55 protein-coding genes (2 of these 55 only partly in view) are annotated in these 57,196 nt (G+C 74.7%); 16 read left to right on the forward strand and 39 right to left on the reverse strand.

The genetic code is table 11. The annotated features are described in order from the left end of the window. The 5 genes from BM414_RS03665 to BM414_RS03685 form a co-directional block, all read right to left on the reverse strand. Positions 1-672 carry the 5' portion of an amidohydrolase gene (locus BM414_RS03665; protein ID WP_093578355.1) on the reverse strand. 588 nt of this gene lie to the left of the window's left edge, so the window shows 672 of its 1,260 coding nt (coding positions 1-672); its start codon is at positions 670-672; its stop codon lies off the left edge, out of view. Then, entirely contained in the window at positions 669-1,895 is a 1,227-nt protein-coding gene (locus BM414_RS03670; protein ID WP_093578083.1) for a glutamate--cysteine ligase, read from the reverse strand. The genes BM414_RS03665 and BM414_RS03670 overlap by 4 nt, the downstream gene beginning before the upstream one ends. A 60-nt stretch (positions 1,896-1,955) precedes the next feature. Further along, positions 1,956-3,434 carry an insulinase family protein gene (locus BM414_RS03675; RefSeq protein ID WP_139245704.1) on the reverse strand — a complete coding sequence of 493 codons (1,479 nt, stop codon included), beginning with the start codon at positions 3,432-3,434 and terminating at the stop codon, positions 1,956-1,958. Positions 3,435-3,560: 126 nt separating this feature from the next. Then, positions 3,561-4,079 (reverse strand): hypothetical protein, encoded by a 519-nt coding sequence (locus BM414_RS03680; RefSeq protein WP_093578085.1) that lies wholly within the window; start codon positions 4,077-4,079, stop codon positions 3,561-3,563. A 19-nt stretch (positions 4,080-4,098) separates the two neighbouring features. After that, a complete protein-coding gene (locus BM414_RS03685) occupies positions 4,099-4,797 on the reverse strand; it encodes a YncE family protein (RefSeq protein WP_139245705.1) in 699 nt (232 codons plus the stop codon). Between BM414_RS03685 and BM414_RS03690 the strand changes: the two genes are divergently transcribed. Genes BM414_RS03690 through BM414_RS03700 form a run of 3 tightly spaced genes read left to right on the forward strand, consistent with a single transcriptional unit; the run spans position 4,788 to position 8,037 of the window. After that, positions 4,788-5,588 carry a purine-nucleoside phosphorylase gene (locus BM414_RS03690; protein ID WP_093578087.1) on the forward strand — a complete coding sequence of 267 codons (801 nt, stop codon included), beginning with the start codon at positions 4,788-4,790 and terminating at the stop codon, positions 5,586-5,588. The two genes, BM414_RS03685 and BM414_RS03690, sit on opposite strands and share 10 nt — an antisense overlap. Further along, positions 5,585-6,403, forward strand: coding sequence for an NAD-dependent epimerase/dehydratase family protein (locus tag BM414_RS03695; protein ID WP_093578088.1), 819 nt, complete (start codon positions 5,585-5,587; stop codon positions 6,401-6,403). The genes BM414_RS03690 and BM414_RS03695 overlap by 4 nt, the downstream gene beginning before the upstream one ends. Further along, positions 6,400-8,037, forward strand: coding sequence for a phospho-sugar mutase (locus tag BM414_RS03700; protein WP_245784459.1), 1,638 nt, complete (start codon positions 6,400-6,402; stop codon positions 8,035-8,037). Before BM414_RS03695 ends, BM414_RS03700 begins: the two co-directional genes overlap by 4 nt. A 158-nt stretch (positions 8,038-8,195) precedes the next feature. Here BM414_RS03700 and BM414_RS03705 read toward each other — a convergent pair whose 3' ends face one another. From BM414_RS03705 to BM414_RS03730, 6 genes are all read right to left on the reverse strand, one after another. After that, entirely contained in the window at positions 8,196-8,483 is a 288-nt protein-coding gene (locus tag BM414_RS03705) for a hypothetical protein (RefSeq protein WP_093578089.1), read from the reverse strand. A gap of 25 nt (positions 8,484-8,508) precedes the next feature. Continuing rightward, complete coding sequence (locus BM414_RS03710) at positions 8,509-9,009, reverse strand: hypothetical protein (protein ID WP_093578090.1); 501 nt, start codon at positions 9,007-9,009, stop codon at positions 8,509-8,511. A gap of 38 nt (positions 9,010-9,047) precedes the next feature. Next, positions 9,048-9,527, reverse strand: coding sequence for a DUF805 domain-containing protein (locus BM414_RS03715; protein ID WP_093578091.1), 480 nt, complete (start codon positions 9,525-9,527; stop codon positions 9,048-9,050). Positions 9,528-9,640: 113 nt separating this feature from the next. After that, complete coding sequence (locus BM414_RS03720) at positions 9,641-10,531, reverse strand: Gfo/Idh/MocA family protein (protein WP_093578092.1); 891 nt, start codon at positions 10,529-10,531, stop codon at positions 9,641-9,643. Positions 10,532-10,533: 2 nt separating this feature from the next. Beyond that, positions 10,534-11,157 carry a uracil phosphoribosyltransferase gene (gene upp / locus BM414_RS03725; RefSeq protein WP_093578357.1) on the reverse strand — a complete coding sequence of 208 codons (624 nt, stop codon included), beginning with the start codon at positions 11,155-11,157 and terminating at the stop codon, positions 10,534-10,536. Between the two features lie 32 nt (positions 11,158-11,189). Continuing rightward, the gene (locus tag BM414_RS03730; RefSeq protein ID WP_217644531.1) at positions 11,190-11,519 is read right to left on the reverse strand and encodes a hypothetical protein; all 330 of its coding nucleotides are present in this window, start codon (positions 11,517-11,519) and stop codon (positions 11,190-11,192) included. Positions 11,520-11,584: 65 nt separating this feature from the next. Here BM414_RS03730 and deoC point away from each other — a divergent pair, with 65 nt between their 5' ends. The 3 genes from deoC to BM414_RS03745 are packed head-to-tail and all read left to right on the forward strand — an operon-like array spanning position 11,585 to position 14,902. After that, positions 11,585-12,580, forward strand: coding sequence for a deoxyribose-phosphate aldolase (deoC, locus tag BM414_RS03735; protein WP_093578093.1), 996 nt, complete (start codon positions 11,585-11,587; stop codon positions 12,578-12,580). A gap of 13 nt (positions 12,581-12,593) precedes the next feature. Continuing rightward, positions 12,594-14,036 (forward strand): aldehyde dehydrogenase family protein, encoded by a 1,443-nt coding sequence (locus BM414_RS03740; protein ID WP_217644532.1) that lies wholly within the window; start codon positions 12,594-12,596, stop codon positions 14,034-14,036. Continuing rightward, positions 14,036-14,902, forward strand: coding sequence for an aldehyde dehydrogenase family protein (locus BM414_RS03745; protein WP_093578094.1), 867 nt, complete (start codon positions 14,036-14,038; stop codon positions 14,900-14,902). Before BM414_RS03740 ends, BM414_RS03745 begins: the two co-directional genes overlap by 1 nt. 134 nt (positions 14,903-15,036) lie before the next feature. On the opposite strand, the gene BM414_RS03750 is transcribed toward BM414_RS03745, so the two are convergent. The 8 genes from BM414_RS03750 to BM414_RS03785 form a co-directional block, all read right to left on the reverse strand. Continuing rightward, positions 15,037-15,984 (reverse strand): MBL fold metallo-hydrolase, encoded by a 948-nt coding sequence (locus BM414_RS03750; protein WP_093578095.1) that lies wholly within the window; start codon positions 15,982-15,984, stop codon positions 15,037-15,039. Between the two features lie 65 nt (positions 15,985-16,049). Next, complete coding sequence (locus tag BM414_RS03755) at positions 16,050-17,630, reverse strand: class I adenylate-forming enzyme family protein (RefSeq protein ID WP_093578096.1); 1,581 nt, start codon at positions 17,628-17,630, stop codon at positions 16,050-16,052. Beyond that, positions 17,627-18,310, reverse strand: a complete 684-nt coding sequence (locus tag BM414_RS03760; protein ID WP_139245706.1) for a GntR family transcriptional regulator — start codon at positions 18,308-18,310, stop codon at positions 17,627-17,629. Before BM414_RS03760 ends, BM414_RS03755 begins: the two co-directional genes overlap by 4 nt. Positions 18,311-18,347: 37 nt before the next feature. Continuing rightward, positions 18,348-19,181, reverse strand: coding sequence for an ATP-binding cassette domain-containing protein (locus BM414_RS03765; protein WP_093578098.1), 834 nt, complete (start codon positions 19,179-19,181; stop codon positions 18,348-18,350). After that, positions 19,181-20,185, reverse strand: coding sequence for an ABC transporter ATP-binding protein (locus BM414_RS03770; RefSeq protein ID WP_093578099.1), 1,005 nt, complete (start codon positions 20,183-20,185; stop codon positions 19,181-19,183). The genes BM414_RS03765 and BM414_RS03770 overlap by 1 nt, the downstream gene beginning before the upstream one ends. After that, positions 20,182-21,093: an ABC transporter permease gene (locus BM414_RS03775; RefSeq protein ID WP_217644533.1), complete on the reverse strand. Its 912-nt coding sequence runs from the start codon at positions 21,091-21,093 to the stop codon at positions 20,182-20,184. Before BM414_RS03775 ends, BM414_RS03770 begins: the two co-directional genes overlap by 4 nt. Beyond that, a complete protein-coding gene (locus BM414_RS03780) occupies positions 21,090-22,034 on the reverse strand; it encodes an ABC transporter permease (protein ID WP_093578100.1) in 945 nt (314 codons plus the stop codon). Before BM414_RS03780 ends, BM414_RS03775 begins: the two co-directional genes overlap by 4 nt. Next, entirely contained in the window at positions 22,031-23,572 is a 1,542-nt protein-coding gene (locus tag BM414_RS03785) for an ABC transporter substrate-binding protein (protein WP_139245707.1), read from the reverse strand. Before BM414_RS03785 ends, BM414_RS03780 begins: the two co-directional genes overlap by 4 nt. A 105-nt stretch (positions 23,573-23,677) precedes the next feature. On the opposite strand from BM414_RS03785, the gene BM414_RS03790 reads away from it, so the two are divergent. The 3 genes from BM414_RS03790 to BM414_RS03800 are packed head-to-tail and all read left to right on the forward strand — an operon-like array spanning position 23,678 to position 27,160. Next, positions 23,678-25,261 carry a class I adenylate-forming enzyme family protein gene (locus tag BM414_RS03790; RefSeq protein WP_217644534.1) on the forward strand — a complete coding sequence of 528 codons (1,584 nt, stop codon included), beginning with the start codon at positions 23,678-23,680 and terminating at the stop codon, positions 25,259-25,261. Further along, complete coding sequence (locus BM414_RS03795) at positions 25,258-26,208, forward strand: fumarylacetoacetate hydrolase family protein (protein ID WP_093578102.1); 951 nt, start codon at positions 25,258-25,260, stop codon at positions 26,206-26,208. The genes BM414_RS03790 and BM414_RS03795 overlap by 4 nt, the downstream gene beginning before the upstream one ends. Before the next feature lie 10 nt (positions 26,209-26,218). Next, positions 26,219-27,160 carry an MBL fold metallo-hydrolase gene (locus BM414_RS03800; protein WP_093578103.1) on the forward strand — a complete coding sequence of 314 codons (942 nt, stop codon included), beginning with the start codon at positions 26,219-26,221 and terminating at the stop codon, positions 27,158-27,160. A gap of 71 nt (positions 27,161-27,231) precedes the next feature. On the opposite strand, the gene BM414_RS03805 is transcribed toward BM414_RS03800, so the two are convergent. Next, positions 27,232-27,720 (reverse strand): MarR family winged helix-turn-helix transcriptional regulator, encoded by a 489-nt coding sequence (locus BM414_RS03805; protein WP_217644535.1) that lies wholly within the window; start codon positions 27,718-27,720, stop codon positions 27,232-27,234. 60 nt (positions 27,721-27,780) lie between these two features. Here BM414_RS03805 and BM414_RS03810 point away from each other — a divergent pair, with 60 nt between their 5' ends. Further along, on the forward strand, positions 27,781-28,980 hold the full coding sequence (locus BM414_RS03810; protein ID WP_093578104.1) for an FAD-dependent oxidoreductase: 1,200 nt from the start codon (positions 27,781-27,783) through the stop codon (positions 28,978-28,980). A 19-nt stretch (positions 28,981-28,999) separates the two neighbouring features. On the opposite strand, the gene BM414_RS03815 is transcribed toward BM414_RS03810, so the two are convergent. Then, positions 29,000-30,520, reverse strand: coding sequence for a PucR family transcriptional regulator (locus tag BM414_RS03815; protein ID WP_093578105.1), 1,521 nt, complete (start codon positions 30,518-30,520; stop codon positions 29,000-29,002). A gap of 149 nt (positions 30,521-30,669) precedes the next feature. Between BM414_RS03815 and BM414_RS03820 the strand changes: the two genes are divergently transcribed. From BM414_RS03820 to BM414_RS03830, 3 genes are all read left to right on the forward strand, one after another. Next, entirely contained in the window at positions 30,670-31,167 is a 498-nt protein-coding gene (locus tag BM414_RS03820) for a nucleoside deaminase (protein WP_093578106.1), read from the forward strand. Then, positions 31,164-32,465 (forward strand): cytosine permease, encoded by a 1,302-nt coding sequence (codB, locus tag BM414_RS03825; RefSeq protein ID WP_093578107.1) that lies wholly within the window; start codon positions 31,164-31,166, stop codon positions 32,463-32,465. The genes BM414_RS03820 and codB overlap by 4 nt, the downstream gene beginning before the upstream one ends. Positions 32,466-32,536: 71 nt before the next feature. Next, positions 32,537-34,102: a hypothetical protein gene (locus tag BM414_RS03830; RefSeq protein ID WP_093578362.1), complete on the forward strand. Its 1,566-nt coding sequence runs from the start codon at positions 32,537-32,539 to the stop codon at positions 34,100-34,102. A 162-nt stretch (positions 34,103-34,264) separates the two neighbouring features. On the opposite strand, the gene BM414_RS03835 is transcribed toward BM414_RS03830, so the two are convergent. The 10 genes from BM414_RS03835 to BM414_RS03880 all read right to left on the reverse strand — a co-directional run bounded on the left by BM414_RS03835 (position 34,265) and on the right by BM414_RS03880 (position 46,265). Next, a complete protein-coding gene (locus BM414_RS03835; RefSeq protein WP_093578108.1) occupies positions 34,265-35,740 on the reverse strand; it encodes a DEAD/DEAH box helicase in 1,476 nt (491 codons plus the stop codon). Positions 35,741-35,962: 222 nt separating this feature from the next. Continuing rightward, positions 35,963-37,042 (reverse strand): adenosine deaminase, encoded by a 1,080-nt coding sequence (locus BM414_RS03840; protein ID WP_093578109.1) that lies wholly within the window; start codon positions 37,040-37,042, stop codon positions 35,963-35,965. 161 nt (positions 37,043-37,203) lie between these two features. After that, positions 37,204-38,040 (reverse strand): ABC transporter permease, encoded by an 837-nt coding sequence (locus BM414_RS03845; protein ID WP_245784460.1) that lies wholly within the window; start codon positions 38,038-38,040, stop codon positions 37,204-37,206. Continuing rightward, the gene (locus BM414_RS03850) at positions 38,037-38,948 is read right to left on the reverse strand and encodes an ABC transporter ATP-binding protein (RefSeq protein WP_093578110.1); all 912 of its coding nucleotides are present in this window, start codon (positions 38,946-38,948) and stop codon (positions 38,037-38,039) included. The genes BM414_RS03845 and BM414_RS03850 overlap by 4 nt, the downstream gene beginning before the upstream one ends. A 162-nt stretch (positions 38,949-39,110) precedes the next feature. Next, positions 39,111-40,382, reverse strand: coding sequence for a thymidine phosphorylase (locus BM414_RS03855; RefSeq protein WP_093578111.1), 1,272 nt, complete (start codon positions 40,380-40,382; stop codon positions 39,111-39,113). Positions 40,383-40,384: 2 nt separating this feature from the next. Next, positions 40,385-40,801, reverse strand: coding sequence for a cytidine deaminase (locus BM414_RS03860; protein ID WP_093578112.1), 417 nt, complete (start codon positions 40,799-40,801; stop codon positions 40,385-40,387). Further along, positions 40,801-42,087 carry an ABC transporter permease gene (locus BM414_RS03865; protein ID WP_093578113.1) on the reverse strand — a complete coding sequence of 429 codons (1,287 nt, stop codon included), beginning with the start codon at positions 42,085-42,087 and terminating at the stop codon, positions 40,801-40,803. The genes BM414_RS03860 and BM414_RS03865 overlap by 1 nt, the downstream gene beginning before the upstream one ends. Next, positions 42,084-43,340 carry an ABC transporter permease gene (locus BM414_RS03870; protein ID WP_139245708.1) on the reverse strand — a complete coding sequence of 419 codons (1,257 nt, stop codon included), beginning with the start codon at positions 43,338-43,340 and terminating at the stop codon, positions 42,084-42,086. Before BM414_RS03870 ends, BM414_RS03865 begins: the two co-directional genes overlap by 4 nt. Then, positions 43,337-44,935 carry an ABC transporter ATP-binding protein gene (locus BM414_RS03875; RefSeq protein WP_093578114.1) on the reverse strand — a complete coding sequence of 533 codons (1,599 nt, stop codon included), beginning with the start codon at positions 44,933-44,935 and terminating at the stop codon, positions 43,337-43,339. Before BM414_RS03875 ends, BM414_RS03870 begins: the two co-directional genes overlap by 4 nt. A 262-nt stretch (positions 44,936-45,197) precedes the next feature. After that, complete coding sequence (locus tag BM414_RS03880; protein WP_245784461.1) at positions 45,198-46,265, reverse strand: BMP family lipoprotein; 1,068 nt, start codon at positions 46,263-46,265, stop codon at positions 45,198-45,200. Between the two features lie 256 nt (positions 46,266-46,521). Between BM414_RS03880 and BM414_RS03885 the strand changes: the two genes are divergently transcribed. Beyond that, on the forward strand, positions 46,522-47,829 hold the full coding sequence (locus BM414_RS03885) for a D-alanyl-D-alanine carboxypeptidase family protein (protein ID WP_245784462.1): 1,308 nt from the start codon (positions 46,522-46,524) through the stop codon (positions 47,827-47,829). Here BM414_RS03885 and BM414_RS03890 read toward each other — a convergent pair. Genes BM414_RS03890 through hisC form a run of 4 tightly spaced genes read right to left on the reverse strand, consistent with a single transcriptional unit; the run spans position 47,714 to position 51,532 of the window. Beyond that, entirely contained in the window at positions 47,714-48,742 is a 1,029-nt protein-coding gene (locus tag BM414_RS03890) for a YihY/virulence factor BrkB family protein (RefSeq protein WP_245784463.1), read from the reverse strand. The genes BM414_RS03885 and BM414_RS03890 overlap by 116 nt on opposite strands. 40 nt (positions 48,743-48,782) lie before the next feature. Next, on the reverse strand, positions 48,783-49,355 hold the full coding sequence (locus tag BM414_RS03895) for a 2'-5' RNA ligase family protein (protein ID WP_093578116.1): 573 nt from the start codon (positions 49,353-49,355) through the stop codon (positions 48,783-48,785). Then, positions 49,352-50,371: a tryptophan--tRNA ligase gene (gene trpS, locus BM414_RS03900; protein ID WP_093578117.1), complete on the reverse strand. Its 1,020-nt coding sequence runs from the start codon at positions 50,369-50,371 to the stop codon at positions 49,352-49,354. The genes BM414_RS03895 and trpS overlap by 4 nt, the downstream gene beginning before the upstream one ends. A 15-nt stretch (positions 50,372-50,386) precedes the next feature. Continuing rightward, positions 50,387-51,532, reverse strand: coding sequence for a histidinol-phosphate transaminase (gene hisC / locus BM414_RS03905; RefSeq protein WP_245784464.1), 1,146 nt, complete (start codon positions 51,530-51,532; stop codon positions 50,387-50,389). Positions 51,533-51,588: 56 nt separating this feature from the next. On the opposite strand from hisC, the gene galE reads away from it, so the two are divergent. Then, entirely contained in the window at positions 51,589-52,545 is a 957-nt protein-coding gene (gene galE / locus BM414_RS03910) for a UDP-glucose 4-epimerase GalE (protein ID WP_093578119.1), read from the forward strand. 33 nt (positions 52,546-52,578) lie between these two features. On the opposite strand, the gene BM414_RS03915 is transcribed toward galE, so the two are convergent. Further along, entirely contained in the window at positions 52,579-53,898 is a 1,320-nt protein-coding gene (locus BM414_RS03915; protein WP_093578120.1) for a hemolysin family protein, read from the reverse strand. Positions 53,899-54,052: 154 nt separating this feature from the next. Then, positions 54,053-54,874 (reverse strand): hypothetical protein, encoded by an 822-nt coding sequence (locus tag BM414_RS30590; protein WP_245784465.1) that lies wholly within the window; start codon positions 54,872-54,874, stop codon positions 54,053-54,055. Here BM414_RS30590 and BM414_RS30595 point away from each other — a divergent pair. Beyond that, entirely contained in the window at positions 54,846-55,211 is a 366-nt protein-coding gene (locus tag BM414_RS30595; protein ID WP_245784466.1) for a CAP domain-containing protein, read from the forward strand. The two genes, BM414_RS30590 and BM414_RS30595, sit on opposite strands and share 29 nt — an antisense overlap. A gap of 58 nt (positions 55,212-55,269) precedes the next feature. Here the strand turns inward: BM414_RS30595 and BM414_RS03925 are convergent, their stop codons facing one another. After that, positions 55,270-56,169 (reverse strand): endonuclease domain-containing protein, encoded by a 900-nt coding sequence (locus BM414_RS03925; RefSeq protein ID WP_093578121.1) that lies wholly within the window; start codon positions 56,167-56,169, stop codon positions 55,270-55,272. A gap of 140 nt (positions 56,170-56,309) precedes the next feature. Continuing rightward, a protein-coding gene (locus BM414_RS03930) for an NADP-dependent isocitrate dehydrogenase (RefSeq protein WP_093578122.1) crosses the window boundary here: on the reverse strand, positions 56,310-57,196 show its 3' portion. 328 nt of this gene lie beyond the right edge of the window; the window shows 887 of its 1,215 coding nt (coding positions 329-1,215); its start codon lies beyond the right edge, outside the window — the gene reads right to left on this strand; the stop codon is at positions 56,310-56,312.

A 57,196-nucleotide genomic window follows, 5' to 3' on the forward strand; every position in this document is an offset into this window, starting at 1 on the left:
GGGCAACCCGGTGACCAGACGGCCCAGCGCGTCGACCAGGTCGACGGTCAGCTGCGGGCGGGCGGTGTGCCCGCCGGGGCCGGTGAGCGTGACGTCGATGCGGTCGCAGGCCGCGGTGATCGAGCCGGTGCGCAGGCCGACCGTGCCCACCGGGATCGCCGGGTCGCAGTGCAGCGCGAACGCCCGCGACGCGCCGTCGAGGACACCGGCCGCCAGCACGTGCGTGGCGCCGCCGGGGACGGTCTCCTCGGCAGGCTGGAACACGCAGCGCACGGTGCCGGGCAGGTCGTCCATGCCGGCCAGCGCCAGCACCGAGCCGAGCGCGACGGTGGTGTGCACGTCGTGGCCGCAGGCGTGGCACATGCCCTCGCGGGTGGACGCGTACGGGACGTCCTTGAGGTCGGCCAGCGGGAGGGCGTCGATGTCGGCGCGCAGCACCACGGTCGGCGACCCGGAACCGACCTCCACCACCAGCCCGGTGCCGCTGGGCAGCCGGTGCGGCACGAGCCCGGCCCCGGTGAGCCGCTGCTCGAGGTACGCCGTCGTCTCGACCTCGGCGTAGGCCAGCTCGGGGTGCCTGTGCAGGTGGCGGCGGACGTCGACCAGCTCGGGGAGGTGCTCGTCGACCCAGGCGTCGAGCCCGGCGGCCAGCTCCTCGGGGGTCCGCGTCATGCGGCGTGCCCGCCGGCACACGCCGCCGGGCCGGGGACGGGACCATCGTGAGCGGAGGCGGGGCCATCGGGGCCGGCGGCCGGCCCGGAGGTGGGGAGGCCGTCGCGCAACTCGGCCAGGAGCGAGTCGACGACGGCGCGCAGGTCGCCGCCGGACTCCAGCGCCGCGGCGCGTTGCCGCTGGTAGGAGGCGCCGACGGCGAGCACGCGCTCCACCCCGGCGAGCTCCGCCTCGCAGCCCAGCCGCCTCGCCGTCGGCGTGAGGTCCTCGGCGAGGTCGAGCAGCGCCTGCCGCACCGGCCGCACGGTGCCCTTCTCGTCGACGACGACGTCGGCGTCCAGGCCGTAGCGGGCGGCCCGCCACTTGTTCTCCCGCAGGATCCAGCTCGGCGGGGTGGGCAGCGTGTAGCCGCGGTCGAGCTGGGTGTCGAACTGCTCGACCAGGCACTGCGAGAAGGCGGCGACGACGCCGATCTCGTCGAGGGTGGGCAGGCCGTCGCAGATCCGCAGCTCCACGGTGCCGAAGCCCGGGTGCGGGCGGATGTCCCACCACACCTCGCGCACGCTCTCGATGGCGCCGGTGGAGATCAGCGTCTCCATGTAGGTCTCGAAGCCGGCCCAGTCGGGCAGCTGGATCGGCAGCCCCGCCGTCGGCATGGCCTCGAAGACCTTGCTGCGCGCCGAGGCCAGCCCGGTGTCGCAGCCGACCCAGAACGGCGAGGACGCCGACAGCGCCAGGAAGTGCGGCACGTACTGGGTGAGCGCGTTGACGATCGGCATCGCCTTGTCCGGCGAGCGGACACCGACGTGCACGTGGACGCCGAAGATCTGCAGCCGCCGGGCCAGCCACTGCATCCGCTCGACCAGCTGCAGGTAGCGCTCCTTGGGCGAGATCAGCTGCGTCTGCCAGTCGGTGAACGGGTGGGTGCCGGCGCACAGCAGGCCCAGGCCGCGGCGGTCGGCGGCGGCGGCCACCTCGGCGACCGTGCCGGCGAGGTCGGCGGTGGCCTCCTCGACGGTCGTGCACACGCCGGTGATGACCTCGACGGTCGACTGCAGCAGCTCGTGCTTGGCCTTCGGGTGCTCCGCGGCGCCGTCGGGACGCATCTCCTCGAGGATCTCGATCGCGCCGGGGCTCAGCTCCCGCGTCTCGCGGTCGACGAGCTGCAGCTCCCACTCCACGCCCAGGCTGGAGCGCTCGGAGGAGGAGAAGGGGATCTGCACGCTGTCGAGGATAGGGAGATCGCGCGCTCCCCACCCCTCAGAGCGACACCGTCCACCCGTTCAGGCCGCGGCGTACTCCGGCGCCTCGCTGGCGGGCCGGCCCAGCAGCGCGGCGGCCGGTGCCCGGTCCAGCACGGCGGCGACCGCGCGGGGGCCGTAGAGGTCGGGGTGCACGCGCACGCAGCAGAGGTCGCGGCCGATCACCGAGATGCCGCGGCCGTCGTCGGTGGGCACCACGGCCTCGACCCGTGACCAGGGGATGCCGTGCACGTCGCCGTCGGCGTCGGCGTGGGCGAGGCCCTCGTCGGAGACGACCAGTGCCACGCGCGCCGACGCGTCGAGCAGCCGGCGGACCAGCGGCGGGCGGAACAGCGTGCCCTCCGGCAGCTCCGGGAGGGTGCCGCACAGCGGACGGCGGGCGACGCCGGCCGGGCCGTCCCAGGGCGCGGTGTCGGGGACGGCGAGCACGGCGGTCGGCTCGGCGCGGCGCAGCGCCGCGGTGACCTGCTCGGGCGTGACCGCGCGCCAGGCAGCGAGGGTGTCGGCGGCCGGGCGGAACGGCAGGCCGGTGGCCGCGCAGTAGGCCGCGTCGGCCAGCTGGGCGCCGACGGCGTCCTCGTCGTCGAGCTCGGCCTCGAGGCCGTCGACGGCGTGCGCGACCTCCTCGGGCGTCGGCCCGGCGGCGCACAGCTCGGCGAGGACGTCCCAGAGCAGGCCGGCCACCTCGGCGTCGTGACCGGTCCGGGCGTCGACGACGACGGCCACCTCGCGCCGGGCGGGGGCGAGGTCGAGGGTCAGCGAGTCGACGGCGTAGGACAGCCCGCGCTCGTGCCGGGCGCGCTCGCGCAGCCGCTCCTGCACGACGTCGGCCCCGATGGCCAGCGCGACGTCGGCGGGGACGTCACTGGCCAGCAGCAGCCCGACGCCGGGTGCGTCGGTGTGCGTCCAGACCGGCCCGTCCTGCGGGCGCGGGTGCGGCACCGGGCGCACCGGGCGCGGCCCGTCGAGCAGCGGCAGCCGCAGCCCCTCCGGCAGCGGGCCGTGGCACCACAGCGCGGCGTTGGAGCGGACGAACCAGCGCGCCGCGTGCGCCCGGACGGTCTCCTCGTCCAGGTACTCCGCCCCCGGCCCGGCCGAGACGGTCAGCCCCGGCCCGGTCAGGCCGTAGCGGGCCGCCCACAGCGCGCTGACCGTGGAGGAGCCGCTGCTGCAGCCCTCGGCCTGCAGGACGCCGGCCTCGGCGGCCATCCGCTCGGTGGGCAGGTCGGCCAGGGCGCGGCAGACACCCTCGAGGAACGCGCCGACGGCGGCCGGGCGGCCGGTGGCGAAGAAGGCGGTGCTGTCGACGTCGGTGACGGCGTTGCAGCGCAGGTGCGTGCGCGGCAGGGCGGCCATCGCCAGGTGCTCGACGAGGTGGGTCACCTCGATGGTCGCGAACGTCTCGTCGCGCAGACCCACGCCGAACACCAGCGCGGCCGTCGTCCGCTCCCGCCCGCCGGCGGTGAACACCGGGATGCCGTCGATCCGCGTCTGCTGCACCGCGCCATGGTCGGGGAGCGCGGGGCCGTCGTCCCCGGCCGACACGCGGCCGGGGACGGCTGGGACGGGTGGGTCAGCGGCGGTCGAGCCCGAAGACCGAGATCGTGCCGTCGTCCTCGTTGCTGGTCAGGAACAGCTGCCGCTGGGGGACGGCGAGCAGCCCCTCCGGGGCGGCACCGGTGGGCAGCACCTGCAGCAGCTCCGGCGTGCGCTCGCGGCCGAGGTGTACACCAGCACGGCGTCGCCGCGCTCGGAGCCGATGAACGCGTACGTGGCGCCGCGGACGGGCGCCACCTCCGCGCCCTCGAACTCCGCCCCCTTGTCGTCGCTGTGGCTGTCGGGGTGGAGCCCGGCGTCGTCGAGGGCCCGCTCGGCCGAGCCGCCGGAGGAGAACAGCACCTGGCCCGAGGTCGAGAGGACCGTCCAGCCGCGGCCGCCGCTCGGCTCGGGGGCCAGGTCGCCCTCGTCGGCGGTCCCCAGGTGCCCGTCCCGCGTCCACTGCACGGCGTCAGGCTCCCGCGGCACCGTGAGCGGGTCGTCGAAGGCCACGACGTCGTCGTCCGCGGTGTCGGCGTCGGCCCGGGTGACGGTGCCGGCGGAGAACGAGCCGACGACCCGGCGCGACCGCAGGTCGACCAGCGCCACGGCGTGTCCTCCTGCAGGGTCACCGCGGCCACGTTGCGCCCGTCGACGTCGACGAACTCCGGCTCGGGGTCCCCGGGTACAGGGCGCCGGGCAGGCCGGTGAGCCCGACGCGGCCGACCGGCCAGTGCCCCGGCCGGCCCTGCAGCTCCACCACGGACAGGAACCCGGCGGGGGCCTGCGGCAGCCCGCCCTCGACGCCGTCGACGACGAGCTCCTCGTCGCGCTGGTTCTCGATCGCGATCGCGGCGTACCGGCCGTCGGGGCTCAGCGCGATCGAGTCCGGCTGGCCGCCGAGGTCCCGGGTGGCGACGACGGTGCGGGTGCGCAGCTCGACGACGGACAGGTGCCCCGACGGCGTGGCGGAGGCCCCGTCGGTGGTGTCGACGACGACGAGGGCGTACCGGCCGTCGCGGGTCACGGTGACCGACGTCGGCTCGCCGTCGACCGGGACGGTGCCCAGCTGCCGCGGCTGCGCGGGGCGGGAGAGGTCGACCAGGCCCACCTCGCCGGCCGCCGAGTCGGTGTGGAGCACGGTGCGGCCGTCGGGGGTCACCGCGAGGATCTCCGCCACCTCGCCGGCGACGGCGAACGTCGCCACCGGGGTGAACAGCGGGATCTGCCGGCTGCCGGCGAACGGCCGGCGGTCCCCCGGTGGCCGGACGGCGGCGCCCGGGCGAGGGCGCCGCCGCGCTGGGTTAGCGTCGTCGGGTGAGCGCACCCGATCCCGCGGCCACCGCCGCCGCAGCAGCCGCCGACCTGACCGCAGCCCTCGGCGGGGGCCACGACGTCGCCGTCGTCATGGGCTCGGGATGGGCGCCCGCCGCCGACGCCTTCGGCGAGCCCGCGGCCTCCGTCGGCATCGGTGACCTGCCCGGCTTCGCCGCCCCGACGGCGGTGGGCCACGGCGGCCAGGTGCGGTCGGTGCGCGCCGGCGACCGGAAGGTGCTGCTCTTCCTCGGCCGCACCCACCTTTACGAGGGCCGCGGCGTCGAGCCGGTCGTGCACGGCATCCGCACCGCCGCCGCGGCCGGCGTGCGCACCGTCGTGCTCACCAACGCCGCCGGCGGGCTGGCGCCCGCGCACCGCGTCGGCCAGGCGGTGCTGATCGGCGACCACCTCAACCTCACCGCCCGCTCCCCGCTGGTCGGAGCGACGTTCGTCGACCTCACCGACCTCTACTCCGCGCGGCTGCGCGAGCTGGCCCGGTCGATCGAGCCGGACCTGTCCGAGGGCGTCTACGCCGCACTGCCCGGCCCGCACTACGAGACGCCCGCCGAGATCCGCATGCTGCGCACCCTCGGCGCCGACCTCGTGGGCATGTCCACGGCGCTCGAGGCGATCGCCGCCCGCGCCGCCGGCATGGAGGTGCTGGGCATGTCGATGGTCACCAACGCCGCGGCCGGCATCACCGGCGAGAAGCTCGACCACGAGGAGGTGCTCGCCGCGGGGAAGGCAGCGGCGGGCCGGCTCGGGGAGTTCCTCGTCGAGTTCATCGGCCGGCTGCCGTGAGCGGTCCGGTCCTCCTGACCGGGGCGGCCGGCGAGATCGGCACGGTGCTGCGCGAGGGGCTGCCCGAGCGCGGCTGGGCGGTCCGCGGCCTCGACGTCGTCGAGGTGGGCGAGCCGCGGCCGGGCGAGGAGGTGCTCGTCGCCGACGTCACCGACCTCGACGCGCTGACCGCCGCGGCACAGGGTGCCGCCGCCGTCGTCCACATGGCCGGCATCCCCGGCGAGTCGGACTGGGCCGCCATCGCGCACGCCAACGTCGAGGGCACCTACTGCGTGCTCGAGGCCGCCCGCCGCGCCGACGTCGGACGCGTCGTGCTGGCCAGCAGCAACCACGCCACCGGGTACACGGGACGCCCGGCGTCCGGGCTGCTGCGCGAGGACGACGGCCTGCCCCGGCCCGACACGTACTACGGGGTGTCCAAGGTGACGCTCGAGGCGCTCGGCTCGCTGTACGCCGACCGCTACGGCCTCGACGTCGTCTGCCTGCGCATCGGCACCCACGCCCCCGAACCGCCGGACCTGCGCGCCCTGGCCACCTGGCTCTCGCCGCGCGACACCGTGGCCCTGGTCGACGCCGCCCTGCGCGCACCCTCCCCCGGCTTCCGCGTGGTGTGGGGCGTCTCTGCCAACACCCGCGGCTGGTGGGACCTCACCGCCGCGCGGTCGCTGGGCTACGACCCGCAGGACGACGCCGAGGCGTACGCGGACGCGCTGCTGGCTGCGTACGGCGAGGCCGACCCCGCCGACCCGGTGCACGCTCGAGTGGGCGGCCCGTACACGCTGCCGGAGTACGACGCCGAGGGAGCCCGATCGTGACCGTCCTGGACAGCCTCCTGGACACGGCCCGCGCGTGGGCCGCCGCCGATCCCCACCCCGGCGACCGCGCCGAGATCGAGGCGCTGGTCGCGGCCGGCGACACCGCCGAGCTCGGGCGCCGCTTCGCCGGGCCGCTGACCTTCGGCACCGCCGGGTTGCGCGGGCCGCTGCGGGCCGGGCCGGCCGGCATGAACGCCGCCGTCGTCACCCGCGCCGCCGCGGGGCTCGGCGCGTGGCTGACCGCTGGCGGTTCCGGCGGCGGGGGCGTCGTGGTCGGGTTCGACGCCCGGCACCGCTCCGACGAGTTCGCGCGCGTCACCGCGGCGGTGCTGTCGGCCGCCGGGTTCGCCGTCTCGGTGCTGCCCCGGCCGCTGCCCACGCCGGTGCTGTCCGCGGCCGTCCGGTCGCTCGGCTGCGTGGCCGGCGTGATGGTGACGGCCAGCCACAACCCGCCGCAGGACAACGGCTACAAGGTCTACCTCGCCGACGGCGCGCAGCTCGTGCCGCCGGCCGACCGGGAGATCGAGGCCGCGATCGCCGCCGTCGGCCCGGCGCGGGACGTGCCGACCTCCGACGACTGGACGACCCTGGGCGACGACGTCGAGGCCGGCTACGTGGCCGCCGTCGTGCGGGCGCTGGAGCCCGGCCGGGTGCCGGCCGCCGACCGCGCCGCCGTGACCGTGGCCTACACCGCGCTGCACGGCGTCGGCGCGGCCACCACACGGGCGGTGTTCGCCGCCGCCGGGTTCGCCCCGCCGGTCAGCGTGCCCGAGCAGGACGCGCCCGACCCGGCGTTCCCGACGGTCGCCTTCCCCAACCCGGAGGAGCCCGGCGCGGTCGACCTGCTGCTGGCGCTGGCCGGGCGCACCGGCGCCGACGTCGCCCTGGCCGAGGACCCCGACGCCGACCGCTGCTCGGTGGTCTGCGACGGCCGGCAGCTCACCGGCGACGAGGTCGGCGCGCTGCTGGCCGACTGGCTGCTGCGCCGCGGCGTGCGGGGCACGTACGCGTCCTCGCTGGTCAGCGGCTCGCTGCTGCACGCGCTCACCCAGGCGCACGGCGTGCGGTTCGCCGAGACGCCCACCGGGTTCAAGTGGATCATCCGCGCCGGCACGGACGCCGAGCCGCTGGTGTTCGGCTACGAGGAGGCGCTCGGCTACGCGGTCACCCCGGAGGTCGCCCGCGACAAGGACGGCATCTCCGCCGCCCTCGCCGTCGCCCTGCTGACCGCCGAGCTCAAGGCCACCGGCCGCACGCTGGTCGACCGGCTCGACGAGCTGGCCCGCGAGCACGGACTGTTCGCCACCGGCCAGCTGTCGGCGCGCGTGGAGGACCTCACGCTCATCTCCGGCGCGATGGAGCGGCTGCGCGCCGACCCGCCGTCGCGGCTGCTCGGCCGCGCCGTCACCGCCACCGACCTGCTCACCGAGGACCCGCCGGTCGACGCCGTCCGGCTCCTCGGCGACGGCGTCCGCGTGGTGGTGCGGCCCAGCGGCACCGAGCCCAAGCTCAAGGCCTACCTGGAGACCGTCGTCCCGGTGCACGACGACGCCGGGGTGATCGCCGCCCGCGGCCGCGGCGAGGACGAGCTCGACCAGCTACGCGGCGAGATGGCCCACGCCCTGAGGCTGTAGTGGACGTCGGCGCGCTGGTCCTCGACGTCTTCGGCACCGTCGTCGACTGGCGCGCCGGCGTGGCCCGCGAGGCGGCGTGGCCCGCGAGGCGGCGCGGCTGCTGGGCCCGCACGTCGAGGACCTGGCGAGGAGCTCGCGGCTGTGCTCGGCTGCTGAGGTCAGCGCCCGTGCCGGGGCCGCTGCCGGGGCCGGCCGCGCCGGGCGGCGGCCACCGAGAGCACGGCGGCGGCCACGGCGGTGACCAGCCAGCCGATCCCGGCCAGGATGCTGCCCCGCCCGCCGGTGGCGTCCGCGCGGTCCACGTCGGCGCCCAGCGCCCGGACCCAGGCGACGGCGAGCGCGGTGCCGATCAGCCACAGCAGCACCGGCAGCGGCCGCCAGCGGCGCAGGTCGGCCATCACGACGACGGGCGCCAGCACCACGGTCCCGACCAGCACGACGATCACGCCCGGAGTGTGCCCGACGGCCCCCTCACCTGCGGCGTCGCCCCGGACGGGCCGTCGGCGGGCGCCACTCGAGGGTCCAGGTGTCCCCCACCGGCAGCGCACGCCAGCGCCGTCCGGCGTCGGCCAGGGCGGCCGCGGCGGCCGTGAGCTGCCAGGGCGGCAGGTCGAGCGCGGCGGCCTCGCCGGGCAGCACCGCCGCCCCGCGCGCCGACCGGGAGACCAGGTCGGCCACGCCCTCCGCCCGCTGGATCGCCGCCGCCCGCTCCCGCTTGAGCCGGGCCGAGCGCCCGGCGGCGCGCGGGGGCTGGCGGCCGGAGACGTGCCGCATCGTCGTCCAGACGACGCCGTCGGCGATGCAGCCCCAGATGCCGTCGGTCATGCCGAGCTCGGTCTCGACCAGCGCGTGCACCAGATCGTGCGACAGGTCGGCCCCGCCCCCTGCACCGCGGAGGGAGAAGACGACCCCGTCGTCGCGCTCGACGCGCGTCTCCACCGGACGCCGGTCGGCCAGCCGGGAGAAGGTCATCCGCACCCCTCCAGGCTGGCCGGTCCGGTCAACCGGTTTCACCAGGTCGCGAGCTGCGGCTCCCGCAGGCCCGGGTACGCAGCGCCGTCGTACCGGTTGCGGCCGGACTCGCCGGCGAGGCAGCCGACCACCACGAACAGGACGATCGGGCCGGCGATCGGGACCAGCCCCCACAGCAGGAACCAGCCCGAGCGGCCGGTGTCGTGCAGCCGGGTGACCGCCGCGCTGATCGACGGCGCGAACAGCGCCAGCGACGCCAGCAGCGTGATCGGCCCGCCCGAGAAGCTGACGTCGGTGCTGTAGGAGTAGTAGCCGTAGGACTCGTAGGACGTCGTGTACCAGGCCGTCCCCAGCGCGATGTCGGCCCAGATCGCCGCCACGCTGGCCGCCCACAGCGGCAGCGCGTAGTGCAGCCAGTAGGTGCGGCGGCCGATCCGGCCGCGGCGGACGTACCAGCTCCCCGGGTCCGCAGCCTGCGTGGTCCGGCCGCCGTGGCCCAGGTACGAGTACTCGCTCATGTCGCTCTCCCGTGTCCGGCCCGCGTTCGGGGCTCCAGGACGTCGGGACCGAGACTGGCGGGGCGGCCTTGGACGGCGGTTGCGCGGAACTGGCGGCCGACCTGCGGACCGGCTCAGGTGGGGACGGACTCCCGGCAGCCCGAGGCCAGGGCCCGCTCGGCGGTCGCCAGCACGACGACGACGTCGCGGCCGAAGCCGACGTCGCACGGGTGGGCGCCCCCGGTGAGCGCCGCGGCACCGAGCTCGTCGACCGCCGCGGACAGCGACGCGACCGGGCTCTCGGTGTCGGGCAGGAGCACCAGCCGGCCGGCGTCCCCGTGCACGCTGAACTCGATGCCCGTGGCCAGCGGCGCGACGGTGTGCGACAGCGTGACGGTGGAGGTCACCCCCGGGGTGGCGTGCTGGAGCACCAGGTGCACCGTGTCGCCGGCCCCCGCGCCGGCCTGCACGGAGACCACCGGGCCCAGGGCCGGGACCAGCAGCGACAGCGCGTGCGGGCCGATGTCCCACAGCGCCCCGTGCTGCCGGCGCCAGGCCGAGTCGAAGGGGCTGCCGGCGAGCGCGGACAGCCACGAGGCGGCGCCGCCGGCCAGCCGGGTCCGGGCCGCCTGCGTCAGCCAGGTCGTCGTCGCGGTCTGGAACCGGAAGGTGAAGAACACGACCGAGGCCACGCCCGCGGACCGCACCGCACCGGCCACCCGGTCGGCCTCGGCGACGGTCAGGCCGATCGGCTTCTCGAGCAGCAGGTGCCGGCCGGCGGCGGCCGCCTGCTCGGCGAGGGGCACCTGGACGTCGGGCGGGACGGCGACCGACACCGCGTCGACCTGCTCGAGCAGCGCGGCGAGGTCGTCCGTGCCGGGGACGTCGAACTCCGCGCCGACCTCGGCGGCCTTCGCGGCGTCGCGGCCCCAGATGCCGGCCAGCTCGGCGGTGGGGTGCGCGGCGATCGCCGCGGCGTGCACCGTGCGGGCCCAGTGACCGGTGCCCAGGACCGCGAAGCGCACGGTCAGACCGCGCCGAACTGGCGGTCCCCGGCGTCACCGAGGCCGGGGACGATGTAGGCCTTGTCGTTGAGCCCCTCGTCGACGCTGGCGGTGAAGACCCGCAGCGGCAGCCCGCTCTGCTCCAGCCGCTCGAGCCCGGCCGGCGCGGCCAGGGTGCAGAGCACGGTGATCTCCGTGGCGCCGCGCTCGGTGAGCAGCGTGCAGCAGTGCACCAGCGAGCCACCGGTGGCCAGCATCGGGTCGAGGACGAACACGTGCCGGCCGACCAGCGACTCCGGCAGCGAGGCCATGTACGCCTCGGGCTGGAAGGTCGCCTCGTTGCGCGCGAGGCCGACGAAGCCCATCTGCGACTCCGGCAGCATCCCGTGCGCGGTGTCGGCCATGCCCAGCCCGGCGCGCAGCACCGGCACGATCAGCGGCGGCGCGGCCAGCCGGTAGCCGGTCGTCGTCGTCACCGGGGTGGTGATCGGCTCCTCGGCGACGGCGAGGTCGCGGGTGGCCTCGTAGACCAGCATCTGGGTCAGCTCGCGCAGCGCGGCCCGGAACGCGGCGTTGTCGGTGCGCTCGTCGCGCATGCGCGACAGACGGGCACGGGCGAGCGGGTGGTCCACGACGGTCAACTGCACGCGCGACACCGTATCGGTCGCGCCCCCCCGGCTCAGGGCGCGACGGCGAGGAAGAAGCGGCCTCGTCCCCGCCGGAGGGTGACGAGCGTGAGGATCAGCCCGACCTCGATGACCGTCACCGCGACGGCGAGCACGAGCGACCCGAACGGCTCCCCCACCCGGTGGGCGACCACCTCGGCATGGTGGACCGCGGCCAGCACCGCGCCCACCAGCACCGCGCCCACCAGCACGGCGGCGACCACGCCGACGAGGACCGGACCGGGGTCGCGGCCCCACGAGGAGGCCGGGACGACCAGCGGTGCGACGGTGGTCCAGGTGAGCAGGGCCTGCCTCGTCGTCGTGGCCGTGTCCCACGCTGTCACGACTGCGAGGGAGGGCCGGGTGACCGGCGTCCCGCGGTGACCGGGCGCACGGGGAGAATGGCCGCATGACCCACGTGCTCGACCCCGGGACCCTCGAGGCCGGGACCCGGCCCGCCCCCGGGTCCGGAGCGCCGTTCGACGACGTGACCCGCTCGGACGCCGCCCTCCGCGCCTTCCTGCACGGCCTGCCCGGTGTCGATCAAGTGGGCGCCGAGCAGCGCGCCGCCACCCTCGGCACCCGCTCGATCAAGACCACGGCCAAGGCCTGGGCGATCGACACCGCCATCTCGATGGTCGACCTGACCACGCTCGAGGGCGCCGACACCCCCGGCAAGGTCCGCTCGCTGGCCGCCAAGGCCCGCCGCCCGGACCCGGCCGACCCCACCGCCCCCGCGGTCGCCGCCGTCTGCGTCTACGGCGACCTCGCCGGCGTCGCGGTGGAGGCGCTCGAGGGCTCCGGCGTCCACGTGGCCGCCGTCGCCACCGCCTTCCCGAGCAGCCGCGCCAGCCGGGAGGTCAAGCTCGCCGACGTCCGCGACGCCGTGGGCAACGGCGCCGACGAGATCGACATGGTCATCGACCGCGGCGCCTTCCTCTCCGGCCGCTACCTCGAGGTGTTCGAGGAGATCGTCGCGGTGAGGCAGGAGTGCGGGGACGCACACCTCAAGGTCATCCTCGAGACCGGCGAGCTGTTCACCTACGACAACGCCCGCCGGGCCTCCTGGCTGGCGATGCTCGCCGGCGCGGACTTCGTCAAGACCTCCACCGGCAAGATCTCCCCGGCCGCCACCCTGCCGGTCTGCCTGGTGATGCTCGAGGCGGTCCGCGACTTCCGCGCCGCCACCGGGCGCCAGGTCGGCGTCAAGCCCGCCGGCGGGATCCGCACGACCAAGGACGCCGTCAAGCACCTGGTGCTGGTCAACGAGACCGTCGGCGCCGACTGGCTGTCCCCCGACTGGTTCCGCTTCGGCGCCTCCAGCCTCCTCAACGACCTGCTCCTGCAGCGGCAGAAGCTCCGCACCGGCCACTACTCCGGCCCCGACCACGTGAGCATCGACTGATGGGGACCGACTGATGAGCCAGCTGTTCGAGTACGCCCCCGCCCCCGAGTCCCGGTCGATCGTCGACGTCGCGCCGTCCTACGGACTGTTCGTCGACGGCGAGTTCGTCGACGGCTCCGGGGAGTCGATGAAGACGGTCAACCCGGCCACCGAGGAGGTGCTCAGCGAGATCGCGGTGGGCACCGAGGCCGACGTCGACCGCGCCGTGAAGGCCGCCCGCCGGGCGTTCACCCGCGTGTGGGGGCCGATGCGCCCCGCCGACCGCGGCAAGTACCTGTTCCGGATCGCGCGGATCCTGCAGGAGCGGGCCCGCGAGTTCGCCGTCCTGGAGTCGCTGGACAACGGCAAGCCGATCCGGGAGTCCCGCGACGTCGACGTGCCCCTGGCCGCGGCGCACTTCTTCTACCATGCGGGGTGGGCCGACAAGCTCGGCCACGCGGGCCTGGGCCCCGACCCGCGTCCGCACGGCGTGGCCGGCCAGGTCATCCCGTGGAACTTCCCGCTGCTGATGCTGGCGTGGAAGGTCGCCCCGGCGCTGGCCACCGGCAACACCGTCGTCCTCAAGCCGGCCGAGACCACCCCGCTGACGGCGCTGCTGTTCGCCGAGGTGTGCCGCCAGGCCGACCTGCCGCCCGGTGTGGTCAACATCGTCACCGGGGCCGGCGACACCGGCCGCGCCGTCGTGGAGCACGAGGACGTCGACAAGGTCGCCTTCACCGGCTCGACCGAGGTGGGCCGCTCGATCGCCCGCGCCGTCGCCGGGACCCGCAAGGTGCTGACCCTGGAGCTCGGCGGCAAGGCGGCCAACATCGTCTTCGACGACGCCCCGATCGACCAGGCCGTCGAGGGCATCGTGCGCGGCATCTTCTTCAACCAGGGCCACGTCTGCTGTGCGGGCTCGCGGCTGCTGGTCCAGGAGTCGGTCCACGACGAGGTCATCGCCTCGCTGCAGCGGCGGATCGGCAGTCTGCGGGTCGGCGACCCGCTGGACAAGAACACCGACATCGGGGCGATCAACTCCGCCGACCAGCTCGCCCGCATCCGGGAGCTCTCCGACATCGGCGAGGCCGAGGGCGCGCACCGCTGGCAGCCGGCCTGCGAGCTGCCCGACCGCGGCTTCTGGTTCCCGCCGACGGTGTTCACCGACGTCTCCCCCGCGCACCGCATCGCCCGGGACGAGGTGTTCGGCCCGGTGCTGTCGGTGCTCACCTTCCGCACCCCGGACGAGGCGGTGGCCAAGGCCAACAACACCACCTACGGGCTCTCGGCCGGCATCTGGACCGAGAAGGGCTCCCGGATCCTCGCGATCGCCGACCGGCTGCGCGCCGGCGTGGTGTGGGCCAACACGTTCAACCAGTTCGACCCGACGTCGCCCTTCGGCGGCTACAAGCAGTCCGGCTACGGCCGTGAGGGCGGCCGGCACGGGCTCGCCGCCTACCTGAAGGAGAGCTCCTGATGTCGGACCGGCTGGCCGTCCGCAAGACCTACAAGCTGTACGTGGACGGGGCCTTCCCCCGGTCGGAGTCCGGCCGCACCTACGAGGTGCACGACGCCCGCGGGGCGTTCCTCGCCAACGCCGCGCTGGCCTCCCGCAAGGACGCCCGGGACGCCGTCGTCGCCGCCCGGGCCGCCTTCGGGAAGTGGTCGCGGGCCACCGCCTACAACCGCGGGCAGGTGCTCTACCGGGTGGCCGAGGTGATGGAGGGCCGGCACGCGCAGTTCTGCGAGGAGGTCGCCGCGGGCGAGGGCCTGTCGGCCGGCCGCGCGCGTGCCGTCGTCGACGCCGCCGTCGACCGCTGGGTCTGGTACGCCGGGTGGACCGACAAGCTGGCCGCCGTCCTCGGCAGCGCCAACCCGGTGGCCGGGCCGTTCTTCGACTTCTCGTTGCCCGAGCCGAGCGGCGTCGTCGCGGTCCTCGCGCCCCAGCGCTCGTCGCTGCTCGGCCTGGTCAGCGTGCTCGCGCCGGTGCTCGCCGGCGGCAACACGGCCGTCGTCGTGACGTCGAGGGAGCGACCGCTGCCGGCGGTCACCCTCGGCGAGGTGCTGGCCACCAGCGACGTCCCCGGCGGCGTGGTCAACCTGCTCACCGGCGACGCGGGCGAGATCGGCCCCTGGCTGGCCGAGCACGACGACGTCGACGCCATCGACCTCACCGGCGCCCCGGCCGGCCGGGCGCTGGAGCTCGAGCGGCTGGCGGCCGGCAGCATCAAGCGGGTGCTGCGTCCGCCGGCGGAGGAGCCGGACTGGACCGCCGACCCGGGCACCGGGCGGATGACACGGTTCCTCGAGACGAAGACCGTCTGGCATCCCATCGGGTTGTGAGCGGCCCCGTCCCGGGTCCCACCCTGAGCCTGCGAAGGGTGGGGAGGACGGGGTCCTTCTCCTGGCGTCCCATCGGGTCGTGAGCGGGCGGGTGCGCCGGGCCTCCGCGGAGGGGCCCGGCGCACCCGCCCGGCTCAGGCCAGGCAGGTCAGCCGTCGGCCGCCGTTGTAGGTGACCATGTCGCCGAGTGCGGCCTCGAGGTCGATCGGCGCGCCGCGCTCGGCGCCGTCGAGCTCGGCGTAGGCGCGGTGCAGGTTGCCGACGATGCGCTCCTGGTCCGACCACTCCGCGTACCCACCGAGGTCGCACTGCCGTGCGGCCTCCAGCGGAGAGAGGCCGGCGTCACGGCCCTCCCGCGCGGTCCGCTCGAGGAAGCGGAGATAGCCCAGGATCTGCGGGACCAGGGAGCCGTCCGCGACCGGCCCGTGCCCGGGCACGATCGTCGTCGCCTCGAGCGGGGCCACGACCTTCTCCATGACCTCCAGCGAACCCGCGAGCGACCCCATCAGCAGGAACGGGGTGCCGCCGTTGAAGAGCAGGTCGCCGGCGAAGAGGGTCGACCGCTCGGGGATCCACACGATCGAGTCGTTCGTCGTGTGGGCGGGCGTGCCCACGTGGCGGACCTCGCAGCGCAGGTCCCCCGACCAGAGGGTCACCCGGTCGGTGAAGGTGAGGAACGGAGGAGCGAGCTCCAGGGCGCCGGTGTCGAAGTGCGTCCAGTACGGCAGCGGCCCCTCCGGGCCGGGGACGCCGGTCTCGATGACCGCCTCCCGGGTGAGCTCGTGTCCGACGATCGTCGCGTCGGGGAGCAGGTAGTTGCCGTGCGTGTGGTCGCCGTGGTGGTGGGTGTTGACCAGCGTCCGCACCGGACGGGTGGTCACCGTCCGCACCGCGTCGAGGAACTCGCGGGTGCGCCGCTCCGTCGCGCACGTGTCGATGGAGACGGCGCCCTGGTCGGCGACGAGCAGCCCCGTGTTGTTGATCCACCAGCTGCCGTCGGGCTGGATGTAGGCGAAGACGCCGTCGTTCACCTCCTCGAGGCGCGACGGTCCGAGGTCGTGGTCGCCGTGGGACGAGCTCATGGGGGTTCCTCTCCGGTCAGGGCGCGACGGTGCGCCGGTCGTGGCCGGGATCCGGCCGGTCCCCCTCAGCGGGCAGGGGGCACGCGTGGTGCGGCGTGGACGTGGGCGGTGCCGAGCTGGCGCTTGAGCACCTTGCCGACGGCGTTGCGGGGCAGGGCGGGGACGGCGACGACCCGCTCGGGGACCTTGTGCGCGGCGAGCCGGTCACCCGCCCACGCCAGGACCTCCGCCTCCGTCGCGTCGTCCTCGGGCCGGAGGACGACGAAGCCGACGATGTGCTCCTCGCGCTCCGGTGTGCTGACGCCGACGACCGCGGCGTCGACCACCGAGACGTGCTCGAGCAGGACGCGCTCCACCTCGGCGGCCGAGACGTTGTCGACGCCGGGCTTGAGGACGTCCTCGGCACGCCCGAGGAACTCCAGCGAACCGTCGGGCAGGGCGCGCAGGTGGTCGCCGGTGGCGAACCAGCCGTCGCGGAGGATCCGGCGGGTGTCCTCCTCGCGTCCCAGGTAGCCGGCCATGAGGGAGTGGCCGGGCACCCCCTGCACGAGCAGCTCCCCCGCATCACCCGGTGCGACCTCGACGCCGTCGGGATCGACCAGGCGGGTGTGCACCCAGGGCGTGGGCCGGCCGACGGTCCCGGGCACGGCCGGCCCGTGAACCGGGTCGGACAGTGTGGGCGCGAGGGTCTCGGTCAGCCCGTACACCTGGACCAGCCGGGTGGCGAAGCGTTCCTCGAACACCACCCGCTCGTGCTCGGTCAGGTGCTGGGCGAAGAGGGTGAGCCGCAGGCCGCTGGTGTCCACACCGCCGGGACTGGCCCCGAGGACCGCGCGCACGTGCACGGCGAACAGGCTGGCCACGGTCGCCGAGACGTCCCTCGTCTGCTCCGCCCAGCGGGCGGGGTCGAACGCCGGCACGAGTGCCGCGGAGGCGCCGGTGACGAACGCCGACATCACCGAGTAGAGCAGCGCGTTGGCGTGCGAGAGCGGCAGCGTGACCAGCCAGCGGTCCTCGGCCCGCAGCCGGACGAGCTGGGCGACCGCCTCCCCGGCGAAGAGCAGGTTGCCGTGGGTGAGCATCACGCCCTTCGGCCACCCGCTGCTACCGGAGGTGTAGAGGACGGCGAGCAGGTCCCCCGGCCCCGGCCGCGCGTCCGGGAGCTCCCCCTCGGCCAGGCCCGGACGGACGTCCTCCCAGCAGATGGCGCCGTCGGCCGCTCCGCCGACGGTCACGACCTGAGCGAGCTCGGGGACCATCTCCGCGGCGGCGGCCACCACCGGCATCCGGTCCAGGGCCGTGACGCTGACACGGCAGCCCGCGTGCGACATCACGTAGGCGACGTCGTCGACGGTCGACGACGGGTGCGTCGGCACGAGCACCGCGCCGAGGTGGGCGACGGCGAACAGGCACACCAGCAGCTCGGGCACGTTGCCCAGCTGGACGTGGACCGTGTCGCCCCGGCGCACGCCGAGCTGGCTGAGCAGGCGGGCCATGGCGCGGGACTCCAGCCACACGTCCCGGTAGGAGAGGACGGTCTGCTGCCCGCCGGGACCCACCCGCACGAGGAAGGGTCGGCGCGGGTCGACCCCGGCCCGCCAGGTGAGCCGGTCGCCGACCGACCCCGACCGTCCCGGGGGGCTCACCCCCGCGCTCCCGGGGCCACCGCCGCCTCCGGCTCCGCGGTCATGTCCAGGCCGACCGACTCGTAGGCCACGATCTCCCGCTCGATCGCGGTCCGGACCTCGGCGGGCCGTCCCGCCAGGAGTGCGCCGACCAGCGACCGGTGCACCGTGGCGAGCTCCTCCCGGTCCAGGCCGTCGCTCACCGCCAGCCGGTAGCGCGACGCCTGGTCGCGGACGACCCGGGACATGTTCCGGAGCCGCGTCGAGGGGCAGCCGCCGGCCGTCGCCTCGTAGAAGGCGCGGTAGGCGAGCTCGCGGGCCACGGGGGTGGTGGTGGCCTGCCCCAGGGTCGCCAGCAGGGTGGCCGACGTCGCCTCGACGAGCGCCCGCCACTCGGGGCCCCCGTGCAGGGCCGCCTGGGCCGCCGTCTCCGGCTCCAGGAGCTTCCGGAGCTCGGCCAGCTCGTCCCGGTCGCGGGCCGACAGTGGCGTGACCCGCGCACCCCGCTGCGCCGCGAACTCGACCAGGCCCTCCCCGGCCAGCCGCTGCAGCGCCTCCCGCAGGGGCGTCGGGCTGACCGAGAAGCGTTCCGACAGGGTGGCGGTGATCAGGCGCTCGCCGGGTGCGAGCTCGCCGTCGAGGATGGCCTGCCTGATCTGGGCCTCGACCCAGTCGATCCGTGTCAGCGGTACGTCGTTCACGGCCACCAGACTGAACCCTCGCGTCTCGCGACATCCTTCACACCCGCCTCGCGACTCTGGGGACGGCGTCGAGCAGTGCCCGGGTGTAGTCCTCCCGCGGGGCGGACCACACCCGGTCGGCGTCGCCGGTCTCGACGATCGCGCCGCGGCGCATGACGGCGACGTGGTGGCTGACGTGCCGGACGACGGCCAGGTCGTGGGAGATGAACAGGTAGCTGACCCCGAGCTCGCGCTGGAGGTCCTCGAGCAGCGTGATGATCGACGCCTGGGTCGAGACGTCGAGAGCCGACACCGCCTCGTCGCAGATGATCAGCCGGGGGTTCAGCGCCAGGGCACGCGCGATGGCCAGCCGCTGGCGCTGTCCTCCGGAGAACTCGTACGGGTAGCGCATCGCCGCGCGCCGGTCCAGGCCGACCTGGTCCAGCAGCTCGGCCGCCCGTCGGTGCCGCTCCCGGCGTCCGAGCCCGGAGTGGTACCGGAGCGGCTCGGCGATGACGTCGGCGACGATCCAGGACGGGTCCAGCGAGGAGTACGGGTCCTGGAAGACCATCTGCACGTCGCGGCGCAGCTCCCGCAGGGCCTCGCGGCCGGCGGCCGTGACGTCGCGGCCGCCGAGGACCACGGTGCCGGCGTCGGGTTCGACCAGCCGGGCGATCAGGCGGCCGGTCGTGCTCTTCCCGGAGCCGGACTCGCCGACGAGGCCGAGCGTCCGGCCGGCCGCCAGCTCGAAGGACACGGCGTCGACGGCGGTCAGCCGCTCCCGTGGCCGGCCGAGCAGGTCCCGTCGCGTGACGAACGTCTTGGTGAGGTCGCGGACGACGAGGAGCGGCTCCGGGGACGCCGCCCCGAGCACCCGCAGCGGCTCGGCCATCAGGAGATCCCCCGCAGCTCGAGGTCCCGCGCCAGCAGGCAGCGGGCACGGTGACCGGAGTGGACCTCGTCGAGGCCCGGTGGGGTGACGTCGCACAGGCCCGCACGGGCGTGGTGGCACCGCGGGTGGAACCGGCAGCCGCCCGGGAGGTCGAGCGGACCCGGCACCAGCCCGGGGATGCCCCGCAGCCGCTCCCGGCCGTGCTCGGCCGGCAGGCAGGCGAGCAGGCCCTCCGTGTAGGGGTGCTGCGGGTGCCAGAAGACCTCCTCCGTCGACGCCTGCTCCACGACCTGCCCGGCGTACATGACGACGACGCGGTCGCTGATCTGGGAGATGACGCCCATGTCGTGCGTGACGAACAGGACACCCATGCCGAGGCGGTCCTGCAGGTCCGCGAGCAGCTCGAGGATCTGCTTCTGCACCGTGACGTCGAGCGCCGTGGTGGGCTCGTCGGCGATGAGCAGGTCCGGCTCGCACGCCAGGGCGATGGCGATCATCACCCGCTGCCGCATGCCGCCGGAGAAGGTGTGCGGGTAGTCGTCCACCCGCTGGGCCGCGTCGGGGATGCCGACCAGGTCCAGCAGCTCGACGGCCCGCTCGCGCGCTCCGCTGCGGGAGGTGCCGCGGTGGCGGCGCAGGACCGAGGAGATCTGCTCCCCCACGCGGAACGCGGGGTCCAGGCTGGTCATGGGCTCCTGGAAGATCATCGAGACGAGGTTGCCGCGCACGTCACTGAGCTGGGACTCCGACAGCCCCCGCAGCTCGCGGCCCGCGAGCCGGATCGAGCCGGCGGCGATGCGCGACGACCGGGGCGGCAGCAGCCCCATGACCGCCAGCGAGGTCACCGACTTCCCGCAGCCGGACTCACCGAGCAGCCCCAGCGTCTCCCCGTGCCCGATGGTGAAGGACACGTCGTCGACCACCCGGGCCCAGCCCTGGGCCGTCGCGAACTCCACCGCGAGGCCCTCCACCTCCAGCAGTGCGTCGGTCCCTGCGCCGGTCACTGTGTCGGCCTCCTGATCTCCCTGCCGAGCGAGTCCCGGACGCCGTCGCCGATCACGTTGAAGGCGAGGACCGTCACGAGGATGGCCAGGCCGGGGATGAGCACCAGGTGCGGACTCTGCTCGAAGAACCGGGTCGACCGGCCGAGCATCGAGCCCCAGGACGAGTCGGGCGGCTGCACGCCCAGGCCCAGGAAGCTGATGCTCGCCTCGAAGAGGATCGCGAAGCCCATGGCCAGGGAGATCTGCACGACGAGCGGCGAGAGCGCGTTGGGCAGCACGTGGCCGGTGATGATCGCGCGCGACGTGCCGCCCACGCTCCGCGCCGCCTCGATGAAGGTCTCCTCGCGGACCGCCAGCGTGCTGGCGCGGGTGAGCCGGAAGAACTGGGGGGCGTAGACGACACCGATCGCGATCATCGCGCTGGTGAGGTCGGGCTCCAGGATGCCGACGATGGCGAGGGCCAGCAGGAGTGCCGGGATGCTCATGACCGCGTCGGCGATCCGGCTGAGCACCACGTCCACCCAGCCCCGGAGGTACCCCGCGGCGAGGCCGAGGGGAACGCCGAGGGCGATCCCGATGGCCGTCGCCTGGACGGCCGCGAGCAACGAGATCCGGCCGGCGTAGAGCAGCCGGGAGTACACGTCCCGGCCGAGGTCGTCGGTGCCGAACCAGTGCTCCCCGTTGGGTGCCTGCAGGCGGTCGGCCAGCACCTGGGTGTCGGGGTCGTGGGTGGCCAGGAGCGGCGCCAGGAGCGCGGCCAGCGCGACGAGCACCACCACCACGAAGGCGACGACGGCGGGGCGTTCCCGGCGGAACCGGCGGACGAACCGCTGTCGTGGTGACTCGGGCCGGTCGGTCAGCGGCTGCTCCCCCGCTCCCGGCGCGGCCGTCGGCCGGATCGTCGTCACTGCGCACGCACCTTCGGGTTGACCAGGCCGTAGCTGACGTCCACGACGAGGTTGACCAGCAGCACGATCACCGTGATGAGGAGGACGCAGCCCTGGATCACGGGGATGTCCCGGTCGAACACCGCGTCCACGGCGAGGGCGCCGACCCCGTTGAGGTTGAAGATGATCTCGACGATGGTGGCCAGGCCGAACAGGCGGGCGATCTGGAGCCCCGCCACGGTGATGACGGGCATGGCCGCGTTCTTCAGGGCGTACCGGCGGACGATGGTCGCCGGCCGGAGGCCCTTGGCCCGGTGGGTCCGGATGAAGTCCCGCTCCAGGACGTCGGACATGCTGGCGCGCATCTGCCGGGCGAGCTCGGCGGCCACGGCCGTCGCGAGCGTGACGGCCGGCAGGGTGATGCTGCGCAGCCACCCGGCCGGGTCCTCCGTGAACGGCACGTACCCCCCGGAGGGGAACCACTCCAGCTTGAGCGCGAAGAAGGTGACGAGGAGCAGGCCCAGCCAGAAGTTGGGCACCGCCAGGCCCACCGACGTCGTGACGGTGAGGAGCCGGTCGGTGAGGCGGCCCTTCTGGTTCGCCGCGAGCATGCCGATCGCGGTGCCCACGACGACGGCGAGGGCGAAGGAGACGAAGACCAGCGACAGCGTCACCGGCAGCCGGTCGGCCAGGGCGTCGGTGACCGAGTAGCTGGTGTACAGCGACGTCCCCAGGTCGCCCTGGACCGCGGCGGCCAGCCAGCGCCCGTACCGCACGGGCACCGGGTCGTCGAGCCCCAGGTCCTCCCGGATGGCCTCGACCTGCTCGGGCGTCGCGGAGTCACCCGCGATGGCCAGGGCCTGGTCCCCCGGGATGACGAGGACCAGCCCCCAGACCAGCAGGGTCACGAGGAAGACCAGCGGGACGAGGGCGAGGAGCCTCCTCGCCACCATGCGGATCATGCGCTGACCGTCACCCCGCGGAAGTCGAACAGCCCGGTCAGCGTCGACTCCAGGCCGGAGACCTGCTCGGTGTGGACGAAGGTGTTCGTGGCGTTGCAGACGACGATTTGGGTGGCGTCCTCGACCATGACCTCGGACAGCTCCTGGTAGGCCGGCGCCCGGTCCTCCTGCGTGGTGGCCGACAGTCCCTCGAGCGCCAGGCGGTCGATCTCCGGGTTGGTGTACCCGCCGGGGTTCAGGGTGCCCTGGGCCGAGAGGAGCGTCGCCACGGTCTTGGCCGGATCGGTCGCCCCGGGCCAGTTGCTGAAGTACATGTCCGCCTCGCCGCCGACGAAGCGCGACAGCAGCTCGGTGGGCTCCAGCGACGTGACGGTCAGGTCGACGCCCACCTCCGCCAGCTGCGCCTGGATGGCCTCCAACTGCGCCGTGTAGAAGGGCACGTTGATCACGACGGCGTTCAGGGACAGGTCCGACTGCCCCGCCTCGGCGAGCAGCTCGCGGGCGCGGTCGGGGTCGTACTCGGGCGCCTCGATGTCGGGGTTGTGCGCCCAGTAGTCCTCGGGGAACAGCTGTGCGCTCGGCGTGCACCGCCCCGCCTGCAGCGCGTCGCTGATGCCCTGGCGGTCGATGGCCAGGCTGATGGCCTCGCGCACGCGCTGGTCCGACAGCGCCGGGCCGCTCTTGTTCAGGAAGAGGGTGAAGGACCCGAGCGACGGCGCGGAGTCCACGGTGACCCCCGGCCCCTCCGCCGCCTCGACCTGGTCGGGGTTGAGCTGGGTGGCGTCGGCCTGGCCCCCGCTGACCGAGCGGAGCCGCACTTCGGGGTCGAGCTGCATCTGGATCTCCAGGCCCCCGAGGGTCTGGACGTCCGGGGCCCAGTAGTCCGCGGACCGCTCGTACCGGATGACGACGCCGGGCTGGTGCTCGGTCACGCGGTAGGGACCCGTCCCCACCGGCTGGAGGTCGAGGTCCGGGTTCCCGAAGGCGGCGGGGCTGACCATCATCCCGGCGCGGTCGGCCAACAGCGCCGGCAGCGAGCCCGCGGGCGCGCCCAGCCGCAGGTCCACGGTCCGCTCGTCGACGACCACGACCTCGCTCACCGCCGCGAGGTCGGCCTTGAGCGAGGAGTTGGGGAGGCTCTTCGCGCGGTCGATGTTGGCCTTGACCGCCTCGGCGTCGAACGGCGTGCCGTCGTGGAAGACGACCCCCTCGCGCAGCGTGAGGCGCAGAGTCCGGTCGTCGTCGGTGAACTCCCAGGACTCGGCGAGCATCGGCTGGAGCTCACCCTCGGGCGTCACGTCGACCAGCCGGTCGTACACCGGGTAGAGGTAGACGTTCACGAACTGGTTGGTCGTGGTCGCGGGGTCGTAGTTGCTCCCCGCCGGCGTCCCGAACGAGAAGCGCAGCGTCGCGTCCTCGTCGGCCGGGCCGGCTGACGACCCCGAGCCCCCTCCGGTGCCGGAGTCCCCGTCCGACCCCCCGCACGCGGCGGTCACGAGGGCGGCGGCCATCACCACGCTGAGCATCCGGATGCGCATCTCGTCTCCCTTGACAGGTGTGATCCAGGCCATGTTTATATTCAATTGATTGTTGAGGCAAGACCTTCTTCGCCGCCCGGCCCACACACCCCCGGAGTCCTCACCGTGCAGCGCCGAGAGCTGAGCTGGCCGTCCTTCGCCGGCCTGTGGTCGCGGGCCGTGCGCGACCACGCGGCCCGGCCCTTCCTCGTCTTCGAGACCGAGGAGGGCACCGCCGTCACGTGGACCTACGCGGAGTTCGACGCGGTGGTCGGCAGGACGGCGTCCGGACTGGCCGCCCGCGGCGTCGGCAGGGGCGACCGGGTGCTGCTGGTCCTGCCGAACTCGGTGGCCTTCGTGGCCGTCTGGCTGGCCTGCTCGGTCCTGGGGGCGACCTTCAGCAGCAGCGACCCGCGGGCCCGCGCCCCGGAGCTGGCGCACCAGCACGCGCGCCTGCGGCCCCGGCTGGTCGTGTGCGGGGCCGACCAGGCAGGACAGGTCCCCAGCGGGGCGCTGGACGGCCGGACGGTCGTCGTGTCCTCGGCCGTCGACACGACCGTGGGCGGCCTGGCCCGGGACGGCGACTCCCCCGCGCCGGCGCCGGCGGTCACCGCCGAGGACGTCCTGAGCGTGCTCTTCACGTCCGGCACCACCTCGGCACCCAAGGGGGTGGTCGTCAGCCAGGGGGTCTACGCCCACACCGGCCTGGTCATGGCCGAGGCCGCCGGGCTCGGGTCGCGCTCCCGCTTCCTCGTCGCGCTCCCCCTGTTCCACGCCAACGCCCAGTACTACTGCTTCGCGGCGGCCATCGCGGTCGGCGCCTCCGTCGCCCTGGTGCCCGCCTTCTCGGCGACGAGGTACCTGACCCAGCTCGAGCGTCTGGAGGCCACGCACGCCTCGCTGTTCGCAGCACCGCTGCGGATGGTCCTGGCCCGGGGCGGGGACCGTCCGCTGCGCCGCCCACTGGAGCACATGTGGTTCGCGCAGGACCTCACCGCCGACGAGTACGCCCGGGTCACCCGACTGGTCGGCTGCCGGCCGCGACAGCTCTACGGCATGACGGAGACCGGCCCCGCGGTGCTCAGCCAGCCGGCCGGGGCAGCCGGCCCGGCGGGCCTCGGAGGCGTCACGCCGGGGTGCCTCGTCCGCCTCGGTGACCTGCACTCCGGCGCGCCGCTCCCCCTGCCGGGACACGGCGAGATCCAGGTCGGGGGCCTCCCCGGCCGCACCGTCTTCACGGGCTACCTCGACGACCCCCGCTCCAGCGACGGGGTGGTCACGGCGCGGGAGGCGGACGGACGGATCTGGTTCCGCACCGGCGACCGGGCCACCGTCGCCGCCGACGGCACGTGGTCCTTCTCCGGCCGGAGCAGCGAGCAGCTCAAGGTGGCCGGCGAGAACGTCTCGGCCGTCGAGATCGAGCAGGTCGTCGCCCGGCACCCCGGCGTCTTCGAGGTCGCCGTCACCGCGCGCCCGGACCCCGTCCGCACCGAGGTCCCGGTGGCCCACGTGGTGCCGGCGGGGGTGCCGGCACCCGACCTGGTCGAGTCGGTCCTCGCCTGGTGTGCCGCGAACCTCTCCCCCGCCAAGCGTCCGCACGAGGTCCACCTCGTCGAGGAGCTCCCCCGGACCTCGGTCGGCAAGATCCGCAAGTTCCTGCTCACGGCCGACGGTCGGCCGGAGCCCGGACCCCAGGAGGCACAGCCATGAGATGGGTGACCTACGACGCCGACGGCACCGACCGCGTCGGCCTGGTCGTCGACGACCGGATCCACGGGCTCGAGCCGGGGACCACGCTGGTCGACCTGCTCGGGGACGACGGATCGCGACTGCAGGCAGCGGCCGAGCGCGCCACGTCCGCGCCCCAGGACACCCGTCCGTTCGAGGGCGCCACCCTGCGGGCGCCGCTGCAGCCGCCGGCCATGCGGGACTTCCTGTGCTTCCTGCAGCACATGCGCAACTGCCGCGCCGGACTCGGTGCCGCGGCCCAGCTGAATCCCGAGTGGGAGCAGATCCCGGCCTTCTACTTCACCAACCCCGTCGCGGTGATCGGTCCGCACGACCCCGTGCCGGTGCCCCCCGGCTGCGAGCGCTTCGACTTCGAGCTGGAGGTGGCGGCCGTGATCGGCCGGACAGGCTCGGACCTGGACCCCGCCACCGCGGCCGACCACGTCGCCGGGTACACGATCTTCAACGACTGGAGCGCCCGGGACCTGCAGGCCCGCGAGATGCGCCTGAACCTCGGCCCGGCCAAGGGCAAGGACAGCTCGACGACGCTGGGGCCGGTGTTCGTCACGGCCGACGAGCTGGCGCCGCACGCCAGCGGCAACTCCTTCGCCCTCGACATGCGCGTCTGGGTCAACGACGAGGAGGTCGGCGGGGGCTCCATGGAACAGATGGACTGGTCGTGGGGCGAGATCGTCGCCTACGCCTCCCGCGGGACGACACTGCGCCCGGGCGACGTGCTCGGATCCGGCACCGTGCCCACCGGCTGCCTGTTCGAGCACTTCTCGATGAGCGGCGGCGACGCGGGCCAGGGCTTCCGGGGGTGGTTGGAGCCGGGTGACCGGGTGCGCATGCGCGTGGAGGGGATCGGCGAGATCGAGAACGAGGTGGTGCCCGGTCCGGCCGTGCACCCCCTGCGGACCGGGTTCTGAGGCGGCAGCGGTGTCGGACCTGGAGTTCTCCCGCGGACTGCACCACCTCGTCGACGGCTGCCACGCCTGGCTCGAGCCGGACGGCAGCTGGGGATGGAGCAACGCCGGCCTGGTGGTCGGCTCGGACGAGTCGCTGCTGTTCGACACGCTCTTCGACGTCCCCATGACCCGGTCCATGGTCGAGGGGATGCGGGAGGTGACCGCGTCCGCGCCGATCAGGACGGTCGTCAACAGCCACTCCAACGGCGACCACTGGTTCGGCAACCAGGTGTTCCCCGACGCGCGCATCGTCGCCTCGTCGGCGACCGCGCAGGAGATGCAGCACGCGGGGCCGGACCTGATCATGAGCCTCCGGGACGCGCCGGGTGGTCCCGGGCGCTTCGCCCGGGAGATCTTCGCGCCCTTCGACTGGAGCGACTGCAGTCCGCTCCGCCCCACCGAGACCTTCGACGGACGGCAGGTCCTCGACGTCGGCGGTGTCGAGGTCCACCTCCTGGAGCTCGGACCGGCACACACCGCCGGCGACAGCGTCGCGTGGGTCCCCTCCGCCGGGGTCCTGTACACCGGGGACCTGCTGTTCATCGGGGGGACGCCGATCATCTGGGCCGGGCCGCTGCGGAACTGGGTCCGGGCCTGCGACACCATGCTCGGGCTCGAACCGGTCCACGTCGTCCCCGGACACGGACCGGTGACCGACACCTCCGGGATCCGGCAGGTCCGGGACTACCTCCTCTTCGTCGAGGAGGAGGCCACGAAGCGGTACCGGGCCGGGATGAGCCCGACCGAGGCGATGCACGACATCGCACTCGGGCGCTTCGGCGAGTGGGCGGAGTCCGGCCGCATCGCGCAGAACGTCATGGCGGTGTACCTCGAGCTCGACCCGTCGCTCGAGCGCCCCGACACCCGGGAGATCTTCGCCCGGGTGGCCGCCCTCGAGGGCTACCGGGACTGAGTCGCGGTCCCGCTCCCACCGGCAGCAGCCCGCGCTGAGCGACGACCTCGCGGGCTGCTGCCACGGCGCCCTCAGCCCCGCGCGGGCGGCTCGCCGGCCCGGTCGCCGGTGAGCCGCCGCGTGGCCTCCACCTGGGCGGCGGTGGCGGCGCGCAGGTAGCGGACGACGGTCGCCAGCTCGGCCTCGTCGAAGTCCGCGCCGAGCTCCTCCAGCCGGTGCACGAGGTCGGAGAAGACCTCCTGCTGGCGGGCCAGGTGCCCGGGGTCGATCTCCACCAGGGACCGGCGGCCGTCGGTCGGGTGCGGCACCCGGCGGGCCACCTGCTTGCGCTCGAGCCGGTCGAGCAGTGCGGTCACCGAGGCCGGCGCCAGCCCGGTGTGCACGGCGAGATCCGCGGGCGTCAGCGGACCGGCACGGTGGATGACCTCCAGGGCCTTGGTCTCGGTGACCGACAGCTCGGCCAGCCCGCCCACGGCCGTGTGGAACATGACGACCGCCGTGGAGAGCTCCCGGCCGGCGGCCAGTGTCTGCGCGACCAGGTCCTCGTGTGCCCTTGACACGGCCGGAGCCTAACCGTGACAGTTCGTTCGTTAGATCGAACGAACTAGGGGGAAGTGGCCATGGAGGCCATCGTGGTGGGTGGCGGACTGGCGGGGTTGACGACGGCGCTCGCGCTGCACCTCGTCGGCGTGGAGGTGACCGTCCACGAGGCCGCCGGGCCGGCCGAGGGACAGGGGGCCTGGCTCACGCTCGCCGCCAACGGCCTCGATGCGCTGGTCCCGCTCGGACTGGCCCGCGAGGTCGAGGCGGCCGGCTTCCCCACGCCCCGGATGGCCGTGCGTGCCGCCGACGGCCGGGAACTGGTCGCCTTCGACTCGTCGGCCCCCCGCCCCGACGGACTAGGGGCGACGAGCATCCGCCGTGCGGACCTGTACGCGGTGCTGCGGTCGGCGCTCGCCCGCGACGGGATCCCCGTCCACCACGGCCGGCGGCTCGGTGACGCCGGGTCGCTGGCGGGCGGGCGGGTGCGGGCGTGCTTCGCCGACGGCGCCACCGCCGACGGCGACCTGCTCGTCGGCGCCGACGGCCTGCGCTCGCGCACCCGGACGCTGGTGGACCCGGCGGCGCCGTCGGCCCGCTACACCGGCCTGCTCAACGTCGGCGGGTACGCCCGCGGCCTCGACCTCGGGCGGCCGCCGGGGGTCATGGACTTCTGGTTCGGCCGCCGCTGCTTCCTCGGCACCGTCGCCGACCCCGACGGCGACGTCTGGTGGTTCGCCAACCCGCCCGGCGCGCAGGAGCCCAGCCGCGCCGACGTCGCCGCCGACGACGCCGAGGCGTGGCGACCGCGCCTGCGCGAGCTCTTCGCCGGGGACCGGCTGCCCGTCGGCGACCTGCTCGACGCCAGCGATGCCCTCTTCGCCGGCTGGCCGACCTACGACCTCCCGCGGGTGCCCACCTGGCACTGCGACGGCATGGTGCTCGTGGGCGACGCCGTCCACGCGGCCTCGCCCGCCTCCGGGCAGGGTGCGTCGATGGCCTTCGAGGACGCCGTGGCGCTGGCCCGCTGCCTCCGTGACGTCCCCGGGGTCGACGACGCCTGCGCCGTCTATGAACGGCTGCGCCGCCGGCGCGTCGAGGCCGTCGTCCGCCGGGGGAAGCGCACGGGGGACGCCAAGGCACCGGGGCCGGTGGGGCGCTGGGTGCGGGACCGGGTGGCGATGCCGCTGTTCGCGCGGCACCTGGCGCGGCGCACCACCCCGCTCGACGCGTGGCTCACCGGCTCCCACGTCGACTGGGACACCGACGTGGCGGTCTGAGCCTGCCGGCCCCGGGTGCTCACCGTCCGCGGGGACGCCCGTCGGAGCGGTCGCGGGCGTGCAGCAGCTGCGCGGCGGTGGTCGCGACCACCAGCTGCTCGTGCGATGCCGGGTCGTCCACCGGCCGGCCCAGCAGGGTCTCGATGCGGGCCAGCCGCTGGTACAGCGACTGGCGGTGCACGTGCAGCGCCGCCGCCGTGCGGGTCCGGCTGCCGCCGGCCCGCAGGTGCACCGCCAGGGTGTGCACCAGGTCGCTGCCGGTGGCGGCGTCCCAGGCGGTGAGCGGGGCGAGGGCGTCCTCGACCAGCCGCCGCAGCGCGCGGTCGTCGAGCCCGGCGAACAGCTGCGGCAGGGTCAGCTCCCGGGTGGGCACGGTCCCGCATCCCAGCAGCGTGGCGGTCGGCAGGGCCGCGTGCGCCTGGCGCAGGGAGTGCCCGGCCTCGGCCAGCGGCACTGCCGGCCCCACCGTCGTGACCGTCCCCGTCGCGGGCAGCAGCCCGGTCAGCCACCCGACGGGATCGGTGCGGTCGGGGGACCCCGGGACGGCGACCAGCCCCAGCGCCTCCCCGCGCACCCGTCCCGCCAGCAGTTCCAGCCCCTCGCCGTGGGCGGCCCGTGCCCAGCCCGCCAGGACCGGGCGCGGGTCGGGGGCGCTGGCGGCCAGGCCCACGACCGCGGCACCCGGAGCCGGGTGGAAGTCGGCGAGCCCGGCCCGCAGCAGCAGCTCCCGCGTCCCGGGCACGGTGTCGGTGAGCAGGTCCGCCAGGAGGGCGGCGGCCGGGTCGCCCGCCGAACCGGCCCCCGACTGACCCACCGCCACCGCGGCCACGCGGGCCAGCCGCGGCGCGAGCAGGTCCAGGCCGGCGGAGTCGGTCGCCGAGCCCGCGCCCAGCGCCACCGCACCCCAGTCGACGTCCCAGACCCGGACCGGCGCCGCCGCGGCCGGGCGGCGCAGCAGCCGGTCGGTAGCCCGCTCGTCACGGACCCCGGCCGCCGCGACGACCCGGCCCGACCGGGTCACCAGTGCCACCGGGCCGCCGGTGACGGCCGCGGCCGCGGTGACCAGGCCCGGTGTCCCGCCGCCGGCGGCGAGCGCTGCGTGCACGTCGGCGAGGACGGCGTCGACCATCCGGATCCGGCGCGCGTCGGCGTCGAGGATGACCGCGTTGGCCTCCCGGCAGACCCGGATGAAGGGCACCACCTGGCGCAGCACGTACAGCGGCAGCCCGCGACGGCGCGCCTCGTCGAGCAGCTCCCCCGGCAGGTCGGGCAGCGACCGGCCCAGCTCCACGGCGACGGCCGCGACCCCGCGGCCGGCCAGCTCCCGCACCCAGTGGCGGCGGGCCCCGGCATCCACGCCGGCCAGCCCCAGGCCCGTCGTCAGCAGCAGGTCGCCCGCCGACAGCAGCGGACCGATCTCGTAGATCTCGCTGGAGTGCACCCACCGGACCGACGTCTCCGGCGAGGCCGGCGCCACGGCCTCCTCCGGAGCCGCGTCCCGTACGGCCGGGAGCGCGAGGAACTCGGCGATGGTGAGCACCGGACCCCTCTCCGACCCGACACGACGTCACGGATCACCGCGCCGATCCCTGACGGGGTGATCGTTGCGCACACCGGCCCGCTCGCCCAGCCTCGACCGCAGTCGTCGCCGCGGCACCGGTCGCGGCCCGAGTCGCGAGGAGGCCGTCGATGGCCGCTCCCCTGACACCGCTGGACCCCGCCACCGCGCGGGTCTGGCTCGCCGTCGCGCTCGAGGAGGCCCGGTCCGGGGCCGCTGCCGGCGGCATCCCCATCGGTGCGGCCCTCGTCGGCCGTGACGGCGAGGTGCTCGGTCGCGGGCACAACCGGCGGGTCCAGGACGACGACCCCTCCGTGCACGCCGAGACCGCGGCCTTCCGGGCGGCCGGCCGGCAGCGCTCCTACCGCGGGACCACCATGGTCACCACCCTGTCGCCGTGCTGGTACTGCAGCGGGCTGGTGCGCCAGTTCGGCATCTCCCGCCTGGTGGTGGGCGAGGCACGGACCTTCTCCGGCGGCCACGACTGGCTGGCCGGGCACGGCGTCGAGGTGCTCGTGCTCGACGACCCGGAGTGCGCCGACATGATGCGCGACTTCATCGCCGCCCGTCCGCAGCTGTGGCACGAGGACATCGGCGCCGACGAGCAGGACGCGGAGGTGCGGGCATGAGCAGCGCCCCGGTCCGGAGCGACGCGACCTCGCCGGAGGTCGTCGACCCCGACTACCCGATCGACCCGGTCCCGGCGTCGGCCCGCCGGTCCCTGTTCTCGCTGGCGATCGTGCTGCTCGGGTTCACCTTCTTCACCCCGACCATGCTCGCCGGCGCGCAGATCGGGGAGGCGTTCCGGGCGACCACGCTGTTCTGGGTGCTGCTGCTGGGCAGCGCCGTCCTCGGCGTCTACGTCGCGGTGATCGGCGGGATCGGGGCCCGCACCGGCCTGACCACCGTCATGATGTGCCGCTACACGCTGGGCCGGACGGGGGCCAAGCTCGCCTCACTGCTGCTCGGCGGCACCCAGGTGGGCTGGTACGGCGTCACCGTCGCGACCCTGGCCGCGCTCACGGCGGGTGCGCTGGGCTGGGAGAGCCGCGGCGCGGAGGTCGCGCTGATGCTCGTCGGCGGCGCGGTCATGGGCGTGACCGCCTACTACGGCTACAAGGGCATGTACGCCCTCTCCCTGGTGTCGGTGCCGCTGATGCTGGTGCTCGCCGGCTGGGTGACCTGGCGCTGCCTCGAGGAGGTCGGCGGCTGGAGCGGGCTGACCGGCATCGAGCCGTCCGGGTCGATGACCGTGGCGGTCGCCGTGACCGTCGTCGTCGGCACCTTCGCCTCCGGCGGGACGCAGGCACCCAACTGGACCCGCTTCGCCCGCACCCCGCGCGCCGGCTTCTGGGCCTGCGTGGTCGCCTTCCTGATCGGCGAGCTGCTCATGCTCGGCTTCGGCGCCATCGGTGCGCTGGCGTTCGGCGAGGGGGACTTCGTCCTCGTCCTCTACCAGCTCGGGCTGGTGGGGTGGGGGCTGGTGTTCCTCGTCGCGAACCTGTGGACCACGAACGACAACACCGCCTACAACTTCGGCGTCGCCGGGGCGGAGATCGCCAACTCCCCGTCCAAGAAGCCGTTCGTGATCGGCGGCGTGGTGCTCGGGACGCTGCTCGCGGTCACCGGCATCTACGACAACCTCATCGAGTACCTGGTCTGGCTGGGGATCCTGATCCCGCCGCTGGGCGGCGTGGTCATCGGCGACCACCTGGCCCGCTGGCGCGGCGGGATGAGCGGCGGTACCGAGCACCTGCCCCCGGTCGAGTGGCGCAACGTCGCGGTCTACGCAGTCGCCGCGGTCGCCGCCTGGTGGAGCAACGAGGTGCAGTGGTTCATCCCGCCGGTGGTCGGCGTCCTGGTCGCCGTCGTCGGCGTGCTGGTCGTCCAGCGCGGCCGCCGCCCGGCGACCCGGGCCGTCGTCTGACGCCGGGAACGCACCCCGGAGCCCGACCGCCCCGGGGTGCGTTCCCAGGCGGACCGGGCAGGATGGGCTCCGTGGCCAGGCCCAGCATCGTCCCGATCGCGCTCACCGTCGACGACCGAACCGGCTACACCCTGTGGGCGCCGCCGTGGGAGGAGGACGGCGAGGAGTGGCAGGCGTTCCTCGGCACCTCCGAGGGTGAGACCGCCTCCGTGCACCTCTTCCCCACCCCGGCGGCCCTCGCGGCGTTCTGCCGCACCAGCACCGACCACGACCTCGCCGACCACCCGGTCTGGCCGGTCGTGACCGGTCTCGGCGCGGAGGACCTGACGCCCGACGACGATCACCGCTACGACCTCGACGGCGTCTACGACATCGCCGCCGAGAACCCCGACCGGTGGGCCGTCGAGGAGCTCGCCGCCACCATCGACATCGTCAGCCGGCTGGCCGAGTGCCTGGACACCGCCGGCGTCGAGGACGAGGACGGCGCGACCGCGGCCCGGTCCCCCCGGGACGCCGACGACGCGGATGCCGACGCGGTGACCGACGCGGACGCCGACGAGGACCTGGCCGACGAGGACGAGACCGGCGACGACCTGGCCGACGACGACGAGACCGAGTTCCCCGCGCTGGCCGAGCTCGTGGCCCGGCCCGAGATCGGGTCGCTGGGCCTCGGTGTCGAGGCGTTCGTCGGGCGCTCCGGCGAGGACGCGTGGATCGGCGTCGGCGGCGCGCTCGACGACCTGTGGGAGGACGTCATCGAGGAGCTGTCGGCGCACCTGGACTGGACCGGCGCCGGCACGACCACCCTCGGGGCCTACCCCTCGGTGAGCGACGAGGACGGCGTCGACGTCGACGTCGACGAGGACGAGGACGAGGCCGGGGACGCGGCCGGGCCGACGGCCGCGCCCGCCGTCACCGCTACCGCCCGCGGCGCGGAGGCGACCGTCGCGCGGGGCTCGGACGGCTCGGGCAACCGGCCGGCCATGGGCTCCACGGCGGCCGCGCCGGAGGAGGCGGCGACCGCCGGGGTGAGCACCATCCGCGGCGGCAGCCGGATCACCGCGACCCCGGCCGCGGTGGCCGCGGCGGCGGAGTTCTGGGAGGCCGTCGGCATCCTGCCGGTGGAGCTGGTCGTCCCCGAGGGCTCCGGCGTCACCCTGCGCTGCTACGTCGACGACGTCGCCCGCTTCCTCGGCCGCGACGGGGAGGTGTACCTGTTCGACACCCCGTCCGACCTCGCCCGCTTCTGCGCCGGCGACGAGCAGCACGACCTCACCGAGATCGCGTCCTGGCCGGAGGTCGCCGACACCGACACGATGCCGCTGCCGGCCGAGCAGGACCGCTACGACCTCACCGAGCTGTCGGAGGTCCTCACCGAGGTCGCCGACGGCGCGGCCGGCCTGGTCGACCACCGGGCGTTCGCCCAGCCGGTCGAGGGCGTGCGCGACGTCGCCGAGTACGCGGGCCTCACCCGGGTCGACGAGCTGCTGGCGCCCACGGAGCCGCTGGGCCGCGCGGTGGCCCGTGCCGAGCGTGAGCCCGACGCCACGCTGCGCGCCGAGGACGCCGCCCCGCTGCGGGCCGCCTGGGACGAGGTCGTCGCGCAGGTCAGCGGAGCGCTGGTCTTCCGGTCGTGATGCTCGTGCTCTGCCCACTCCCCGTGGGCAGAGCACGAGCGGGCACGCACGACGACGGCGGCCGGCCCCGGTTGTCCCGGGACCGGCCGCCGTCGTCGTCCATCGGCCCCGTCCCGGGTCCCACCCTGAGCGTGCGAAGGGTGGGGAGGACGGGGTCCTTACTCAGTCACGCGCAGGTGCCGGACGGTCGCCCCGCCCGCCGCGCGAGCCCTCACCGGGGCCGCGGTAGCGGTCACGGTCGCCGGAGGGCCGGCGGGGCCGCTCGCCGTCCCGGCGGGGACGGTCGCCGCCCTCGCCGTAGGACCGGCGGGGACGCTCGCCGTCCCGGCGCGGACGCCGGCCGGCGGGACCGCCGTGCGGACGGCGCGACTCACGGGCGGGCCGCTCGATCGGCTCGACCGCCACGCCCTTGGCCACCAGGTCGGTGATCGGGGCGTCGCCGGGGCGGATGCGGTCGACACTCGGGTCGACCTTCGCCTGCCGGAACCGGCGCTTGGCCTGACCGACCTGGTCGGGCAGCAGCAGCGAGACCACGACACCGGCGGCACCGGCCCGGGCGGTGCGGCCCGAGCGGTGCAGGTAGGTCTTGTGGTCGGCCGGCGGGTCGTAGTGCAGGACCAGCGAGACGTCGTCGACGTGGATGCCGCGGGCGGCGACGTCGGTGGCCACGAGGACCGGGCTGCGCGCGTCCATGAACGCCTCGAGCGCCCGCCGCCGGGCCGACTGCGGCAGCCCGCCGTGGATCGCCTCGGCCTTGATGCCGACGGCCTGCAGGTTCTCGGTCAGCCGGTCGACGCCGAGCTGGGTACGGGCGAACACGATCGTCCGGCCGGGACGGGCAGCGAGCTCCTGGGTCACCGGCACCTTGTCGCGGAACGCGACGGTGTAGGCGAGGTGCTCGGCCGGCGGGGCGTCGTCGCCGGCCCGCTTGACCTCGTGCCGCGCCGGGTCCTTGAGGTAGCGGCGGACCAGGCTGTCGACCTCGCCGTCCAGGGTGGCCGAGAACAGCAGCCGCTGGGCGTCGGGGCGGGTCTGGTCGAGCAGCTCCTTGACGACGGGCAGGAAGCCGAGGTCGGACATGAAGTCGGCCTCGTCGACGACGCTGACCTCGACGTCGGCGAGGGTGGCCTCGCCCTGGCTGATCAGGTCCTGCAGCCGGCCGGGGGTGGCGACGACGACGTCGACGCCGCGGCGCAGCTGGGTGATCTGGCGGTACATCGAGGCGCCGCCGTAGACGGTGGCGAACTGCACGCCCATGGCCTGGCCGAGCGGGGCCAGGGCGTCGGAGACCTGCTGGGCCAGCTCGCGCGTGGGCACGAGGACCAGCGCGCGGGGGGCACGCGGGCCGCGGCGGGCGGTGAGGCCCAGGCGGGCCAGCATCGGCAGGCCGAAGGCGAGGGTCTTGCCCGAGCCGGTGGCGGCCTTGCCCAGCACGTCACGCCCGGCGAGGGCGTCGGGCAGGACGGAGGTCTGGATCGCGAACGGGGCCCGGATGTCGCGCCGCTCGAGGGCGGTCACGAGCGGCTGGGGCAGGCCCAGCTGGGCGAAGGTGGGACCGGTCGGCTCGGGAGCCGGCGCGGGGGTGTTCTCGGTGTCGAACTGGGTGTCGACGACGTCGACGGGGTCGATCAAGGACATGCGGGTGTGGGACTCCGATACAGCTCGGGCGCGTCCCGTGGTGGTGGGTGGGCGCCGTCGATCGGCGTCCTCACGGCGGCCACCGGCCCGGACGGGGCGGTCGACCTGCACGGATGCGCTCATGCCCGGACGGACCGTCCGGGAGGATGACCGGCGAGTGCCGGCACCTCCACGATAACAGCGGCGATCACCGCGCCGTTCCGGCTCCCGCGGTGGCCGTGCTCACCCCGCCCGCAGCGCGTCGAATCCCGGCCGCACCACCTCGGTGAGCAGCCGGGTCCGCGCGGCGTCGTCGAGGAAGGCCGCGGCCAGTGCCCGCTCGGTCACCGTCTGCACGTCGTCCCAGCCCCAGCCGTGGACGGCGGCGACGTCGGCCACCTCGCTGGTCACCGAGACGCCGCTCATCAGCCGGTTGTCGGTGTTGACCGTGACCGTGAAGCCGAGGGCGTGCAGCCGGGCGATCGGGTGGGCGGCCAGCGAGGGGTAGGCGCCGGTCTGCACGTTCGACGACGGCGCGACCTCCAGCGGCACGGCCTCGTCGAGGACCCGCTGCGCGACCGGGCCGAGCGGGCCGTCCCCTGGCACCTCGTCGGCGATCCGGATGCCGTGGCCCAGCCGCTCAGCGTGGGCGCCGTCGAGGGCGGCGCGGATGCTGTCGATGCCGGCGGCCTCCCCCGCGTGGATGGTCCGGTGCACGCCGGCCCGGTCGAGCAGCGCGATGGCCTCGGGGTGCCGGTCGGGCGGGAAGCCGATCTCCGGTCCGGCGAGGTCGAAGCCGACGACGCCGGCGTCCCGGTACCGCACGACGAGGCCGGCGACCTCCTCCCAGCGGTCGTTCTGCCGCATGGCACAGAGCAGCGCGCCGACGGTGATCGGCGTGCCCGCGGCGGTGGCGGCGGCGCTCCCCGCGGCGAACCCGTCGAGGATCGCCTCCACGGCTTCCTCGATCGGCGTCCCGCCCGCGGTGAGCAGCTCGGGGGCCATGCGCACCTCGGCGTACACGACGCCGTCGGCGGCCAGGTCGAGCGCGCACTCCCGGGCCACCCGTCGCACGGCCTCGGGCCGCTGCATCACGCCGACGGTGTGCGCGAACGTCTCCAGGTAGCGCACCAGCGAGCCGGAGTCGGCGGCCTCCTGGAACCAGGTGCCCAGCTTCGCGGCGTCGCCGGTCGGGAGGTCGCGGTAGCCCGCCTCGTCGGCGAGCTCGATCACCGTCTGAGGCCGCAGCCCGCCGTCGAGGTGGTCGTGCAGGAGGACCTTCGGAGCGCGGCGGATCGAGTCGGCGTCGAGCGGTGCGGGCACCCGGAGACCGTATACAGCCGCCGGTCGGGAGCCGGGGACGGCAGGGAGTGCGAGGGGACCGGTCGCGGGGGCCCGGAGGGCCTCCCGACCGGGACACGGGAGGGGTCCAGCGGCAGCCGGGACGGCACCTGGCCGCGGTGTCGTCCGGTAGGACGACGATGTCACCGGGTGCCGCGCTCCTGCCAGCGGAAGGTCAGGACGCACAGCACCAGCCCGGCCAGGCACCAGGCGCCCAGCACGAGGGCCACCCGGCCGAGCTCCCACGTCCCCGCCGGCTCCTGCGCGGCGAGCGCGTCGGGCAGGAACACCGAGCGCAGGCCCTGCGCCATCCACTTGAGCGGGAAGACCGACGCGACCGTCTGCATCCAGACCGGCACCTGGCTGAACTGGAAGAAGACCCCGGAGATGAACTGCAGCACCAGCGCGATCGGCGTCACGGTGGCCGACGCCGAGCGGCCGTTGCGCGCCAGGCTCGACACCGCGATGCCCAGCAGCGTGCACGCCGCGGCGCCGAGCGCGGTGACCCAGGCGAAGGTCAGCCAGTCCGCCCCGGAGGGCAGCTGGACGTCGTAGAAGACGACGCCGACCAGCAGCAGGATCGCGATGATGAGCACCGTGACGGCGAGGACCTGCACGACCTTGCCGACGAAGTAGGCACTGCGCGGCATCGGGGTGCCGTAGAGCGACTTGAGCGTGCCGTCGGCGCGCTCGGTCGCGATGGAGATCGCCATGTTCTGCAGGCTCGCGCCCAGGATGCCCGCGGCGATCACCCCGGCCACGAAGTACTGGATGAAGGTGACCCCGCTGCCGAGGTCGTAGTCGAGCACCGCGCCGAACACGACCAGCAGCAGCACGGGGAACACGAGGGTGAAGACCACCGACTCGCGCTGCCGGAAGAACTCCTTGAGCTCCACCCCGGCGCGGGAGCGGTAGACGGCGGCCATCGAGGGCAGCGCCGTCCTGGGCTGGGTCGTCCCCGTCGCCGGCACGGCGCTCACGCGCGGTCCTCCCCGATCATCTGCAGGTACACGTCCTCGAGGGTCGGCCGGGCCACCGCCAGGTCGGGCACCTCGCCGGGGAAGCGCGCGGCCAGGTCGCGGACGAACGCCGTCGGGGTCGCGGTGGCCTCGGAGCGCCGGGCGCCGCCCTCGGTCCAGGTGACCACGGCCGGTGCCCGGCCCCGCCCGCCCAGCTCCGAGGGGACGGCGACCTCCGCCAGCCGGCCGCGGGCGATGACGCCCACGCGGTCGGCCAGCGCCTCGGCCTCGTCGAGGTAGTGGGTGGTCAGCAGCATCGTGGTGCCGAGGTCGCGCAGCGAGCGGATCAGCGACCAGAACTGCCGGCGGGCCTCGGGGTCGAAGCCGGTGGTCGGCTCGTCGAGGAACAGCAGGGTCGGGCGGCCGACGATGCCCAGCGCGACGTCGAGCCGGCGGCGCTGACCGCCCGACAGCGACCGGCCCCGCGAGCGCGCCTTCTCCGTCAGCCCGACCAGCTCGAGCACCTCGTCGGGGTCGCGCGGGTCGGGGAAGTAGGACGCCTGGGCGCGCAGCAGCTCGCGGCAGGTCAGCTGGCTGTCGCCGGCGCCGGACTGCAGCACGATGCCCAGCTGCGCCTTCCAGCGGCGCCCGCCCGAGGCCGGGTCGGTGCCCAGCACGCGCACCTCGCCGCCGTCCCGGTCGCGGAAGCCCTCGCAGATCTCGACCGTCGTCGTCTTGCCGGCGCCGTTCGGGCCCAGCAGCGCGAAGATCTCGCCGCGCCGGATGTCGAGGTCCAGGCCGTCGACGGCGGTCGAGGCGCCGTAGCGCTTCACCAGCCCGCGGACGGAGATGGCCGCGTCCGGATCCGGCTCCCTCCCGGGTACCGCCGCGAGCCCGCCAGGGGCGGGGAGGAGGGAGTCCTGCTGCACGAGGGTCCAGTGTCCTCCCCTGTTGCGGAGCGGCGCCGACCGCCTCCGGTGCGGGCACCACCGCCCGACGATCACGGAGCTGCGGGAACGACGCACCGGTCGCAGGCGGCGTGTCGCCGCCGCGGCCCCGTGATCACCGGGAGGGGACGCCCCCGGTCCTCCTCAGACCGAGATGCGGTCCAGCAGCAGGGGCAGCGGCTCGTCGCCGGTGTCGACGCCGACCGCGTCCTCCAGCGCCTCCAGGGCCCGCGGGATGCGCGCGGCGTCGTCGGTGTGCAGCTCCAGCAGCGGCTGCCCCTCGGTCACCTGCTCCCCCACCGTCGCCGTCCAGGTGACGCCGGCGGCGGCCGAGACCGGGTCCTCCTTGCGCGCCCGGCCGGCGCCCAGCCGCCAGGCGGCGACACCGAGGGCGTAGGCGTCCAGGCGGGTGAGCGTGCCGGTGGCCGGGGCGGTCACCACGTGCCGCTCGGCCGGCTGCGGCAGCGGCGCGTCGGGGTCCCCGCCCTGGGCGGCGATCATCCGGCGCCACACGTCCATCGCCCGGCCGTCGCGCAGCGCGTCGGCGGGGTCGACGTCGGGCCGCCCGGCACCGGTGAGCATCTCCCGCGCCAGGGCCAGCGTGAGCTCGACGACGTCGGCCGGTCCGCCCCCGGCCAGCACCTCCACCGACTCGGCCACCTCGACGGCGTTGCCCGCGGCGCGGCCGAGCGGGCGGTCCATCGCGGTCACCAGCGCCACGGTGTTGACGCCGGCCGCCTCGCCGAGGCCGACCATCGTGCGGGCCAGCTCGCGGGAGGCCTCGGCGTCCTTCATGAACGCCCCGGACCCGGTCTTGACGTCGAGCACCAGCGCGTCGGCGCCCTCGGCGATCTTCTTGCTCATGATCGAGCTGGCGATCAGGGGGATCGACTCGACCGTCGCGGTCACGTCGCGCAGCGCGTAGAGCTTCTTGTCCGCCGGCGCGAGGTCGTGCCCGGCCGCGCAGATGACCGCGCCCACCTCGGCCAGCTGCCGCAGGTAGGCCTCCTCGTGCACGTCGGCGCGCCAGCCCGGGATGGCCTCGAGCTTGTCCAGCGTGCCGCCGGTGTGGCCCAGTCCCCGCCCCGACAGCTGCGGGACCGCCACCCCGCACGCGGCGACCAACGGCGCGAGCGGCAGCGTGGTCTTGTCGCCCACGCCGCCGGTGGAGTGCTTGTCCGCCGTCGGCCGGCCCAGCGAGGACAGGTCCTTGCGCTCGCCGGAGTCGATCATCGCCTGGGTCCAGACGGCGAGCTCGCCGCCGTCCATCCCGCGGAAGAACACCGCCATGAGCAGCGCGCTCATCTGCTCGTCGGGGACGGTGCCGTCGGTGTAGGCGCCGATCACCCAGCGGATCTGCTCGTCGGTCAGCCGCTGCCCGTCGCGCTTGGCGCGCAGCACGTCGATGGCGTCCATGCTCAGCCCTGCCCCCGCTCGGCCGCGGCCACGAGGTCCTCAGGGCCGAACGCGTCGGGCAGCACCTCTCGCATCGGCACGATGCCCAGGGACACCGTCTCGATGAGCATCCCCCCGCCGCCGTGCTCCCACAGCAGCTGGCGGCAGCGGCCGCACGGCATGAGCGGCTGCCCGTCCCCGCCGACGCACGCCACCGCGACCAGCCGGCCGCCGCCGGTGCGGGCGAGGTCGCTGACCATCCCGCACTCGGCACACAGGCCCAGGCCGTAGCTGGCGTTCTCGACGTTGCACCCGGTGACCACCCGGCCGTCGTCGACCAGCCCGGCCACGCCCACGGGGAACCGCGAGTACGGCGCGTAGGCGTGCGTCATGGCCTCCCGGGCCGCCGCACGCAGGGCCTCCCAGTCGACGTCCTCCACTAGTGCTCCCCTCTCCGGTAGACGAGCCCGTCGGCCTTCGGCATCCGCAGCCGCTGCGAGGCGAGCGAGAGCACCAGCAGCGTGGTGAGGTGCGGGGTGAAGGACACCAGGCCCGGTGGCAGCTCCTCGACGGTCAGGAACCCGACCAGGGCGGCCGCGGCGACGACCGCCGCGATCCCCGCCGGCAGCAGCCTCCCGCGCCGGGCCTGCACGACCGCGATCACGGCCAGCCCGATCGCGACGAGCAGGAACAGCGCGACGACGGCCGACCGGCTCCGCAGCTGCAGGGCGTCGGTGAAGCCGAACAGGGCGGCCCCCGCGGCCAGCCCACCGGGTCGCCAGTTGCCGAAGATCAGCGCCGCGAGGCCGATGAACCCGCGACCGTTGACCTGCCCCTCGCGGTAGATCCCGGCGATGAAGACCAGGAACACGCCGCCGAGGCCGGCCAGCGCGCCGGAGATCAGGACGGCGACGTACTTCAGCCGGTACACGGGCACGCCGAGCGAGTCGGCGGCGGCCGGGTTCTCGCCACAGGAGCGCAGCCGCAGGCCGAACGCCGTCCGCCACAGCAGCAGGTAGGACGCCGGGACCAGCAGGATGGCGATGAGCGTCAGCAGGCCGATCCCGCTGGTGAGCCCGCGCAGGATGCCGGCGAGGTCGCTGACGAGGAACCAGTGCTGCCGCTCCAGCGAGCCGAGCAGGTCGGGGCCGGAGGAGAGCACCGGGACGGAGAACGACGGCGGTGCGCCGTCGACCGGCGGGGACTGGGTGACCCCGCCACCGGCGGGGTTGTCGGTGTAGAGCAGCTCGGAGAGGAAGCGCACGACCCCGCCGGCGAGGATGTTGATCGCCACACCGGAGACGACGTGGTCCACGCCGAAGGTCACCGTGGCCACCGCGTGCAGCAGCCCGCCGACGGCGCCGAACAGCAGCCCGCCGACGACGGCGGCGCCCCAACCCCACTGGTAGCCGGCGAAACCGGCGCCCCAGGTGCCCAGGGTCATCATCCCGTCGAGGCCGATGTTGACCACGCCCGCACGCTCGGAGAACAGGCCGCCCAGCGCCGCCAGTCCGATCGGCACCGCGAGCAGCAGCGTCGCGGCGATCGTCGAGGAACTGGTCAGCGCCTGCTCACCGCTGATGACCCGCACCACCGAGAACAGCACCACGATGCCGACGAGGACCCAGGTCAGCCGGCGCGCACGGCCGCCGCCGGTGAACAGGTCGGTCAGCGGGCCGCGGCTGGGCCGGGTGCCACTGCCCGGAGGGGTCGCCACGGTGCTCATGCCCCGGTCTCCTGCCGCTCGTCGCTTCGCTGTCCGGCGCCGGTCGTCCGGCTCTCGCCGGCGCCGGTGCCCTCGCCGCCGTCGGCGCCGCCGCCGATCGAGGCGGCGCCGGAGGCCGCCTGCCCGGGCCCGGTGCTGCCGTCGCCGGCTACCGCGGCCCCCGTGGCCGAGCCACGCTCGGCCGAGCGGCGGGCCACCCGGCGGACGACCTCGTTGGCGACGACCACGGCGAGCACGATCGTGCCCTGGATGATCGTGACCACCGAGGCGGGGAAGTCCTGGATCTGCAGGGGCACCAGGGACCGGTCGAGGAAGGCGAACAGCAGCGCGCCGAGCGCGATCCCGACCGGCTTGTTGCGGCCGAGCAGCGCGACGGCGATGCCGAGGAAGCCCAGTCCGGAGGTGAAGTCGGTGGTGTAGGAGTGCGTCGAGCCCAGCAGGTCGGGCATGCCGATCAGCCCGGCGACGGCGCCCGACAGCAGCATCGTCTTGATCACCATGCCGCGGGAGTCGACGCCGCTGGCACTGGCCGCCGAGGGCGAGAGCCCGGCCGCGCGCAGGTCGAAGCCGAAGCGGGTGCGGTTGAGCAGCACCCCGATCAGCACGCCGACGACGACCGCCACGACGAGGAACCCGTACAGCTGGCGCGGCGGGTTGGCCAGGCCGAGCAGGCCGAAGACCCCGTTGAGGCTGGGCATCCAGCCCGACTCGGGGATGTCGGCGGTGGCGATGATCGAGGCACCCTCGGGGCTGCCCCGCAGCGGCCCGGTGAGCAGGAACGACGCGACGCCCAGCGCGATGACGTTGAGCATGATCGAGCTGATGACCTCGCTGACGCCGCGGGTCACCTTGAGCACCGCGACGATGCCGGCCCAGATCGCCGCCACCACCATGGCCACGACCACGATGAGCAGCACGTGCAGCGGGCCCGGGAGGGCGACGGCGGCACCGGCCCCGGCGGCGAGGATGGTCGCCAGCCGGTACTGGCCCTCGACGCCGATGTTGAACAGGCCCATCCGGAAGGCGATGGCGACCGCGAGCCCGGCGAGGAACAGCGGCACCGCCCGGTTGAGGACCACGACCAGCGCGGTGACCTGCTGCGACGGGGTGTCGCCGAAGTCGACCATGATCTCGAAGACCCGCAGCGGGTTGACCTGCAGGGCAGCCATGACCGCCGAGGAGATGAGGACCGCGACGACGACGGCGAGGACCGGCGCGAACAGCGAGAGGCCGATCCGGCGGAGGACGTTCACGCCGCACCCGCCGTCGTCCGGGCCCCGGTCATGTACCCGCCGAGCTCCTCGGGGGTGACCGCGGACGGGTCCAGGGTGGCCACCAGCCGGCCGCGCAGCATGACGTGCAGAGTGTCCGACAGGCCGATGAGCTCGTCGAGGTCGGCCGAGATCAGCAGGATCCCCATCCCCTCCGCGCGGGCCGCCTCGAGCAGCCGCCAGATCGCCCCCTGCGCGCCGACGTCGACGCCGCGGGTCGGGTGCGCGGCCAGCAGCAGCCGCGGGGCGGCGCTCATCTCCCGGCCGACGATGAGCTTCTGCTGGTTGCCGCCGGAGAGCGCGACCGCGAGCGTGTCCGGGCCGGGCGCGCGGACGTCGTAGTCGCGCATGATCCGGGCGGTGTCGGCGCGGGCCGCGCGGCGGTCGATGAAGGGGCCCTTCACCGCCGGGGGACGGGTCTGGTGCCCCAGGATCCGGTTCTCCCAGAGCGGCGCCTCGAGCAGCATGCCCTGGCGGTGCCGGTCCTCCGGGATGAAGCCGAGGCCGGCCTCGCGGCGGGCCCGGGTGCTCCAGGCGGTGATGTCGTCCCCGCCGAGCAGCACCGTGCCGGCGGCCAGGTGGCGCAGCCCCATGACGGCGTCCACGAGCTCGGCCTGGCCGTTGCCCTCGACGCCGGCGATGCCGACCACCTCGCCCTCCCGGACGGTCAGGGTGACGTCGTCGACGGGCGGGCGGCCGGTGGGTGCGGCGACGGTGACGTCGCGCAGCTGCAGCACCGGGGTCTCGCGGACCGTCGAGGTGCGGATCTCCGGCGAGGGCAGCTCGGTGCCGACCATCATCTCGGCGAGCTGGCGGGCCGTCGTCGTCTTCGGGTCGGCGGTGCCGACGGTGGTGCCGCGGCGGATGACGGTGATCGAGTCGGCCACCTTCCGCACCTCGTCGAGTTTGTGCGAGATGAAGATGACCGTCAGGCCCTCGCGCTTGAGCTCGGCGAGGTTGCCGAACAGCTCGTCGACCTCTTGCGGCACCAGGACGGCGGTCGGCTCGTCGAGGATCAGCGTGGTGGCGCCGCGGTAGAGGACCTTGGCGATCTCGACCCGCTGCCGGTCGCCGACCCCCAGGTCCTCGACGAGCTCGTCGGGGTCGAGGCCGAGGGCGTAGGCGTCGGAGATCTCCCGGGTCCTGCGGCGGGCCTCGGCCCGGTCGAGCCGCCCGCCGCGGGTGGGCTCGCTGCCCAGGACCACGTTCTCCAGGACGGTGAAGTTGTCGGCCAGCATGAAGTGCTGGTGGACCATGCCGATGCCGGCGGCGATCGCGTCGGCCGGGCTGCGGAAGTGGACCTCGCGCCCGTCGAGCAGGATCTGGCCCTCGTCGGGGCGGTGCATGCCGTAGAGCGTCTTCATCAGCGTCGACTTGCCGGCGCCGTTCTCCCCCACGATGGCGTGCACCTCGCCGCGCCGGACACGCAGCTCGATGTCCTTGTTCGCGACCACGCCGGGGAAGCGCTTGGTGATGCCGCGCAGCTCCACGGCCAGTGGCGTGCCGCCGCCCGGACCGCCGCCGTCCGTGGTCAGGCCGGTCGACGCGGGACCGCCCGAGGTGCCTGCTGTGGCCATGCTGGGCCCTTCCTGCGTCGCTGCGGCCCGCGGGTGCGCGGGCTCGCGTCCACTGTGCTGCACCGGGGACGCGGGATCGACCGTGCCCCGGCTGGGTGCGCGCCGCCGGCCGTGCGGGCCGGCGGCGGTGGGGATTCTCCCCGGCGCGGAGGACCGCCGGGTGTCCCCCCTCACGACGACGGCGGGCCCGGGGGGCGTGTGCTCCCCCGGACCCGCCGTCTGCGTGCGCTCCGTGGTCAGCCGGCGCGGTGGCCGGCCGGCGTCACGGGGTGGTCGGGACCTCGATCTCGCCGTCGATGATCTGCTGGCGGTAGTCGTCGACCGTGTCCTGGATGTCGTCGATGAAGCCGCCCGAGGTGGCCAGGCCGACGCCGTCCTGCTCCAGGTCGTAGGTGATGTCCGCACCGCCCTCGACGCTGCCGTCGACGTAGGAGTCGATGAACGACGACACCGCGGTGTCGACGCGCTTGAGCATCGAGGTCAGGATGACCGCCTGCAGGCGAGGGTCACCGACGGTCTGGTACTGGTCGGAGTCGACGCCGATGGCGCGCGCGCCCGCGTCGGCAGCCGCCTCGAAGACGCCCTGACCCGAGCCGCCCGCCGCGTGGTAGACGATGTCGGCGCCGGCCTCGTACATGCCCTGCGCGACCAGCTTGCCGCGAGCGGGGTCGTTGAAGCCGGTGAAGTCACCGGCCGGCGAGATGTACTGCCGGTCGATGATGATCTGCGGGTTGACCGCCTGTGCCCCGGCCACGTAGCCGGCCTCGAACTTCTGGATCAGCGGGGTCTCCACGCCGCCGACGAAGCCGATGTGGCCGGTCTCGGACTTGGTGGCCGCCGCGACACCGGCGAGGAAGGAGCCCTGCTCCTCGCTGAACAGCAGGCCGGTGAGGTTGTCGGCGCCGACCTCGGCGGCCGAGGAGTCGATGATCGCGAACGTCGTGTCGGGGTACTGCTCGACGACGTCGCCGATGACCTCGCCGTAGGCGAAGCCGACCGCGATGATCGGGTTGTAGCCCTCGTCGGCCAGCTGGGTCAGCAGGTCCGCGCGGTTGGAGGCGTCGGCGTTGGGGCTGATGTCCCGGAACTCGCCGCCGTGCTCCTCCTTCGCCGCCTCGAGGCCGGCGACCGCCGCGTCGTTGAACGAGCGGTCACCGCGGCCGCCGGTGTCGAAGGCCAGGCCGATGCGCAGGTCCTCGCCGCCGGCCTCGGCACCGCCGCCACCACCGCCGCCACTGCCGCCGGCGGGCTCGTCACTGGCGCAGGCCGCCAGGGCCATGCTGCCGGCCAGCAGCAGCGCTGCGGCCTTCATCCTCCGCGCTCGGCGCAAGACGATCTCCTCTCTGGAGGGAGCTGCCCGCACGGACACGGAGGGCGCTCCCGTGGGTCCTGGTCGCGGCCGCCCGGAGGCAGCCGCCCGGACGTGGACGACTCGGGCACGCTAACCGCGCTCCCCACCCGGGCCGCCATCCGTGCGGCGGACCGAGACGCGATCGTTGCGAACCGGCGCCGCGCGGGAGCCCGGGCCACGGCGCCTGCCCGCCCCACCGGGTGCCGTCGCGCCGGCGCGGCTACCGTCCCGGACCGTGCGGCGACGAGGGGGTGCGCGGCGCGTCCTGCTGGCCGCGCTGGTGCTCCTGTTCGCCGTCCTCGGGGCCGTTCCCGCGGCCGCCGCCCCGGGCACGCCGCGCCCCACGGTCGACCCCTCGGCCCCGACCCCGACCGCCCCGCTGTCCGGCAGGCCGCCGCAGGGCTCGGGACCCGGTGGGGTCACCGTCGGCGGTGAGGGCCTCGACACCCGCGGCACGGTCGTCGTCGACGGCGCCCCGCCGGTGCCCGACGGCATCGTCGCGGCCGGCTGGCTGGTGGCCGACGCCGGCACCGGCGACGTGCTGGCCGCCCGCGACCCCCACGGCCGCTACTACCCGGCCAGCACGCTCAAGACGCTGACGCTGCTCACCCTGGCCCACCGCCTCGACCCCGCGCTGGTCGTCGAGGGCACCGCCGAGGACGAGCAGATGGAGGGCAGCCGGGTGGGGATGGTCACCGGCGGCCGCTACCCGGTGTCGCTGCTGTTCCAGGCGCTGGTGCTGCAGTCGGGCAACGACGCCGCCAACGCGCTCGCCCGGGCCTTCGGCGGCACGCAGGCAACGGTGCAGGCGATGAACGCCACCGCGCTGGAGCTGGGCGCCTTCGACACGGTGGCCGGGACGCCGTCGGGCCTCGACGTCGCCGGGCAGTTCTCCTCGCCCTACGACCTCGCGCTGTTCTTCCGCGCCCTGGTCGCCGATCCGCTCACCGCGGGGATCCTCGCCACGCCGATCGCGGAGATGCCCGGCGTCGAGGGCCGGTCCACCGGCTTCCAGATCCAGAACGAGAACCCGCTGGCCGGCTACCCCGGCGGCCTGGGCGGCAAGACCGGCTTCACCGACGCCGCCCGGCACACCTTCGTCACCGCCGCCGAGCGCGACGGCCGGCGGCTCGTCGTCAGCGTCGTGGGCGCCGAGAACCTGCCGCTGCGCGCCGCCGACCAGGCCGCGCTGCTGCTCGACTGGGGCTTCGCCGTCCCGCCGTCGCTGGGCGGGGTCGGCACGCTGGTCGGCTCCGCGGCCGAGGTGACGCCGCCCGCGCCGACGTCGAGCACCGTCCCCTCCCCCGCCGGTCCCGCCGACGTCGCCGCCGGTCCGCCCGCGCTGTCGTCGCCCGCCTCCGACGGCCCGCCGGCCCTCGGTGCGGTGGCACTGGGCGCGGCCGCGGTCGCCGTGGTGGTCGCGACCCTCATCGGCCGGCGACGGGCGATGCGCCGGATCCGGCCGGAACCGGGGGCTCCTCCTCCGGGGCGTCGGGGACCGCCGGCTGCAGGGACGGGAGCGTCGCCGTCCACGCGGCCGTGAAGAACGCGAACCGGATGACGATGTTGATCCAGACCAGGATGCCGACCGCTCCGCCGAACGCCGACGAGGTGACGCTGCCGGAGATGAGCGAGAGGTAGAGGCTGCCCAGCAGCTTCATCACCTCGAAGCCGGCCGCGCCGAACAGGGCGCCGGGCAGCAGCAGCCGCAGCGGGTGCCGCGTCGAGGGCACCACGCGCAGCAGCCACAGGAAGACGACGACGTCGCCGACGAAGGCCACCCCGATGCCCAGCACGTTGGTGACGACCGCCCAGCCCGCCGCGTCCTGGACGCCGAAGAGCGTCAGCACACCCGCGGTCGCCTGGGTGGCGAACCCGGTCAGCCCGATGCTGGCCAGGCCGGCGGCGCCGAGGGCGACCAGCGCGACGAGGTCGGCGAGGTTGTCCTTCCAGAACTCCGGCTCGTCGGCCGTCCCCTTCCAGGTGCGCTCCATGCCGATGCGGAGCTTGTCCATCGCGCGCAGCCCGGCGTAGAGGAAACCCGCGGCTCCGAGCAGCCCGGTGAGACCGGCCGCGCCGACCGTCGAGCGAAGCTCCTCGACGATCTGCCGGCCGGTCGAGCCGGGGAACGCCTCGCGGATCGCGGTGTGGAGCTCCTTCTGCAGCAGCGCGTCCCCGGAGAGGACCAGCGCGATGATCGACGCCACCAGCAGGAGGACGGGGAAGAGCCCGAGGAAGACGAAGTAGGTGACCCCGGCGGCCATGAGGTCGCCCTGGGTGCGGGTGTAGCGGCCCCCGGCCCGGGCCAGGTGGTCGAACCACGGCCGGCGACGGCGTTGCCCGTCGACGACGGCGGTGAACCGGGTGCCGATGCCGGTGATGCGGGTCCACGGCGTGCGGACGGCGTCGTCGGTCGCATCGGCTGCGCGCGGCCGGACGTCTCTCGGTGCACCCACCGCTCCGAGTCTGGTCCCTGCGGGTGGGTGCCGCGCGAGCTCAGCGGTGCGGCCGCCCCGTGAGCGGGTACTCGCGGGCGACCGCCCAGGTACCCGTGGGCGTCTGCTCGAACTCGGTGAACGAGGTGACCCGGAACTCGGCGGAGAGGTCACCCAGGCCGGTGTAGGCCAGCTCGAGCATGTCGCGCGGCACGTCGTGGGCCACGGTCACGTGCGGGTGGTACGGGAAGGACAGCGTGCGAGCCAGCGGGCCGGAGCGGACGTCGTTGGCCAGCAGCTCGCAGTTGCCGATGCCCCGCGCGACGGCGACGAAGACGACGTCCGAGACCGGCGTGAACGTGCCGGTGCCCGACAGGTGCATGTCGAAGGGCGGGTGGCCGGCGGCGACCCGGGTCAGGTGCTCGGTGATGCCCTCACGGTCGGCGCGGGGCACCTCGGTGGGCGGCAGCAGCGTGACGTGCGGCGGCACGAGGGTGGCCTGCGGGTCGCCCACCTTCGACCGCCAGTCCACCAGCAGTTGCGCCCACGGCTCGGGCACCGGTACCAGCACCCCGACGACGGAGGTCTGCGGCGGCGTCGTCCGGCTCCGCGGGACGAACGTGTCGTCGTTCACGGGACCGCCACCGGTGGGAGGAAGCCGACCTTCTCGTAGGCCGTGCGGACGGTCTGCCCGGCGACCTCGCGGGCCCGGGCGGCACCGGCGGCCAGCAGCCGCTCGAGCTCGGCACGGTCGTCGAGCAGCTCCTGCGTGCGCTCGCGGACCGGGGTGACGAACTCGGTGACGACCTCGGCGAGCTCCTTCTTGAGGTCGCCGTAGCCGCGGCCGGCGAAGTGCTCCTCGAGCTCGGGCACCGACCGGCCCGACAGCGCGCTGTGGACGGCCAGCAGGTTGGTGACGCCCGGCTTCCCCACCGGGTCGGCCACCACCTCGCGACCGGTGTCGGTGACCGCCGAGCGGATCTTCTTCGCCGTCACCCTGGGGTCGTCGAGCAGGAACACGCAGCCGGCCGGCGGCAGGCTCTTGCTCATCTTCTTCTCGGGCGACTGCAGGTCGAGGATCTTCGCCGCGCCCTGCGGGATCCGCGCGGCGGGGACGGTGAAGGTGTCGCCGAAGCGGCCGTTGAACCGGGTGGCGAGGTCACGGGTGAGCTCGAGGTGCTGGCGCTGGTCCTCGCCCACGGGCACCTCGTCGGCCTGGTAGACGAGGATGTCGGCGGCCTGCAGCACCGGGTAGGTGAACAGCCCGACCGACGAGCCGCCGGTGCCCTCGCGCTGGCTCTTGTCCTTGAACTGCGTCATCCGGCTGGCCTCGCCGAAGCGGGCGAGGCACTCGAGCACCCAGGACAGCTGGACGTGCTCGGGGACGTGGCTCTGCACGAACAGCGTGCTGCGCTGCGGGTCCACCCCGAGGGCCAGCAGCTGGGCCGCCGACACCAGGGTGTTCCGGCGCAGCTCGTCGGGGTCCCAGTCCATCGTGATCGCGTGCTGGTCCACGACGCAGTAGAACGCCTCGGCGGTGTCCTGCAGGGCGACCCACTGCCGCAGCGCACCGAGGTAGTTCCCGAGGTGGAAGGAGCCCGCCGTCGGCTGGATGCCGGAGAGGACACGGGGAAGAGGCACGACGGCCATCAAACCAGCCGCGGGTCAGCCGACCGGTGCGCCGGGGCGCACGTCGTCCGGCCGGGCGCCGGGCTCGCCGGGGAGGACGTCGTCGAGCGCGGCGAGGAAGACGTCGTCCTCCTCGGGCGTGCCGACGGTGACCCGGATGCCCTCGCCGGCGAAGGGACGGGTGATGACCCCGCGGGCCTCCAGCGCCGCGGCGACGCCGGCGGTCGGCTCCCCCAGCGGCAGCCACACGAAGTTGGCCTGGCTGTCGGGCACCTCCAGGCCGCGACCGCGCAGGGCGGTGGTGAGCCGGTCGCGCTCGGCGACGACGGCGGCCACCCGGTGGCCGACCTCCTCCTCGCTGGCCAGCGCGGCGACCGCGGCGGCCTGGGCGAGCATCGAGACGCTGAACGGCACGTGGGTGCGGCGGACGGCGTCGGCGACGGCGGGGTCCTCGGCCACCAGGTAGCCCACGCGCAGGCCGGCCAGGCCCCACGCCTTGGAGAACGTCCGCAGCACCGCCACGTTCGGCCGCCCGCGCATGAGCTCCAGGCCGTCGGGGACGTCGGGGTCGGTGACGAACTCGCGGTAGGCCTCGTCGAGCACGACCAGCACCGTCTCGGGGACCCGGTCGAGGAACCGCCCGAGCTCCGCGCGGCGCACCGCCGTCGACGTGGGGTTGTTCGGGTTGCAGACGAACACCAACCGGGTGTCCTCGTCGACCGCGGCGGCCAGCGCGTCGAGGTCGTGGGTGTCGGGGCTGCCGCCGGGGAGCGAGGGCACCAGTGGCACCTGGAGGCTGCGGGCGCCGGCCACCTGCGCGAGCAGCGGGTACATCTCGAACGAGCGCCAGGCGAACGCGATCGCGGTCCCGGGGTCGTTGAACGACTGCGCGAGCTGCTGGCAGAGCATGACCGCGCCGCAGCCGGGGACCACCTGCGCCGGCTCGACGCCGTAGCGCTCGGCGAGGGCGGCGGTGAGGACGGCGGCGCCGTTGTCGGGGTAGCGATGGGTCTCCCCCGCCGTCTCCGACAGCGCCCGGACGACCGCCGGCAGCGGCGGGAACGGGACCTCGTTGCTGGCCAGCTTGACCGCGCGGTCGACGCCGAGCTCGCGGGCGAGGTCGGCGGGGTTGCGGCCGGGCCGGTAGGCAGGCAACGCCTGGACGGCCGGACGTGCACTCACCACGGGTTCGTCCTCCGGTGCCCGACATCTCCGGGCGCAACTCCTAGGGTGGCCCCATGCGCGTACTCGTCGCCGGTGGGGCCGGCTACATCGGCAGCGTAGTCACCGCCGCCCTCCTCGAGGGCGGCCACGAGGTCACCGTGCTCGACGACCTGTCGACCGGGCACGCCGACGCCGTGCCGGAGGGTGCCCGTTTCGTCCAGGCCACGCTGCAGGCCTCGGCGCCGGTGCTGGCCGACGTCCGGCCGGAGGCGGTGCTGCACTTCGCGGCGAAGAGCCTGGTGGGCGAGTCGCAGGTCAAGCCGGAGATCTACTGGGAGCACAACGTCGGCGGCTCGCTGGCGCTGCTCGAGGCGATGCGGGCGGTCGACTGCCGGCGGATCGTCTTCTCCTCCACCGCCGCCACCTACGGCGAGCCCGACCAGGTGCCGATCCGCGAGGACGCGCGGACGAAGCCGACCAACACCTACGGCGCCACGAAGCTCGCCGTCGACGCGATGCTGACCTCGTACGCCACCGCGTACGACTTTGCCGCGGTCAGCCTGCGCTACTTCAACGTGGCCGGGGCGGCGTACGGCCGGGGCGAGCGGCACACCACCGAGACCCACCTCATCCCGATCGCCCTGCAGGTGGCGGCGGGCACGCGCGAGGCGATGACGGTCTACGGCGAGGACTACCCGACGCCGGACGGCACCTGCATCCGCGACTACATCCACGTCTCCGACCTCGCCGACGCCCACCTGCTCGCGCTCACGGCGCCGGAGCCGGGCGAGCACCGGATCTACAACCTGGGCAACGGCACCGGGTTCTCGGTGCAGCAGGTCGTCGACGCCGTCCGCGAGGTGACCGGCCACCCGGTGCCGGTGCAGGTCGGCGAGCGGCGGGCCGGCGACCCGGCGCAGCTGGTGGCCTCCAGCGACCGGATCCGCGCCGACCTGGGCTGGAGCCCGCGGCACACCGACATGGCCGGGATCGTGCGCGACGCATGGGAGGTCGCGAGGAACCGGAGCTGATCGGCGTCGCTCACGAGCGCGGGGTGACCGGCCTCAGCCGGCCGGGGTGTCCTCCCCGGCCGGCTGCGTGTCGGGCGCCGGCGTGACCGACAGCCGCGCGATCCGCCGCCCGTCGAGCTCGAGGACGGTGAGCGTGCGGTCCTCGGCCGTCACGGCGTCCCCCACCACGGGCAGCCGCCCGAGCTCGGCGAGCACGTAGCCGGCGACCGTCTCGTACGGGCCCTCGGGCAACCGCAGTCCGGTGACCTGCGCGAAGTCGTCGAGGTTGAGCAGCCCGTCGACCTCGTGCGGCCCGCCGGGCTCCTCGTCGGCCTCGGGGGCGACGTCGTCGTCGTACTCGTCGTAGATCTCGCCGATGACCTCCTCGATGAGGTCCTCGAGCGTCACGATCCCGTCGGTGCCGCCGTACTCGTCGACGACGACCGCCAGGTGCTGGTTCTCCCGGCGCATCTCCGACAGCGCCGTGAGGACCCCCGCGGTGCCGGGCAGCCGCTTCACCTCGCGGGCCAGGTCGCCCACGGTCGCCGCGCGCCCGGCGGGGTGTGTGGGGAGCAGCAGGTCCCGGACGTGCACGAACCCGACGACGTCGTCCTGGTCACGGCCGGCGACCGGGTAGCGCGAGTGGCTGGAGTCGTGGACCTGCTTGGCCGCGCGGCTGGCGGTCATCGACGCGTCGAGGAAGTCGACCTCGGTGCGCGGGGTCATGACCTCGCGCACCTCGCGGTCGCCGGCACGGAACACCTCGTCGATGAGCCGGCGCTCGTCGCTGCTCAGCGACTCGTGCGCGGCCACCAGGTCGCGCAGCTCCTCCTGGCTGATCGCCTCGCCGCTGGCCTTCGGGTCGCCGCCGAGCAGGCGCACCAGCACGTTGGTGGACGCCGACAGCAGCCAGATCACCGGGCGGGACAGCCGCGCGATCGTGTTCAGCGGCCGGGCGACGAAGAGCGCGAAGCCCTCGGCGCGCTGCAGCGCGAGCCGCTTGGGCGTCAGTTCGCCCACGACCAGCGACAGGTAGCTGATCGCGACGGTGACCAGCACGAGGGCCAGCGGGTCGGCGAGGCCCTCCCCCACGCCGCGGCCCACCATCCAGTCGCTGAACGGCTCGGCCAGCGTGGTGGCGCCGAACGCGGCGGACAGGAAGCCGGCGAGCGTGACGCCGACCTGCACCGCGGCGAGGAAGCGGTTGGGGTCGCCGAGCAGCCTGGCCAGCGCGCGGCCGCGGCGCCCCCGCTCCGACAGCACCCGGACCTGTGTCTCCCTGAGGGACACCAGCGCGATCTCGGCGCCGGCGAACAGACCGCCGACCAGCACGAAGACGAAGACCAAGACGATGTCGAGCCAGACGTCGCTCACCGGCGGCGTGCTCCTCGCTCTGGGGGTGGTGGTCGGCGCCCATGCTGCCCGGACCGCCTCCCGCCCCTCACCCCGGGCGTCGGCCCACTCAGTTCGTGACGTCGGTCACATCACCCTCGCGGGTGATCGCTGACCACGGCTAGTCTCCACAAGGTCACGCTCCGTTGTTGTCGAGTCCGTGAGGACGTCCGCTCGTGCGCCACCGTCGGTCTTCCCCGCCGCCGTCCGCCCGCCTCACCGGCGGCATCCGGCTGCTGTCCACCCCCCTGCGCCGGGGCCGCGTCCGCCGCCTGCTGCCGGTCCTGCTGGTCGTCCTCGCCGTCGGCGGCATCGCCCTGCTGGTCCCGCTGATGGCGGCCGGCCGGGGCTCGCTGGCGACCGCCGAGTCCTCGGCGACCTCGACCACCGACGACGTCGTCGAGGCGTCCCCCGAGCGCACCGGGGTCGTGACGATGGGCGTGGACGGCGCGCCGGTCGCCCCCGGGACCACGCCCGGCGGTCCCTCCGCGCCCGGCTCCCCCGCCCCGGGCACCACCCCGCCGGGCACCACCGGCCCGAGCACCACTGGCCCCGGCTCGTCCGCGCCGGGCTCGTCGGTCCCGGGCACCTCCGCACCCGGCTCCACGACCGGGGGTTCCCCGACCGCGGGCTCCTCGACCGCCGGGTCCTCGACCCCGGGCTCCCCGACGGCGGGCTCCTCGACCGCGGGCTCCTCCTCGTCCTCTGGGTCGTCGTCCTCCGCGTCGTCGTCCTCGGCGGGCACCTCGTCGGCGGTGACCGGGTCGTCGGCCCCGGCGCCTGCCGCGGCAGGGAGCAGCACGTCGTCGTCGGCCGGCTCGTCCTCGGCGAGTGCGTCGTCGGCGGGGTCGACGACGCAGACGCCGACCTCCTCGTCGCAGGCCGCGCCTGCACCGGTGGCGAGCGCGGCGGCCGCTCCGGCTCCCTCGGTGGAGGGCGCGGTACTGGCGCTGGTCAACCAGGAGCGCGCCGCCGCCGGGTGTGCGCCGGTCGTCGCCGACGCGGGGCTGGCGGGGGTCGCTCGGGCGCACAGCGCCGACATGCGCGATCGCAACTACTTCTCGCACACCACGCCCGAGGGACTGGACCCCTTCGCCCGAGCCCGGGCTGCCGGCGTCGGCTACGCGCGGGCGGAGAACATCGCCCGGGGCCAGGCCGACCCCGCCGCGGTCATGCAGTCGTGGATGGACAGCCCCGGACACCGCGCCAACATCCTCGACTGCTCGCTGACGAAGCTCGGCGTGGGCGTGGCGGAGGGTCCTCGCGGCCCCTGGTGGACCCAGCTCTTCGGCTGACCCGTCAGCAGGCGTCGAACACGCGTCGGACGCTCCATCACCCCCGAAGAGGGGGCGATCAGCGTGTGCTCGTCTCGATCGACCGGCGGGCCAGGAGTGCCCGGATGCGGGCGACGAGCCGCTCCGGTCGCCGGAGGTCGTCGACGGTCACGTGCAGGACCAGCCACCCCGCGGCGTTGAGCCGGTTGAGCCGGCGCCGGTCGTCGAGGAAGGCGCGGCGCTCGCCGTGCCACAGCCCGTCGTACTCGACGGCCAGCCGCAGGTCCGGATAGGCGAAGTCCACCCGGGCGACGAAGCCCTCGTCGTCGAACACCCGGTGCTGGGCCACCGGTGGGATCCCGGCCCGGTGGAGCAGCAGCCGCAGCCGGGTCTCCTGCGCCGACTCCGCCAGTCCGTCGGCCAGGCGAGCGACCAGCCGGGCCTGCGCGCTCCCCCGGCAGGTGGGGAGCAGCGCCGCGGTCTCGCGGACGTCGTGCAGCGGCGCCAGGCCCGCGCCGACCAGCCGGTCGAGCAAGGCGACGGCCTCGTCCGGGTCACCGAAGCGGACCAGGTCGACCGCCGTGTCGGCGCGAGGGAGACAGCACCAGACACCGCACCGCACCAACTCCTGGCCGGGCAGCAGGGTGCGGACCCGCACGCCGGCGCCGGCGTTCCAGCGCCGCCCGGCGGGCAGGACCACCTCGACGGGGTGGTCGGGACCGGCGACGTCGGGTCCGCCCCAGAGCACCGCGGCGCTGCGCCCGGTGAACCCCGCGCCTGGCGGCGCAGTCAGCCCGACGGCGCTGACGAGCAAGCGGTGCGTGACGGGCAGGGAGGCGTCGGCGTAGACGTCCTGCCGCAGCCGCACCCATGCCGAGCTGCGCAGTTGCTTCGGCGTCAGCAGCCCGCGCCGCACGACGGAGCTGCCCCGGAAGACGCGCCCCTGGAGGCGAGCCGGACGCGCAGGCTGGATCGGCACGAGGCGACCCTGCCGCGCTCAACTGCCTCCGTCCGCGCTGTCCACAGGTCGAGGACACGTCAGTGGCCCCCTCACCCGCAGGCGAGAGGGCCACTGACGTGGGCTCGTCACCTCACGGCGACGAGCGAAGGGCGCTTACGTCAGGCCATGGCCTTCTGCAGGTTGCCGTCGATGGCCGCCAGGAAGTCCTGGGTGGTCAGCCACGGCTGGTCCTTGCTGATCAGCAGCGCGAGGTCCTTGGTCATCTGACCGCTCTCGACGGTGTCGATGCAGACCTTCTCGAGGGTCTCGGCGAACCGGGTGACCTCGGGGGTGTTGTCGAGCTTGCCGCGGTGGGCCAGGCCCCGGGTCCAGGCGAAGATCGACGCGATCGGGTTGGTCGACGTCTCCTTGCCCTGCTGGTGCTGCCGGTAGTGGCGGGTCACCGTGCCGTGGGCGGCCTCGGCCTCGACCGTGCGGCCGTCCGGGGTGGCCAGCACCGACGTCATGAGGCCCAACGAGCCGAAGCCCTGCGCCACGGTGTCGGACTGGACGTCGCCGTCGTAGTTCTTGCACGCCCAGACGTAGCCGCCCTCCCACTTGAGGGACGCGGCGACCATGTCGTCGATGAGCCGGTGCTCGTAGGTGATGCCGGCCTTCTCGAACTGGTCCTTGAACTCGGCCTCGAAGACCTCCTCGAAGATGTCCTTGAACCGGCCGTCGTAGGCCTTGAGGATCGTGTTCTTCGTGGAGAGGTAGACCGGGTAGTTCCGCGACAGGCCGTAGTTCAGCGAGGCGCGCGCGAAGTCCCGGATCGACTCGTCGAGGTTGTACATCGCCAGGGCGACGCCGGCGCCCGGCGCCTGGAAGACCTCGTGCTCGATCGGCGCGGAGCCGTCCTTGGGCGTGAAGGTCACCGTCAGGGTGCCCTCGCCGGGGAATCGGAAGTCGGTGGCGCGGTACTGGTCACCGAAGGCGTGACGGCCCACGATGATCGGCTTGGTCCAGCCCGGCACCAGCCGCGGCACGTTCTGCATGATGATCGGCT

Origin of the sequence: Geodermatophilus amargosae, from assembly GCF_900116515.1 — a bacterium.
In the GTDB taxonomy this organism is placed as follows: Bacteria; Actinomycetota; Actinomycetes; order Mycobacteriales; family Geodermatophilaceae; genus Geodermatophilus; species Geodermatophilus amargosae.

What these genes read in the sequence shown, in the direction of transcription:
- BM414_RS03710 (WP_093578090.1), bottom strand. Translation starts at nt 9,009, where the DNA reads ATGACCTTCTCCCGGCTGGCCGACCGGCGTCCGGTGGAGACGCGCGTC.
- BM414_RS03715 (WP_093578091.1), bottom strand. Translation starts at nt 9,527, where the DNA reads ATGAGCGAGTACTCGTACCTGGGCCACGGCGGCCGGACCACGCAGGCT.
- deoC (WP_093578093.1), top strand. Translation starts at nt 11,585, where the DNA reads ATGACCCACGTGCTCGACCCCGGGACCCTCGAGGCCGGGACCCGGCCC.
- BM414_RS03740 (WP_217644532.1), top strand. Translation starts at nt 12,594, where the DNA reads ATGAGCCAGCTGTTCGAGTACGCCCCCGCCCCCGAGTCCCGGTCGATC.
- BM414_RS03745 (WP_093578094.1), top strand. Translation starts at nt 14,036, where the DNA reads ATGTCGGACCGGCTGGCCGTCCGCAAGACCTACAAGCTGTACGTGGAC.
- BM414_RS03750 (WP_093578095.1), bottom strand. Translation starts at nt 15,984, where the DNA reads ATGAGCTCGTCCCACGGCGACCACGACCTCGGACCGTCGCGCCTCGAG.
- BM414_RS03765 (WP_093578098.1), bottom strand. Translation starts at nt 19,181, where the DNA reads ATGGCCGAGCCGCTGCGGGTGCTCGGGGCGGCGTCCCCGGAGCCGCTC.
- BM414_RS03780 (WP_093578100.1), bottom strand. Translation starts at nt 22,034, where the DNA reads ATGATCCGCATGGTGGCGAGGAGGCTCCTCGCCCTCGTCCCGCTGGTC.
- BM414_RS03785 (WP_139245707.1), bottom strand. Translation starts at nt 23,572, where the DNA reads ATGCGCATCCGGATGCTCAGCGTGGTGATGGCCGCCGCCCTCGTGACC.
- BM414_RS03795 (WP_093578102.1), top strand. Translation starts at nt 25,258, where the DNA reads ATGAGATGGGTGACCTACGACGCCGACGGCACCGACCGCGTCGGCCTG.
- BM414_RS03810 (WP_093578104.1), top strand. Translation starts at nt 27,781, where the DNA reads ATGGAGGCCATCGTGGTGGGTGGCGGACTGGCGGGGTTGACGACGGCG.
- BM414_RS03820 (WP_093578106.1), top strand. Translation starts at nt 30,670, where the DNA reads ATGGCCGCTCCCCTGACACCGCTGGACCCCGCCACCGCGCGGGTCTGG.
- codB (WP_093578107.1), top strand. Translation starts at nt 31,164, where the DNA reads ATGAGCAGCGCCCCGGTCCGGAGCGACGCGACCTCGCCGGAGGTCGTC.
- BM414_RS03835 (WP_093578108.1), bottom strand. Translation starts at nt 35,740, where the DNA reads ATGTCCTTGATCGACCCCGTCGACGTCGTCGACACCCAGTTCGACACC.
- BM414_RS03855 (WP_093578111.1), bottom strand. Translation starts at nt 40,382, where the DNA reads ATGGACGCCATCGACGTGCTGCGCGCCAAGCGCGACGGGCAGCGGCTG.
- BM414_RS03865 (WP_093578113.1), bottom strand. Translation starts at nt 42,087, where the DNA reads ATGAGCACCGTGGCGACCCCTCCGGGCAGTGGCACCCGGCCCAGCCGC.
- BM414_RS03875 (WP_093578114.1), bottom strand. Translation starts at nt 44,935, where the DNA reads ATGGCCACAGCAGGCACCTCGGGCGGTCCCGCGTCGACCGGCCTGACC.
- trpS (WP_093578117.1), bottom strand. Translation starts at nt 50,371, where the DNA reads ATGGCCGTCGTGCCTCTTCCCCGTGTCCTCTCCGGCATCCAGCCGACG.
- galE (WP_093578119.1), top strand. Translation starts at nt 51,589, where the DNA reads ATGCGCGTACTCGTCGCCGGTGGGGCCGGCTACATCGGCAGCGTAGTC.